Origin of the sequence: Arthrobacter sp. zg-Y750, from assembly GCF_020907365.1 — a bacterium.
Classification (GTDB): Bacteria; Actinomycetota; Actinomycetes; order Actinomycetales; family Micrococcaceae; genus Arthrobacter_B.
On record NZ_JAJJOC010000013.1, the window covers coordinates 396,172 to 451,752 of the forward strand.

The following is a 55,581-nucleotide window of genomic DNA, read 5'->3' on the forward strand; positions in this document are numbered from 1 at the left end:
AGGCGCGAGACGGGACAGGGCCGCCCATACATACTCCTCCCGGTCCAGGGCACGGTTCTCGATTTCGTACAGGTCCGGATGCAGGCCCTGGTTCCAAGCCCGGAAAAAGTCGGCAGGCATTCCGGCCCGGTCATGATTCAGCATTGGTTACTCTTCGGCATTGGCTCCCCCATTGGTGCTGCTTTTCCACCGAAGATACAGGCCCGATGCCGGGTGCCCGGCTATTGATCACCGTCCGGCAGGTCCCGCATTGCGCGCAGCGGTGACAGGACCAGCGGCAGGAACGCGAGGCACGCGAGGACCCCGGCAATCCAAAGGGCCGGCCGCGCTCCGTAGACCTGGCCCATAACCCCGCCCAGAACCGCTCCTACAGGCTGCGTTCCCCACACCAGGAACCGCATGGTGGCATTCATCCGGCCGAGCAGCCGGTCGGGAGTCAGCCGCTGGCGGAAACTGACCTGTGCAATGTTGTAGACAACGGTGCCGCAGCTTGCGACCCCTAGGCCCGCTGCTCCGAGCCAGACCGTCCAGCCTTGGCTGGCTGCGGGCCACAGCAGCGCGAAAGGCGCCGTTGCCGCTACCGACATCCAGATGGAGCGGCCTTCGCCGAGCCATGCGGTCACCCGCTTCGCGGCCAGCGCACCCAGCAGGCCGCCCACACCCAGCAGCGAGAACACGATTCCCATTTGCCCCGAGCCCAGCCCCAAATCGCGGGGCAGGAAAAAGATCAGCATCGCCATGTAGGCGGAGAAAGCCAAGTTGAACAGGCCGCTGGATCCGGCGACGGCGCGCAGCAGCGGGTTGCCCAGGACAAAACGAAGGCCCTCCGCGATGTCGGCACCGAGCCTTGAACCGGGATCCCGCACCGGCCGGGCCTGCGGCTTCCGGATCCGGAAAACGAAGAGCGCTGACAGCCCCATGGCCAGGGCATCCAAGGCCACGGCGAAGGGGGCGGTAAGCCATGCGATGAGCTGCCCGGCCGCAGCGGGGCCGCCCAGCTGGGCGACGGATCGCACGGTCTCCAAGCTGGCATTGCCTTCCACCAGCCTGCTGCGGCCAATCAGCTGCGGAAGGTAGCTCTGGTACGCCACGTCGAAGAACACGCTGAAGATTCCGGTCACCAGGGCCACGGCGTAGAGCTGCCAGATAGACAGCACGCCCAGCCACCAGGCCAGCGGAATGGTCAGCAGAACCACAGAACGGATGACGTCGGAGGAGACCAGTACGTGCCGGTAGCGCAGCCGGTCCACCCAAACCCCGGCGGGCAGTCCGACCAGCAGGAAAGCCACGGTGCTCACGGCAGCAAGCACGCCTGCCTCCAGTTCGCTGGCGTCCAATGACAGGACGGCTACCAGCGGAAGTGCCAGGCCGGAGATCTCCTGCCCGAATCTGCTCAGCGCCGTGGAGTAGAAGAGGTTGCGGAAGTCGTGCTCCCGCAGGATCCCCCGGCCGCCCTTGCCTGCGGGGCTACTCTCCGTGACCTCTGCTGCGCTCTTCTCCGTCACCGCACTCTTGTCCGTCCCTGCACTCTTGTCCGTCGTCGCACTATTCTCCGTCGCGGCACTCTTCTCCGTCGTCATGCGATTGACTTTGTGCAATCGATTGAGTTTTGTCAATAGCCCTCTGATATTCTGCCCGCATGACGAAAGAGAGCCGCCAGGCCCCGCGGCGGCCGGCCAGCGAGGAAGAAGCCAAGGCCCTCGCCTCCGCAATACGGTTCCGGATCCTCCGGCTGTGCCTCAAGGAGCAGCTGACCAACAAGGAAATCGCCACCCGGCTGGGGGCCAATCCCGCCACGGTGCTCTACCACGTCCGCAAGCTCGTCTCCGCGGGTTTCCTCGAGGCGCAAGAGGGCCGGTCCGGGCCCAGCGGAGCCTATGAAGTTCCCTATCTGGCCACGGAAAAGTCCTGGAAACTGGAGTTGGACGGGCATGATCTCGATGTTCGCGGCGCAGTAGTCGGTGCCTTCGTCGATGAAATGGGGCAGGTCCCGGCGTCGGCGGAGGTCATGATTTCCCGGCTGGGGGTCCGCCTCACCAAGGCGGGGCATGACCGGTTCGTGGACCGGGTAATGGGCATCCTGGAGGAGCTCAAGGCGGAGGAAGCCGAAGCCGAAGAGGAAGCGGACAGCACCAGGTATTCCATCTTCCTGGCCGTGCATCCCGAGAACAGGGCTCCCGCCGCAGAAGAGTAACCGTGGTGGCCGGCAGCGCCGTCGTCGCGCTTTCCTCCGCGCGAGGCCGCGCCGGACGCCGCCTGACGGACCGCACTGGCGCTAATGGTCTTTTCCATTGTTGAATACACGGATGCCTACCGCTGAGATACGCCGCGCCACCGAAACCGACATGCCGGCCCTCGGTGCAGTGCATGTCGCTGCATGGCAGTGGGCGTACCGCGGTTTGATGCCGGACACCGTGCTGGACGCGATGGATGCCGACCGCAGGGCCGAAGGCTGGACACGGCTGGTCCGGGAAGGAACCGTCCCGCAGCCGCACGTGGCCGTGATCGGCCTGGAAATGGTCGGGTTTTCCCACGCAGGCACCAGCCGCGACCGCGACGCCGGCCCGCAAACCGGAGAGGTCACCTCCCTGTATCTGCGCGCACACCACGTAGGCACCGGATTAGGGCGCCGTCTCTGGGAGGCAGCACTGGATCAGCTGCGCGGCAGCCAGCACGCGGAGGTCAGCGTGTGGGTGCTGGAGACAAACGTCCGCGGCCGGCGCTTCTATGAACGGATGGGGCTGGTCCCGGACGGCGCCGCCAGAACCGAAGTCCTCAACGGATCACCGCTAGCCGAGGTGCGCTACCGCGCACCGCTGGCGGGAACAACGCACTAACCCGGCTGCTCCGGGGCCCGGGCCGCCGGGGCTCGGAGTCCGGTCCCCGATCCCCCGCTACTCCCCCGGCTAGTCCCCCGTACGGTGCTCCGCGGGGTGCCGGGTGCGGCCCAGGGCGCTGTTCAGCCAGCCCAGCACCACACGCTCCCAGCGTTCGGGATCCACGTTGTATTCCTTGGTGTGTCCGGCCTGGGTGAAGGGCTCGAAAGTGATGACTTCCGGGTTCTTCTCCGCCAGTTCGGCTGACGGACCGTAGGGCACGAAGTCGTCATCCTTGCTGTGCAGGATCAGGGTCGGGATCCGGATTTCCTCTGCGCGGGTGACCCAGTCCATGCTCTTGAGGTCCAGCGGAGCGGCCAGTCCGGTCAGCGCCCGGCCGGCGGCGTTGGAGATCAGCCACTGTCCCAGCCGCCCGGCCTGCGCCGGAATCCGGTTCACCCTGGCGTGGTGCGCCAGCACATCCACCCAGTTGATCACCGGCCCGTCCAGCACCATTGCGCGGATGTAGCGGCTCAGCGGTGATCGGTCTGCAGCCTGCAGGCTGATCGCCCCGCCCATGGACCAGCCGAACAGGACGACATCCTTGGCACCGTTCTCCAGCGCGTACCGGATGGCGGCCTCGACGTCGTGCCATTCGGTGTGCCCCAGACCGTAGCGGCCATCCGCTGCGTAAGGGGCCTCGCCGTCGTTGCGGTAGGAGATCAGCAGGCTGCTCAGCCCGGCTTCACGCGCGGTGCGCACAGCTCGCAGGCACTCGGTGCGCCGCGCGCCCCGGCCGTGGACCATGACAGCCCAGGTCTCCGCCCCGGGGGTGCGCACCAACCAGGCCGGAGCGGTCCCGTTCTCCAGCGGGATCTGCACTTCTTCTTCGGGCATCCCGACGGCGGCCGGCGAGGGATAAATGGAACCGCTCCACCAGCCGCGCCGGGCCTTGGTGAGGTCACCGCTGTAGACCTCTTCGACGTCGCGCTGCACGGTGCCCTCACGCGGCACGTAGGAGCGGATGGCACCGATCCGGGCGTGCCCTTCGCCGTTGTCGAAGTACAGGCTGTATGTCCCGTCCACGGTGGTATCCGCGTTGGCCGGGAGGATGACCTGGCGTCCGTGCTCGCTCTCGGTCACGGCCAGGATCTCCAGGTTCGAGTCGCGGGTGCGTGCCGGGGTCACCACCTGGCGGGCGAAGTAAACGCCCAGGCCCGACGCCGCCGCCACCACCGCAGTTGATGCCACCGCACCTATTCCGGCCCCGAAAGCGGTCCAGCGGACCCAGGGAACCACGGAGCGTACCGCAGCAGAACCGGCAGGAACTTCAGTAGGAACGGAGATAGCCATAAGACTATTCTTACCGACGCTGACGCCCTGCCGCGCATCGAGGCCGCGCCGCGCCGAGCCGTGCCGGAGCGGCGGGCATATTAGGCTGGTGGCCATGACCTCGACAATTGTGGTGCTGACCGAAGAATCGCTGGTTCCCGGCGACATTGAAAACCTGCGTGCCCTGGCCGGTGATACCCCCACCCGCTTTGAGGTGCTGGTCCCGGCCGATCCGGGCCGGAACCTGCTGGTGGACGTGCTGGACAACCTGAGCCTGCTGGAATTCTCCGCCGCGTTCAAGAACCTCACCGGTGACCGGCCCTCCAAGGCCGACGAGGTGAAAGCCGCCGTCACCGAACTGGCCGAATCGCTGGAACTGATGCAGGCCTCCGGCCTGGAAGCCACCGGCACGGTCACCGGCGAGGAGCCGGTGACCGCCGTCGTCGAAACCGCCAAGCGTACGCAGGCGGATCAGGTGGTGGTTATCACCACCCCGCACGCCATCGAAGACACCTTCCGCACCGACTGGGCCAACGAGGCCCAGGACCGGCTGGGCGTGCCGGTACTGCACCTGTACAGCGGCTCGGGATTTATTGGCGACTCTTAAGCGTTGACGCGGATATGACTACCGAAGAGAACGCCGGAACCATCCCGGTGCAAAAGTCCGACGAGCAGTGGCGCGAGGAACTTTCCCCCGAGGAATTCGCCGTCCTGCGCAAGGCCGGCACCGAACGGCCCTACACCGGCGAATACTGGGACACCAAGACCGCCGGCGTGTACCAGTGCCGGGCCTGCGGCAGCGACCTGTTCACCAGCAACGAGAAGTTCGATTCGCACTGCGGGTGGCCGTCCTTCTTCGCCCCGCTGGCCGAGGGCAAGGTCCGTTACCTGCACGACCGCAGCATGGGCATGGACCGCATTGAGGTCCGCTGCGCCAACTGCGACTCTCACATGGGCCACCTGTTCGAGGGCGAAGGCTTTGATACGCCCACCGACCAGCGGTTCTGCATCAACTCCATTTCGGTGAAGCTGGTACCGGGCGACGGCGCCGGCAGCACCACCGAACCGTAAAGGACCGGCGTTGGAGTACGGAGTTTTCCCGGCCGACCCCGTAAAGGGGCCGGACATCCCGGACGAGGCAACGAACCGGTACCGGGAGCTGAGCGCGGACATTGCCTCCGGCGTCGGCGTGGTCTCCACCCGGCTGCGCGGGCGTGACTACGCCGCCACCGTCAGCGGTTTCCTCTCCGTCTCCTACGACCCGCCCACCCTGCTGGTGAGTCTCTACGCCGAGGCCCGCATCGCAGAGGCAGTGGTCGACGCCGGCAGCTGGGCCCTGAGCCTGCTGCCGGCACGGCTGCGCGGCACCGCCAACTGGCTCGCCAGCCCCGGCTCGCCCCTGGAGGGGCTGCTCAACCAGGTTGACTACGGCCGCGGACCGGAAACCGGCGCCGCCGTGATTGAGGGCTCCGTTGCCTGGTTCGAGGTACGCACCACGCAGGTGACGACGGCGGCCACCCACCTGCTCATCGTGGGCGAAGTGGTATCCATGGGCCGGCGCGCGTCCGCCGACGACGAGGCGGACCCGCTTGTCCACTTTGCAGGCGCCTACGCCCGGTTGGGCCGCTGAACCCGCCCGACCATTGTTTCCGGCCGGACCCAAACGTAACCTCGATGGACGGGGGAAACGTTCCGCTCACCGCTCAGAGGGTGCGGAACCACCGGTCCTGAGGAGATGCAAATGGGCACAGATCAGTACCATGAGCCGCCGTCTGAACTTCCGGCGGAAACCCGCACCTTTACCCGCATGTGCGCCAGCCTAAGTGAAGAAGCCGAAGCCATTGGCTGGTACGTGCAGCGGATGGCCGTTGAACCCGACGCCCAGTCCCGGGCCATCATGCTTGATTCCCTCGGCGAAGAGTTCAAGCACTTCAGCATGGAACTGGAGTTCCTGCTCCGCCGCACTCCCCTGTGGCGTGAGATAGCCCAAGGGATCCTCTTCACCGAGGGCGACATAGTCCGGCACGGAGAGGACTCCGAGGCCGAGGCCACCGGAGACTAGCCCGCCCGAGCAGTCCACCCATCCTCCGCTCAGGGAGGTGCCGCATGGCACGCAACAGCCTGCTGGACCGTTTCCGCCCCGTAGGTGCACCCGGTCCGGCCGGGCCCGCCGGAGTTCCGGCCGTCGATGACCAGGGACCGGCCGCTGAACTGATTCCCGTCTTCGAGGCCCTGGACTCCGCCATTGCGGCCGGGCAGCAGTTGACGGCCAAGGCCGAAGCCGACGCCGGATCCACCGTGGCTGCCGCCCGCCTCCAAGCCGCGACCCTGGTGGAGCAGGCGCATATGGACAGTGCAGCGGTGCGGGCCGACGCCGCCGCCCGGGTATCCGCCGACGCTGCCCGGGCAGACGAAGACATGCTCGGCCGGGCCCGCGAACAGGCAGCCGAGCTGCGCCGCCGGGGTGAATCCCGGATACCCGAACTGGCCGGCGCGATTGTGGCCGACCTCGTCTCGGATTTGCTCGGGCGCGGAACGGACAGCAGCTAATGCGCGCGGACTGGGTGGCGGCCTCCGTCCGGGCACGGTCCATGGCCCAGCGCCGGGTCGGTGCCGGTACCTGCCGGGAAGTTGCCGCGATGGCCAGTCTTCCCACCGCCGCCGAGGCCCTGGCCGACTCTGTGTACGGCCCCGACCTCACCGCAGCCCGCTCCCTGGGCGATGCCCAGCACGCCACCCGACGCACCGTCCTGTGGCAGCTGCGCGTCCTGGCCGGCTGGCTTCCCGCCGGCGGAACCCCGCTGATCCGGGCCGCCGCCGCCCGCTTCGAAGCGGACAACATCATCGCCCTGGCTGCTGCCCTGCACACCGGCACTTTGCCCGCGGGAACGGACATGGCGCCTGCTCCGCTCTACGATCTGGGCGGTCTGGCTACGGCCTGGCCCCGGCTGCGCACCGCTGAATCGCCCGAAACACTGCACGCCATGCTGGCCGCCAGCCCCTGGGGCGACCCCGGGACGGCAGCCCAGCTCCCGGACATCCTCACCGCCGTGTGGCTGCGCCGGCTGGCCGGCGCCGCCGCAGGTGCCCGGCCGTGGGCAGTGTCCGCCGCTGTCCTGCTGGCCGCCCGGCTGCTCCTGGTGGACCGGACCCGCCCCCCGGACCGGCTGGTCTCCCTGCTGCGGCCCTTGCTGGGCACCGGATGGACTGATGCCGCCTCGCTGCCCGAACTCGCGGTGTCCCTGAGCCCGGCCGCCGGACGGGCCCTAAGCGCCACACAGGACCCGCAGGGCCTCTGGCGGGCCGAAGTGCAGCTGGCCGCGCAGGTGGAAACCGACGGATTCGGCCTGCTCCGGGCCGGCCTGCCCGGACCCGACGTGGTGCTGGGCGCCATGGCCGTACTGGCAGCCGATGCCTGGCGGGTCCGGGCCGCCCTGGCCGCCGCAGCTGCCGGAACCGGCGGAAGCGAGGTGCTTGATGCCGTGGCGTGAAACCCTCAGCCCCCTGCGGATGGAGCGCATTGCCTTGGTCTGGCCGCTGGAGTCCCAGCGTGCCGCGCTCACCGAGGTGGCGGCCAGCGGCGCCGTCGAACTGGACCTCCCCTACGAACCCGGCGACGGTCCGGAGGAACTGGACCGGGCCGCGGAGGCCGCCGTTGTGCACGGACCGGTGGCCGCCCTGGTGGGCTGGTCCCCCACCCGGCAGCTGCCGGAACTGCGCACTGCATTGGAACCGCACGGCGCCGCCGCCATCCCGCTGCGCCACCCGCGCGGTGTGCAGCCGCCCACCCAGCTCACCGGCACCGGCACGCCGCGCAAAGTCCCGCCGTTGCAGCGCCTGCTGGTGGACACCTACACCACCGTCCCGTACGCCGATCTGGATCCGGCCCGCATCGCCGGGGTGGCGTACGTGGTGATGTTCGGGATGATGTTCGGCGACGCCGGGCAGGGCCTGCTGCTGGTGATTGCCGGGCTGCTGATCCGGTTCCTGAACGTGCCCTGGCTGGAGCGCTACCGGCGCACCTGGCTGTTCATCACCGGCGCCGGCGTGATGGCGGTGTTCTTCGGGGTCCTGTACGGGGAGTTCTTCGGCCCCACCGGCGTGCTTCCGGTGCTCTGGCTGGAACCCCTGGAGGAACCTATTCCGCTGATCGTCGCCGCACTGGTCCTGGGTGCGGTGCTGCTGGCCGGCTCCTACGCCTTGGGCACCATCAACCGGGTGCGGGAAGGCGGCTGGGGTTATGCCCTGTACGCCCGCTCAGGGTTGGCCGGCGCACTGCTGTTCGCCGCGATCGGGCTGGTGGCCTGGGGGCTGCTGGCCGGCAGCGGGGTGATCCTGGTGTTTGCCGGCGTCGCGGCCCTGGTCGCCCTGGTTTTTATCTTCATCGGACTGTTCGCCGAATCGGGCGGCGGGGCCACGGGCGGGCTGCAGGCCACGGTGGAGCTGGTGGATACCGTGGTCCAGCTGGCGTCGAACCTGGTCTCCTTCACCCGGCTGGCGGCCTTCGGCCTCACCCACGCCGCGCTGATGATGGTCGTGTGGCAGGCCACCACCGCTATCTGGGAACCGGGTTGGCGGATCATCCCGGCCATTCTGATGTTCGTACTCGGCAACGTGCTCACGTTCGCCCTGGAGGGCCTGGTGGCCGGAATCCAGGCACTGCGGCTGGAGTACTACGAACTGTTCTCGCGTGTTTTCTCCGAAGAAGGCCGCCGCTTCCGGCCCTGGAGCCCGTCCCTCGCCCCTGCTGAAAGGCACCTGCCGTGAATCCCTGGTTTGCCGGCCTTCCGCTGGTCCTTGTCCTGACCGTAGTGATTACCATTGGCGCCGTCGTACTCATGCGCCGCCGCCGCCGGGCCGGCGTCCGCGCCCTGCTCGGCTTCAACGCCGTGCTGATGGGCGGAGCCTTGGCACTGCTCGTCGCCGCCCTGAACGCCGTCCCGGCCACAGCGGGCGACGGCGGAGCTGCCGCCACCGCCGTCGCGGCGGCCACGGACGGCAGCGACAGCAGCGGCGCCGCCCTGCTGGGAGCGGCCATTGCGGTGGCCGGATCCTCCATCGGCGCGGCCATTGCGGTGGCCTACACCGGGTCCGCGGCGCTGGCGGCCATGAGTGAGCGGCCGGAAATTTTCGGCCGGGCCATGGTGGTGGTGGGCCTTGCCGAAGGCATCGCCATCTACGGGCTGATCATTTCGATCATCCTCATCGGGCAGGCATGAGCCGCCGCGAGGGCACGGTGGCCGCACTGGGTAGTGCCGCCCTGCTGCAGGGTTACCGCCTGGCCGGGGCGCTGCTCTATCCCGCCGCCGGTGCGGCAGACGTACGTGCGGCTTGGTTCCGGCTGCCTGACTCCGTGGCGGTGGTGCTGCTGACCCCCGACGCCGCCGGGCACCTCGTCGTCGAACGGGAGAATCCCCTGTCCCCGCTGACCATGGTGCTGCCCTCATGAGCCGGCTGCCGCAGGGGGCAGACGCCGCCCTGGCACCAGTGCGGCAGGCGCTGGCGCAGGACGCGGATACTGCCGCAGCCCGGACAATCGCGGCGGCGCGGCAGCAGGCAACGGACACCATGTCCCGGGCACAGGCGGAAGCTGACGGCATCCTGGCCGCGGCACGGCGGGACGGGGCCGAGGCCGCACGCGCCGAGGCGGCAGCGTCCTCCGCCCGGGCCCGGCGGCAGGCACGCCGGACCGTGCTGGCCGAGCAGGAACACCTGCGCTCCCTCCTGCAGGCACAGGTGCTGGAGCAGGCCCGTGAACTCCGCCGGGACCCGCGCTATCCGCAAATCCTCCGCAGGCTCACCGCCGAGGCGGACCGGCTGCTGGGACCCATGGCCTCTGTGACGGAGAGCTACAAGGGCGGCGTGACCGGCAGTGCCGGTTCCAGGCGGGTGGACCTGTCGCTGCCCACTCTGGCCCTGCAGGCCATGGATGACCACGCCGGGGAGGTGCGCAGGTTATGGGACGACGGGTAAGGAAGCCGGCTGCATCGGAAGCGTTAACAACGGAGGCGGCAACACCCGGGCCCGCAACACCCGGGCCGGCAACACCCGGGCCCGCAACACCCGGGCCGGCCGCTCCGGTGCCGGCCGCCGGCGCTTCCCGTCCGGCGGACAGCGGCCGGATCACCCGGGTCAGCGGACCGCTGGTGGAAATCAGCGGACTCCCCGGCCTGTCCATGCTCGAGGTGGTCAATATCGGCCCGGACGGCATTGCCGCGCAGGCCGTATCCATCAACGGTGACGAAGCCACCTTGCAAGCCTACGAATACACCGGCGGGCTGAAAGCCGGCGACCCCGCGGTGCGCACCGGCCACCAGCTCGCCGGGCTGCTGGGGCCGGGCCTGCTGGGCACGGTCTTTGACGGGCTGCTGCGCCCGCTTTCCTCGGCCCCGCTCTGGCTGACCCAGCAGCGGCAGGGCTCGGCCGAGGATCCGGCGGTGCTGGACACACAGTGGGAGTTCGCGCCGTCGGTGGCCGTGGGCGAGACCGTGACCGGCGGGCAGGTGCTGGGCACCGTGCCCGAGGCCGGAACGGTGGAATTCCGGGTGCTGGCACCCCCTGCCGTGTCCGGGGAAGTGACTTGGCTGGCCGAGGGGAAGGTCCGCCCGCTGGAAGCCGTGGCCCGGATCGGCACGGTGGAGGTGCCGCTGGCCCAGCGGTGGCCGGTGCACACCCCGCGTCCCTTCGGCGAGCGCATCACCGACGTGGTGCCGCTGCAGACCGGCCAACGGGTCCTTGACCTGCTCTTCCCCCTGCCCCGCGGATCAGCAGCCGCGGTGCCCGGCGGGTTCGGCACGGGCAAGACCCTGACCCTGCAGCAGATTGCCAAGTGGTCCGACGCAGATGTGATTGTCTATGTGGGCTGCGGCGAGCGCGGCAACGAGATGGCCGACGTGCTGGACGGGCTCTCCGGGCTCGATGACCCGCGGACCGGCGGCAAACTCATTGACCGGACCGTCATCATTGCCAACACCTCCAATATGCCCATGATGGCCCGGGAAGCTTCCATTGCCACCGGCGTGACCGTGGCCGAGTTCTTCCGCGACATGGGCTACGACGCGGTGGTGATTGCCGACTCCACCTCCCGCTGGGCCGAAGCCCTGCGCGAGTTCGCCAACCGCAACGGGGACCTGCCCGCCGAGGAAGGCTACCCCGCGTCCCTGGCCAGTGAGCTCGCCGCCTTCTACGAGCGGGCCGCCCGGGTACGCACCCTGGGCGGGGCGACGGCGTCGGTCACCGTGATCGGCGCGGTCTCCCCTCCCGGCGGGGACATGAGCGAACCGGTCACCACCGGCACCCAGCGTTTTGTCCGGTCCCTGTGGCTGCTGGACCGGGACCTGGCCTACTCCCGGCACTATCCCGCGGTCAGCTGGCGCGGCTCCTTCTCCCGCGACGCCGAGTCGCTGGGCCGCTGGTACTCCGCCCACGGGGACCCGCAGTGGGCGCAGCGGCGGGCGCAGGCTTCCCTGCTCCTGGCCGAAGCGGACCGGCTGACCGCGCTGGCAGAAATCATCGGGGCCGGTTCCCTGCCCGGACACGAGCAGATGGTGCTGCTGGGCGGGCGCCTGCTGCGCGACGGAGTGCTGCTGCAGAACGCACTGAGCCCCAATGACGGCTACAGCTCCGAAGCCAAGGGGGCCGCCTTGCTGCAAACAGTCCTGGACGTGGTGGACACCTGCCAGACGCTGGTGGGACGCGGAGTGCCGCCGGCCGACGTCGACCGTTATGACTTCACCCCGGTGCTGCGGCTGCGGGAGGACACCGGTCCCACGGACGCCGAAGGCGTGCAGCAGCGGGGCCGGGCGTTTGTCCGGCAGTTGGCGGCGGACCTGGAGCAGGCCCCGGCCTCCCCCGCGGACGCCGTGCCCGCCTCCGCACCGTCCCCGGCGCCGGAACCGGCCCCGGAACCCCAACCAACGGCGGGAGACGCCCATGGCTAACGAGAGCAGCCACGCGGCTCGGCTGGGCCACAGCGACGTGCGCGAGCTACGCGGCCCCTTGCTGGTCCTTGGGGACACCCAGGGCGTGGGCTGGGACGAGTTCGCCAACGTTTCAGTGGACGGCGGGGCCGAGCGCCATGCCCTGGTCCTGGAGATCGACGGCGACGAGACCACTCTGCAGGTCTTGGAGGGCACCGAGGGCATGTCCCTGGGCGGGGTGGAAGTCCGCTTCCAGGGCCGGCCCCTCGCGGTGCCGGTGGGCACGGACTGGCTGGGCCGGGTCTGCAACGGCCGCGGGGAACCGCTCGACGGCGGCCCTCCAGTGACCGCTGAGCATTCCTCTCCTGTCGGCGGCTGGCCGCTGAACCCCGTCTACCGGGAACCGCCGCAGGATCCGGTGATCACCGGGGTCTCCGTGGTGGATGCCCTCACCACCCTGGTCCGCGGGCAGAAGCTGCCTATCTTCTCCATCCCGGGGCTGCCGCACCTGACGCTGGCCACGCAGATCGCCGCGCAGGCCACCACCTCCTCCGGCCGTGCCTTCCGGGTGGTGTTCGCCGCGATGGGCATGACGCACGCAGACATCGCCTACATCCGGGACCGACTGGAGGAACGTTCGTCCGCCGGAGAACTGGTGCTGCTGCTCAACGCCGCCGACGATCCGGTGATTGAACGCATCCTCACGCCCCGGATTGCACTGACCCTTGCCGAGTCGCTGGCCTACGACGACGGCGCCGACGTGCTGGTGGTGATGTCGGACATGACCAGCTATGCGGAGGCGGTCCGCGAGGTCTCCGCTGCCCGGCGGGAAATCCCGGCCCGGCGCGGGTACCCGGGCTACCTCTACAGCGACCTGGCCACCCTGTACGAACGCTGCGGCCGGGTGCGGGGACGGGAAGGCTCGGTCACCATTGTTCCGGTGCTGACCATGCCCGCCGGAGACATCACCCACCCGGTGCCGGACCTTACCGGCTACATCACCGAGGGGCAGATAGTGCTCGACGGCGACATCGACGCCCGCGGGATCTACCCGCCCGTGGATGTGCTCTCCTCACTGTCCCGGCTCATGCGCAGCGGTGCGGGTAAAGGCCGGACCCGGGAGGACCACCTCGACGTGGCCGCGCAGGTCCTGTCCGCGATGGCCCGGGCCCGGTCCGCGTCCGAGCTCGCTGAACTGGTGGGAGCGGCCGCACTGAGTGAGACCGACAAGGCCTACATAGAGTTCCGCTCCGTGGTGGAAAAGGAACTGCTCCACCAGGGCCGCGACGAGTTGCGCACCTTGGAGCAGACCCTGGATCTGGCCTGGCAGGCACTGTCCCTGCTGCCCCGGCGGGAACTGACCATGCTTTCCGGCGAGTTCCTGGACCGGTACCTGCCCGGGGCCGTGGACGGGGCCCGGTTGTGAGCGGGGCGCAGCCGTGAGCGGGGCGCAGCCGTGAGCGGGTTCCGGTCCGGGGGAAGCCGGGCAGAGCGTGCCGAAGTTCAGCGCCGGCTGGCCACCGCCCGGCGCGGTGCGGAACTGCTGGACCGCAAGCAGCGCATCCTGCAGCGTTCCATCGACGGGCTGGCAGAAAGGGCCGACGCCGCGCGGCTGGCCTGGGAGGAACTGGCCCGGGAAGCTGCCGTGTGGCTGCGGCGGACCACGGCGCTGGACGGGGCTGACCGTCTGGCGGAGGCAGCGCCGTCGGACACCGCGCTGGCCACGGTCCGCTGGGGCGGGGCGATGGGTATTTCCTATCCCGAAGATGCGTCCTGCACGGTTCCTGCGGCGCCGCCGGCCGGGGGCAGCTCCGCATTGGCCTACGCTGCGGCGGCACACCGGACTGCGTTGGAAGCTGCCGTAGCCGCGGCCGCGAGCCAGCGGGCGCTGCTGCTGGTCTCGGAGGAACTGGCCGCCACGCGCACCCGGCAGCGCGCCGTGGAGAACCGGTGGATTCCGCGGCTGGAGGAACAGCTGACCGCCATTGAACGGCGGATCGCGGAGCAGGAACTGGAGGAAAGCCTGCGGCTGCGCTGGGCCGCCGGACTCATGTGAGCCGAAAAGGCACAAATAGCCGTTGCCTCGATCGAGAAAGCAAAAATTACCGTTTTTCGCCGGATAACCGGTAATTTTTGCCTTTTCGATGAGGGCGTGCTCCTGGACGGGCTCCTCTTTGGACGGAAATCTTTGGGTACTGTGACGGCATCGACACTTCATCCACCGGCCCCCGGGTATCCCGAACCTCCCGCGCCGTTCCCCCAGACCCGGGCACCCCGCACCCGAACATCCCGCCGCGGACTTCCCGCCGCCGCGCCGCCGTGGCCTGCGCCGCCGTCGTTGTCCTGGCGCTGGGCCTGTTTGCCCGCACCGGGTTGCCGGGACTGCTGGGCGACGCGTCCGGCGGCATCCTGTATGCAGCGCTGATGTACCTGCTGCTGGCCTTTCTCCTGCCCGGGGCGCGGCGTTGGCGGCTGGCGGGCGCCGCCGTCGTGGTTTGCATGCTGATCGAGCTGTTCCAGCTCACCCCGTACCCTGCCCAGTGGGGTGCGCAGTGGCCGCCGCTGCGCCTGGTGCTGGGCACTACGTTCAACGTCTGGGACCTGCCGGCGTATGTTGCCGGAGCAGCGGCAGTGTTCCTGCTGGATCTGCGGTTTGGACGGCGGACCGGCGGGCGGCGCCCGGCCGGCGGACCACCTGTGTAAGCATGGTGCCGTGCCAGCCAATGACCGCGACCCCATTCCCTTAGCCTTCCGCGCCACCGCGTATATGCGTCCTTCACGGTGGCGGCGCCGGCCGGTCCGGGCCTTCCGCTATGACGTGCTGTGGAAGGACGGACGCGTGGACCGGGACATCGACCTGGTGAAGGTGATGTATCGGCAGGCACCGGCGGACTACCAGGTCACTGAACGAGCCATGCTCGAGCAGTGCCCGGAGACAGGGACCGGACAGTGGGTCGCCTACGCCTCGGGGTACCCCGTGGACGGCCCCGCCTGAGCGGCGGGGCCGTCTAACCGGCGGCACCGGCCAACCGGGCCGCGCCTGCGCAGCCCGCCTACAGCCGGAAGCCCTCGTCCAGCCGCTCGATGATGGTGACGTTCGCCTGCCCGCCGCCTTCGCACATGGTCTGCAGCCCGTAGCGGCCGCCGGTGCGCTCCAGCTCGTGCAGCAGGGTGGTCATGATCCGGGCACCGGTGGCTCCGATCGGATGGCCCAGGGCAATGCCGCCGCCGTTGACGTTGACCTTGGCCATGTCCACCCCGAGCTCCCGCTGCCAGGCGAGCACCACGGAAGCGAACGCTTCGTTAATCTCGAACAGATCGATGTCCTCGATACTCATCCCGGTGCGCTTGAGCGCGTGCCGGGTGGCCTCGATGGGGGCGCTGAGCATCATGATGGGATCATCGCCGCGGGCGGAGATGGAGTGGATGCGGGCGCGGGGCTTGAGCCCGTAGCGGCGGACCGCATCCTCGGAGGCCAGCAGCAGGACGGCGGCGGCGTCAGAAATCTGGGACGAGGTAGCTGCGGTCAGGGAGCCGCCTTCGGCCAGCGGTGCCAGGGTGGCAATCTTGGCCCGGTTCGGGTCACGGGGACCTTCGTCCGCGGTAACGCCGTTCATCGGCAGGATCTCCCGGTCAAAGCGGCCCTCGGCCTGTGCCGCAATGGCACGCACATGGGATTCGACGGCGAAGTCCTCCATCTCCTCCCGGCTCAGCCCCCACTGCTTCACCATCATCTCTGCGCCGATGAACTGGGAGACCTGCTGGTTGCCGTAGCGCTTCTCCCAGCCCACGGATCCGGCAAACGGATTCGGAAAACCCAGTTCCTTCGCGGCGGTATTGGCGAAGGACAGCGGCACGGAGGACATGCTCTGCACGCCGCCGGCAATCACCAGGTCGCTGGTGCCGCTCATCACAGCCTGCGCCGCGTAGGACACCGCCTGCTGGCCGGAGCCGCACTGGCGCTCCACGGTGGTGCCCGGAACTCGCTCCGACAGCCCGGCCGCCAGCCAGGAAGTGCGGGCAATATCCATGGCCTGCGGACCGACCTGGTCGATGGCGCCCAGGATGACCTCGTCATATTCCTCGGAATCGATGCCGCTGCGGCGGACCGTCTCGGCAAGCACGTGGGCGGCAAGATCGGCCGGGTGGATCTTGCTCAGTCCCCCGTTGCGCTTGCCGACGGGCGTGCGGACGGCATCGATGATGAACGCTTCAGCCATGATTGGAGGGCCTTTCGTCGTTGTAAGGCGGGTGAGAGCACGTACGTGCCGTGCACCACATTAGAGGACTTCGACGCCGCGCGTCCCGTACCAGCGGTACGAATCCGCGGTCCCGCCGTCACCGCCGTCACCGCCAAGGGTACGGATCCGGATTCCTATCTAAAGAACCCTTGCTAAAGGTTTCTTTAGCATCTAGGCTCACCGCATGGACCAAGACCGCGAGCCCGTCACGGGCAAGGAAAGCAGCACAGCCCCGGCAACACCCGGCGCGCCGGGCGAACAGGTGGTCTCGGACCCGGTACACATCCGCGCACTGGCGCATCCGGTCCGGCTGGAGCTACTGGCCTACCTAGACGACGCCGGCAGCGCCACTGCCACACAGTGCGCCACAGTCATCGGAGAATCCGTGGCCAGCTGCTCCTATCACCTGCGCATGCTTGCCCGGCACGGTTACATCGAACAGGTCGAGCAGCCGGGCCGCGAAAAGCCGTGGCGGCCGGTTTCCCGGCACCGGTCCCACGTCATTGATCCGGCCCAGCCCGGGTCGGCACATGCCGTTTCCGCCATGGCTGCCCTGGAGGTGGAACGGCAGGCCGTACGGATCCAGGACTGGCTGCACCGCTCCCCCGGGCTGCCGCCGGAGGATCTGGACGTTTCAACGGTGTACGAGGCCCGGACCTACGCCACGCATGAGGAAATCCGGCAGCTGCGCGAAGAAGTGTGGAACCTGACCCGCCGCTTCGAAGGCCGCTGGGAGGATCCCGGGCAACGCCCCGAGGGTGCTGTCCCGGTGCGGCTGTTCTCCGTGCTGAACATCGATCCGGGGCAGGAATGAGCACCGGGGCAGGAAGGAACACTGCCCCAACGGCTGTCGGCACCAACCGGGACGTGCTGCGGGTCCCGGGCTTCCGCCGGCTGGCCCTGGCCTGGGTCTTCTCCAACTTCGGCGACTCAGTCCTGTTCCTGACGGCGGCTATCTGGGTCAAGCAACTCACCGGCAGCGACGCCGCCGCCGGCCTGGTGTTCGCCGCACTCGGACTCCCCGCGTTGTTGGCACCCTTCACCGGGCGACTGGCAGACCGAAACCGGCGCAGGCCGCTGCTCATCCTCACCAACCTTGCTGCCGGCGGCGTGGTTCTGACGCTTTTGGCGGTCCGCGGTGCGGGCAGCGTTTGGCTGGTCTATGGGGTGATTTTTCTCTACGCCATTTGCTCCTACATCACCGCTGCCGCCCAATCCGGGCTGCTCCGCGACCTGCTGGAGATCCGCCTCCTGGCCCCTGCAAACGGCGTGCTCAGCAGCATTGACCAAGGACTGCGCATTGTTTCCCCGCTGGTGGGGGCAGGGATGCTCGCATTGTGGGGAATGGATACCGTTGTCCTGCTGGCCAGCGGGTGCTTCATCGTGGCCGCACTGGTCCTGGCAACCCTAACGCTGGCCGAAACAGTCCATGTCAGGGCAGAGGATGAGACGTTTTGGAAAAGCACGACGGCGGGCATCTCCTTCCTGCGCGGGCACCCGCTGCTTCGCCGGGCACTGCTGTCCCTGGGAATTGCCCTGGGCGCAACCGGAATCCTCAACGTGACGGTTTTCGCCACCGTGGAACAGGGGTTGGGCCGGCCGCCGGAATTCCTGAGCGTGCTGCTGGGCGTGCAGGGGGGCACGGCTATTCTGGGCGGACTCGCGGCAAGCGGAGTGATCCGGCGTCTCGGATTGCGCCGGTGCATGGTTTCCGGTGTCCTCCTGCTCGCGGGCGGTGTGCTGGCCACCGCACTTACCGTCCTGCCGCTGATCCTTGCCGGGGCTGCTGCGGTGGGCGCAGGTGTCTCCTTGCTGGTCATCGCCTTCGTGACGCTGCGACAGGAAGCGACACCGCTGGACATGCAGGGGCGAACCGCCGCGGTCACCCAGGTCATGACCAACCTCCCCCAGGTTGCCGCGTCGCTGCTTGCTGCCGTCCTGATCGGTGTCCTGCCGTACCAGGTTCTGGTTGCTGCCATGGGCGCCGCCTGCCTGCTGGCCGCAGTTCCCCTGCTGCCGCGCCGGACCGGTACACCGGTCAGAGCGGCCGGACCGGGGCGGGTAGAATGAGAAAGCTGTGTTCTGAGCAGCTGACTGCCGGGCGCGGACACAAGTCCCCCAGCAGTTCCACCCAACAGAGTCTGAAAGCAGCGGAGTGTCACAACAGGTTTCCACCACCGTCAGCGCCACCGCCACCAAGGAGATCGTCAAGGAGTCCGCCCGCCGGCGCACCTTTGCGGTGATTTCCCACCCCGACGCCGGCAAGTCCACGCTCACCGAAGCGCTGGCCCTGCACGCCCGCGTTATTGGTACGGCCGGTGCCACCAACGGTAAGGAAAACCGCCGCGAGACGGTTTCCGACTGGATGCAGATGGAAAAGGACCGCGGCATCTCCATCAGCTCCACGGCCCTGCAGTTCGCCTACCGGGACACCGTGATCAACCTGCTGGACACCCCCGGCCACGCCGACTTCTCCGAGGACACTTACCGCGTGCTCGCCGCCGTGGACTGCGCCGTGATGCTCGTGGATGCGGCCAAGGGCCTGGAAACCCAGACCATGAAACTGTTCGAAGTCTGCCGTGCCCGGAACCTGCCCATCATCACCGTGATCAACAAGTGGGACCGCCCCGGCCTGGACCCGCTGGCACTGATGGACGAGATCACCGAACGCACCGGCCTGGCTCCCATGCCGCTGACCTGGGCCGTGGGCATTGCCGGCGATTTCCGCGGCGTCTGGGACCTGCAGAAGGACGAATACGTCCACTTTGAACGGCAGAACTCCGGCGCCTCCCTGGCCAAGGAAGAGCACTTCACCCCGGCACAGGCCCTGGAGCGCGAAGGCGATGTCTGGACCGACTCCCTGGACGAGGCCGAACTGGTCATCGACGGCCGCGAGTTCGACCGCGACGCGTTCCTGGACGCCAAGGCCACCCCCATCCTCTTCTCCTCCGCCGCGCTGAACTTCGGCGTCAAGCAGATCCTGGACACCCTGGTGGACCTGGCCCCCTCAGCCTCGGCCCGCGAAGACAAGGACGGCGGCCTGCGCCCCGTCGAAGCGCCCTTCTCCGGCTTCGTCTTCAAGGTCCAGGCCGGCATGAACCGCGCCCACCGCGACCACGTGGCCTTCATCCGCGTGTGCTCCGGCGTTTTTGAACGCGGCATGGTGGTGACGCACTCCAATACCGGCAAGACCTTCGCCACCAAGTACGCCCAGCACCTGTTCGGCCGCGAACGCGAAGTGATCGACCAGGCCTACCCGGGCGACGTCGTCGGGCTGGTCAACGCCTCCGCGCTACGGGTGGGCGACAGCCTCTACGTCGAAGAGCCGGTGGAGTACCCGCCCATCCCGTTCTTCTCCCCCGAGCACTTCCGCGTGGCCCGCTCCCAGGACCCGAGCCGGTACAAGCAGTTCCGCCGCGGCATCGACCAGCTCGAACACGAGGGCATCATCCAGGTGCTGCGTTCGGACCGCCGCGGTGACCAGGCTCCCGTACTGGCCGCCGTCGGCCCCATGCAGTTCGAGGTGGTCGAAGACCGCATGACGCAGGACTTCAACGCCCCCATGCGCTACGAACAGCTCTCCTACTCGCTGGCCCGGCTCACCACGGCCGATGCCGCGGAGATCCTCTCCAACGTCCACGGCGCCGAGGTCCTTGTGCGTACCGACGGCGCGTACGTCGCCGTGTTCAACGATGTGTGGGCGCTGCGCCGGGTGGAGAAGAACCACCCCGAAGTTTCGCTGACCGTCATCGGCACCGAATCGCCGAACAGCAGCCGCGGCTACTAGGAGCCACGCGCCTCCGCACCCGTGCCTCCTGTACAGCACAGGCTGGCCGGACAAGGCCCAGGCAGCATCAACTGTACGAAAGCTGCGACGCACGCGCCCCGGTCGCAGCCAACTAGGCTAGCCTGCCCACATGACACGAAAAGCGAGGGCAGCAGGCGCGGTTCTTCTGGCCGCCCCGCTTGTGCTGATGGGTTGCGGAGGCTCTTCCGACCCCGCGCCGGCACTATCGGAGGAAGCCGGCAATTCCGCACCGTCGGGCACCTCGGCGGTCCAACCTGCCCGGCAGGCCGGGTGCCCGAGCAGCACAGGCGCAGTGCCGGCCGAACCAGCCACGCCCGTAGGACCCGTACCCGCCGACGACACGGCCGAACCGGCCATCCCCGCCGGCCCCGACCCCTGCGGGCTCTCCTCAGCCCATGCGGCACAACCCGGCGAAGCGGCGCTGGAATACTGGACGCCCGAACGAATGGAAAACGCCATCTCCGCGATGCCTACTGAGGACAGATAGCGGCCAACTTCCCGGGAAGCTGAACAGAAGCAAAACTACGGGTGTGACCCCGGACACGTCCGGTCATGCATAAGTGTTGCTAATCAGTGCTCCTGGTTCAGGTAAGCGTTAGGAATTTGTGAGTATGCTGGCCGCTATCTAGTCCAGCTGCCACCCGGTCTCAACGGGACGGCTCCTTCCCGGAAGGTCCCAGCTATGTCATCCCCCGTTTTCTCTTCCCTGTCCCGCCCGGACATCGCCGCCGTACCGGCAGGCTCCAACCCGGCCGACACGGATGCCTGGCATGCACTGAAGCAGGCCGCCACGGACCTGCAGCCGCTGCAGAACAAGAACGGCTCCATCGAGCCGGAACACCACGCCGCCGCGGCAGAACTCATCGGCACCATCACCGCCGCCGTCGACGCGCTGGCCCCGGCCTTCGCGCACGACGCCGAGTACCTGCGCCTTGCGGTGGCCGACTTCGAGCGCTGGGTTGCCGCCGGCCTGGACACGGAACCCGACTTCCTCGATTCGCTGATGGCCTTCGCCCCGCAGCAGCACCGCACCGACGGCCTGTCCCACCTGGTCGTGTTCCCCATGTACACGCAGAACGGCAGCTCCAACCGCCTGGTGGAGGCCGTGCTGATCGAGGTCATCTGGCCTGAGTTCGTCGCCGAACTCGAGGCGGGTGAATACTCCAACGGCCTGTTCGTCCCGATCCGCTTCCTGGACTTCACCCCCGGCTATGACACCAACTCCGCGGTGCTTTTCCCGGAAACCGTGGCCGTGCGGGAAACCCCGGCCTTCACTTGGGGCGCCATCTTCGCGGACCGGGAGGCCGCCCGCTTCCGCAGGGTGCTCGCCGCCGCAGCAGACATCACCTCGCTGCAGCTGCCCGCCGAGGCCGCAGAACTCCTGCAGGACCAGAAGCTCACCGAGGAAACCTTCATCATGTGGGACCTCATCCACGACCGCACCCACATGCGCGGGGACCTGCCCTTTGATCCGTTCATGATCAAGCAGCGCATGCCCTACTTCCTCTATTCCCTGGAGGAATTGCGCTGCGACCTCACCGCCTTCCGCGAAGCAGTGAAAATCCAGCGCAACGAGGACGCCCCGGAGGAAACCCGCCGGCATGCCCGGCTGGTCCAGTACGCCGTCATCTTTGACCGCATCTTCCGCTTCGCCATCACCGGCAGCAGGGTGCGCAACTATGACGGATTGGGCGGCCAGCTGCTATTCGCCTGGATGCACCAGAACCACGTGCTGCACTGGACCGACGGCAAGCTGAGCATCGACTGGGAGGAAACCGCCGACGTCGTCGTCCGGCTCGGTGCCCAAATCGAGGAACTGTACTGGCGATCCATCGACCGGCCCAAGACGGCGCACTGGCTCGCGGCGTACGATCTGGTGGCAGGAACGCTGACGCCGAACCCGGCGTCGGTCTGGGCGCAGGGTCCGCAGGCGCTGCCGCTGGACGGCCCGCCGCGCGGGCTGACCGACCAGGTGCTCGACGACGAGTTCCCGCTGTCCATGTTCTATGAAGCCCTGTCCAAGAAGATGGCCCCGGTGATCGAATCCACCGCCGGGATCACCGGCACCTCAGGAGACCTCCCCGGATGAACACTGAACCCGGCACCGCGCCAGCAGAAGACTCCAACGCCCTGAAAGGCCGGACGGTCCTGGTGGCCGGTGCCGGGAGCGCGTCGGGCACCGCGGCATGCGAGGCCCTGGACGCCGCCGGGGCCAAGGTGGTGGCCGTGGGGCGAGACGCCGCCCGGCTGGAAAACACCCTCTTCCGCCTCTACGACGCCGATCTGCGCACCTGCAACCTCGACGACGCCGAGGAGGTCGCCGCCCTGGCCAGCGACATGCAGGAAACCTACGGCGGGATCGACGGACTGATCCACCTGGTGGGCGGCTGGCGCGCCGGCACCGGCATCGGCACGCAGGCAGAGCAGGACTGGGACTTCCTGGAAACCAACATCCTGCGCACCCTGCGCAACGTCAGCCGGAGCTTCTACGACCAGCTGGAAGCCTCCCCGGACGGCCGGCTGGCCATTGTGTCCTCCACCGCAGTGGACTCCCCCACCGCTGCCGGGGCCGGCTATGCCGCCGCCAAGGCCGCTGCCGAAGCCTGGGTGCGGGCCATTGCGCAGGGCTTCACGCAGGCCCAGGCCGGAAACAAGGAGCATCCGGCTCCCCAGCACTCGGCCGCCGTCGTATTCGTGGTCAAGGCACTGGTGGATGATGAGCAGCGCGCGGCGGCACCGGAACGGAAATTCCCCGGATACACCGATGTCCGGGACCTGGCCGCCGCCGCCGTCCGGCTCTTCGAGCAGGACGCCGCCGAAATCAACGGACAGCGGATCCTGCTGGCCAACGGTCCTTCCGGAAAGTGATCTGCACAACTGCAACGTAAGAGATACTAGGAACCGTGACTGACATTCTCCCCCTGCACGACACCACCATCCGGGCCTTCGCCTCCGACAACTACTCCGGTGTCCATCCGGAAATCCTGGCCGCACTGACCGCCGCCAACCAGGGCCACCAGGTGGCCTACGGTGAAGACGTTTACACCGCACGGCTACGTGAGGTCCTTACGGACCAGTTCGGCAGCCGCATCCGCGCCTTCCCCGTCTTCAACGGCACCGGCGCCAACGTCACCGCCCTGCAGTCCCTGCTGCCGCGCTGGGGCGCGGTGATCTGCCCGACGACGGCGCACATCAACGTGGACGAAAACGGTGCCCCCGAGCGGATCGGCGGCATGAAGCTGCTGGGTATCCCCACCGGGGACGGCAAGCTCACCCCCGACCTGATTGACCGTGAAGCGTGGGGCTGGGGCGATGAGCACCGCGCCCAGCCGCTGGCCGTGTCCATCACCCAGTCCACCGAGCTCGGCACCCTGTACACGGTGGAGGAAATCGCCGCCATCGCCGACCACATCCACGCCCGCGGCATGAAGCTGCACATGGACGGCGCCCGGCTGGGCAACGCCGCCGCCAGCCTGGGTGTCTCGTTCAAGGAAATGACCGCCGACGCCGGAGTGGACATCCTGTCCCTGGGCGGCACCAAAAACGGCATGATGTACGGCGAATGCATCATCACCTTCGACCCCGAGGCCTCCCCCGGGCTGGATTACCTGCGCAAAATGAACATGCAGCTGGCCTCCAAGATGCGGTTCATTTCCGCACAGTTCGTGACCCTGTACGGCACGGACCTGTGGCTCCGCTCCGCCTCGCACGCCAACGCGATGGCACAGCGGCTGCGCGCCGCCGTGGAGAAGATCGACGGCGTGGAAATCACCCAGCCCACGCAGTCCAACGCGGTGTTCGCAAAGCTGCCGGCCGGCGTCGCCGACCGCCTGCGCGGTGACTTCCGCTTCTACGACTGGGACCAGTCCACCGGCGAGGTGCGCTGGATGTGCACCTTCGACACATCCGAAGCCGATATCGATGCGTTTGCCGAAGCAATCGCCCGCGAAGTCGCCGCCGACCCGGCGCCGCTGGCCGCGCACTGACCCCCGGTTACCTGCCGTCCGGCCGCCCCGCGCGGCTGGACGGGAGGTAACGAAACGGCCACACCGGCGAGCCTGCCCCGGCCGCAGTGTTCCGCAGGCCATAGTCTGCGGAGGTGAGTGCAATAGGTGACCTGTCCCAGGTGCCCCCGGATTTCCTGACGGCCCTCGGCGCCATGCGCCGGGCCGCGTGCCGGGCGGAGCTGAAGCTCGAGGAGATCCCGGCACCCACCCGCCTGGCCCCGTACGCTGTTTCCCTCGGCGCCGAAGTGCTGGCCCCCGGCCCCGCCGGACCCACCAGCCTGCACGGCCCCGCCGCCCTCCAGATACCCGAGCAGCTGGAACTGGCCACGGGCCGGTTCATCCTGCTGCACGATCCGGCCGGTTCACCGGTCTGGAACGGCACTTTCCGTATCGTCACGTACATCCGGGCCGAGCTGGAACCGGACATGGGCAATGACCAGCTCCTGGGCTCAGTGGCCTGGACCTGGCTGGTCGAGGCGCTGGAGCAGCACGGCGCCCGCTATTCCATGGCCGGCGGAACAGCCACCCGCGTGCTGTCGGAGAGCTACGGGACGCTGGAAGGCCGCGACGACTCGATCGACATTGAACTCCGGGCCTCCTGGACCCCGGCCGACGCCGACGTGCAGTCGCACCTGGAGGCCTGGTCCGACATGGTGTGCACCTTCGCGGGACTGCCGCCGCTGCCCGACGGCGTCACTCCGCTCCCCGGCCGGCGCCGCAGCTAGCTGCTGGCCCGCCGCTGCTGTCCGCGGCCGCCGCCTTCCTCGGTAGAATGGAATCCTTATGACCGCGCACATACCCGGCAGCACCGAAAACCCGTCCAGCACCGCACCTGTCGAAACGGGTGAACCGCCGGAGCCGCAGCCGGTTCCGGTCCTGGAAACACCGAGGGACGGGGTGCCCCTGGTCATCGACTCCCAGCGCGGCCTGGAACGGGCTGCCGCGGCACTGGCCGCCGGTACCGGGCCTGCCGGCGTCGACGCCGAACGAGCATCTGGTTTCCGCTACGGCCAGCGGGCCATGCTGGTCCAGATCCGCCGTGAAGGTGCGGGCACCTGGCTGATTGATCCCGAAGCCTTCGGCGACCTGCGCATCATCAACGACGCCCTGCGCGGCGTCGAGTGGATCCTGCACGCCGCCACCCAGGACCTGCCCTGCCTCTCCGCCCTGGGCATGTGGCCGGATCGGCTTTTCGACACCGAACTCGCTGCGCGCCTGGCCGGCCTGCCGCGGGTGGGCCTTGCCGCCGTCATCGAAAACCTGCTTGGTTTCTCGCTGGCCAAGGAGCACTCTGCAGCGGACTGGTCCACGCGTCCGCTGCCCGAACCGTGGCTGCGCTACGCGGCGCTCGACGTCGAAGTCCTCGCCGAACTGCGCATCGAACTCATCCGGGTGCTGGAGGAAGCCGGGAAGCTCGAACTGGCTGAGGAAGAGTTCGAAGCCATCCGCACGGCACCGCCGGCACCGCCGCGTGTTGATCCGTGGCGCCGCACATCCGGCATGCACCAGCTGCGCGACCGACGCCAGCTGGCGGCTGTCCGCGAACTGTGGACCGAACGCGAGCACCTGGCCGAGCTGCGGGATACCGCACCGGGCCGCCTGATCCCGGATTCCGCCATTGTTGCCGCCGCCCGGGCCATGCCCACCACCGTGCCGCAGCTGCTCAAGACCCCCGGCTTCCACGGCCGGGCCGCGCAGAAGGAAGCGCCGCGCTGGCTGCGCTGCATTTCCGCTGCGCGTTCCACCGAGGATCTGCCCCCACTGCACATCCCCACGCATGCACCGCCGCCCCCGCGCGTCTGGGCCAAGAACGATCCCGCGGCGGCCGCCCGGCTGCAGACCGCCAAACCACGCCTGACCGCACTGGCGGAGAAGCTCAACCTGCCACTGGAGAACCTTCTGACTCCGGACCACCTGCGCCGGCTGGCCTGGCGGCCACCGGCCGAAATCAACCTGGAGACCGTCAGCGCCGCGCTGCGCGAACTGGGCGCCCGGGAATGGCAGATCAGCGAAACTGCCGCGGTGCTCACCGTGGCCTTCCTGGATCCGGACCCGCTTGAGGAGAAGGAACCTGCCTCGGCGGAGGAGCAGCAGGGATCGTCCCGGACCCGGCGCCGGTAGTACCGGCATTCACGCATTGACAGGGCCGCGTCCCTGCGCTGGACTCGGCGGGTGCCCAGTCGAAACGGAACGCTCGCCCTGGTCCTCGCCGCGGTTCTTTACGCTGCGTTCATATGGTCTCTTTCCGCCTTTGTACTCCGGGAAATGCCCTGGTGGCTTGCAGCACTGGTGTTTTTACCGACCTGGGTATCGTGGATTCTTGGCTCAAGGCGCCGCACGCGCCGTTTCCTAGAGCGCGGAGAGTTTAACTGCTGGCTCCGGGTAGTTGCGGACAGCCGTCCCGGATACTCGTCCCGGTGGAAACGCGCCGTCGTTATCCCGTATTCAGGCCGTATGAGTATTACCGGTCAGGCAGCGGCGGCCGGTCAGGGCACCGGTGAAGGTGGTTTACTGCAGCTGTCCAATGCCACGGCTGTCTCCCGCCGTCCCCCGACACTGATCGAATCGCTCCGTTTTGGCCCCTATGTGCTGGTGGGCGACTACGCCGCAGATGGCCTGGAAGTGGAGGTCGCGGCATCAGGTGCGCACCTGGACCACACCGACGCCGTCCTGCGCGGTACCGCCGCCGCTCCCGCGTCCCGTCCACAGGCGTAGCCAAGGGGATAGCGGTGCGGGGCCGGATGGTTTATCGTCGCCGCAGACACGGCTGCGGATCCGCGCCACGAAGCAAGGGGGCCCACCATGACCGATACCTCAGCCACGATTTACCGGACCCGCATCGCCTGCTCCCCCGCCCGCGTCTGGGATGAGCTGACGGCCACCGGTATCCCCCGGCACTGGATGCGGGGTTCGGTCCTGAACGGGTCCCTGGCTGAAGGCAGCACATACGTTATGAATCACGACGGCGAAGCCCTGTTTTCCGGGACCGTCCTGACGGCGGAACCGCCGGTGCGGCTGGCCCTGACCTTCAACCCGCAATGGAACGAACGAGTGGCGGCCGAGGCGCCGGGAGTACTCGAATACACGCTCGAGCAGGCTGGGGCCGGCTGTGAACTGACCGTCCGGATCACGGGGCTCTACGGTGCCTCCGCTGTGTCCGTGGACCATGACACACCGGGGATCTACGCCGGCCTAAAGGCAATGCTTGAATCATTTCCGGTAGCCTGAGCAGTCCGCACCCGTGAGGGGTTGGGTGCCGTCCCCGGCACGCGCAATAATGGCGGATGCCTCTTCTAGCGCCCACCCCGGATTCCCTGCAGGCGGGCAGGTTCATCCTTCGGATACTCACCCCTTCGGACTGGCGCCTGGAACAGGAGCTGTCCATGGACGACGATGTGATCCGCTGGACGCTGTTCCCGCCGAACCTCAGCGATGACCGAGCCAGAATGCGCATGACACGTGTTGCCGAAGCCCGTGGGGAAAGCCTGATTGCCCGTTATTCGGTGCACGATGGCAGTGATGTCCTGGGCACCGCAGGCATTTCCTGTTCCGCGGACGGCACCCCTGAACTGATGTACGCGCTGCTGCCTGCAGGCCGGGGGCGCGGCGCAGCAACGGCAGCCACCCGCGGATTGAGTGAGTGGGCACTTGCCAACGGGTCCTCCAAGGTAGCGCTGCGCACCATCGCCGGAAATACCGTCAGCGAAGCGGTGGCACAGCGCGCCGGGTTCCGGGCCGTCCGGCGGGAACGGCAGCGCCAGCGGGACACCATGGTGGACATGCGCTACTGGACGCGCACCCGCTAATCACCGGTGGAGCCGTCAAGCAGCTCGCGCAGGATGTCCAGGTGTCCACAGTGCCGTCCGGTCTCCTCGATCATGTGCACCAGCACCCAACGCACATTCTGCTTGCCGCCGCCGCCCCGGCAGCGATCCTCAAGCCCGTGCCGGCGCATGACCTCTCGCGACTGCTCGCAGGCAGCTTCGTAGTCGGCGATAATCCCCGCCAGGCTGTCCTGGGGACTGACCCGGAACTCGCCGTCGGGATCCTCCTCGGACCATCGGGTGGGGGAAGCCGGCCAGGGTTTCGAATTCTCCGGCAGTTTCGGGCGGTTCCACCCGCTGATCTGCTTGCATCGGTCCAATCTAGCCCGCGGTTTTCCCCGTCCCGGCAGGCGCGCCGCCGGAATCCGGCGGGGAGCCCGGTTGTCCGTGCCGCATTTACACAGGGGCGTCAAACGGGTTACGCTAGAAACCTTGGTTTAGACGCGGGCCAATGGTTCCTTTGAGTTAGGAAACTTTGTGACCCATAATCCCATCACCCATGTTGACCTTTTCCCGGAATTCTCCACGATGACTGACGCAGCCTTGGAATCCCTGGCGGATCAGGCATTCAGCCAGCTTGAAGACGGCCCCCTCGTAGAGGGACTGTTCGCCTTCTACCTCTCCCTGAGTGCGGAGATTGAGGACCGCAGTGCAGGTCGCACTGCCGCACCGGCGCCCGCTTCCCAGGAAGAAAAAATCCTGCAGACAGCCGTTTAATACTCCGCATACAGAAACCGTCCCGTCTTCCGCGCCGAATGGCGCAGGAGACGGGACGGTTTTTTGTGCGGTATTGCCGCAGCAGCCGGTGCTAGCGGCGGACCTGCCCTTGGCCCTTGCTGCGGCCGGCGATGCCCTCGGCGACGCCGATCAGCAGTACAGCCGCGATGACGGCAACGATGAAGCCCAGGATATTGAGCTCGAAAATGTCTCCGGTGCCAAGCAGATTGGCAATCACGCCGCCGATCACCGAACCTACGAGGCCAAGCAGCAGGGTGGCGATGATTCCGAGGTTCTGCCGGCCCGGCTTAATGAGTCGAGCCAAGGCACCGATAATGAGGCCTGCAATGATGAATCCGATCATGACCATGATCCTTCCTAGCAGTGCATTAGGCAGAACCTCCCCCCTGGTCTGCGGATATTCCGCACCTGTTCTGCCTCATCAATGCTAGACACAGACCCACCGGAATTACTAAGCCTGCTGTTTATCGAGCGTGCGCAGGGCCGCAGAAACCGCCTGCCGCGTGGACTCCAGCTGATCCGCCGGCAGCTCCGGTTTGTCGCGGAGACGCTCAGCCTGCCGGAACTCCCGCAGGGCCCACCCGGGGTGGCCCGCGTCCAGCAGCACCTTTCCCCGGTGCTGGTGCAGGAAAGCGGCTGCGGACAGGACCGCAGCGGACTCTGCTGACCGGGACAGTGCTTCCCCGACGCGGGCGAGCAGGCGGAGCGCCTGCACTAGGTCTCCCTGCCACTGCAGCACCTGTGCCAGCCGGATCCCGGGCAGGACGGCGGCCAGCGGCAGGTCCCGACGCGTGTCACCCGCAGCAGCTGCGGCAAATGACGCGCGGGCCTCCGCCTCGGCCTCCGGAAGCCTGCCCAGGATTCGCAGCCATGCGATCCGGGCAGCCGCCGGCCCGGACGCCGCTTCCGGGCCGGCCAGCCACGCCTCGGCCGCCGCCCGGTCCGCCGGGACCTCGCGGAGGGTCAGCGGGTCTATGCGGTACTGCGGCTCTGCGCTTCCGGCCCCCGCAACGGACCCTTTAGCCCTACTCAAATACAGGAACACCGTCCCGCACCAGCCGCCAGTTGTCCTGCGCAAAGACGTCAGGATCCACAGCACCCTGGGCCACCACATAGTCAATGAGCAGCTGGCGGATTTCCGTCTGCTGGTTCACAAGCACCGGAGCCGTGCTGATGGAGGGGAAGTTGCCTCCACCGGACTGGCGGTAGTTGTTGGTCGCCACGGCGAACCGCTTCGCAGGGTCCACCGGGGACCCGTTGAAGCTCAGGTTCACGATCCGCTCCCCCACCGGACGGGAGATATCGATGTCGTAATTGACCCCGGTCATGACGTCGTAGTTATAGTCCGGGGTCCCGTTGGCATTGGTCAGGGTGGCGGGGTCCACCGCCGCGCCGGCAGGTGTCTGCACAAAGTACTTGGCGGAGTACTCCAGGTAGTCCTTGACTTGGCTGCCGGTCATTTCGACGGCAAAGAGGGTGTTCGGGAAGACGTAGAGCCCGGCGATGTCACGGATGGTGACCGGCCCTGCGGGAATCTCTGCCGTGCGGCTGAAGGGTGCCGCCACGGACAGCACCGGCAGGTCCGCGTTCGGCCCGCCGTCGAGCGCCCGGTCCACGGCCTGCGCCTGGACCGAGTTCACGAAGTCCATCACCGCCGTGTCGCGGTACCGCGATTCGGCTGCAGGCATCGACTGCGTGGCGGTGCCGATGGGCGTGTTCACGTAGTCGATGACGCGCCGGTGCTGCTCCGCCACCAGTTTGGAGACCTCGGGATCCGCTTCCGCTGTATTGGCGTTCAGCAGGGACGACGACGCCGAAGTCACGTCCCACTTGCCCCGCACCTTGGTCAGTTCGAAGTCCATAACGGACAGGCGCATTCCCCAGTTCAGCGGTTCTGTGAGCAGCACCTGCTCGCCAGTGGCCTTGTTGGTGACGAAGCGTTCCGGGATTTCCTGGTGCGCGTGCCCTACCAGCACCGCATCAATGTCCGGCACCGTTTCCGCAAGCTCGGTTGAGGCGTTTTCCAGCGGCAGGTCGTCCCCGTAGGAGGAAAGACCGGACGTTCCGGAGTGCGAGCTGACCACTACCACGTCAGCACCGCGTGCCTTCATTTCCGGCACATATTTTTGGGCCTGTTCAACGATGCCGGGAAATTCGAGCTGTCCCTCAACATTGTTCTTGTCCCAAATTGCCACCCCTGGGTTTGTGAGCCCCAGGATGCCCACCTTCACGGGTTTGTTTCCTTTGGTCTTGACCGTTTTGATGATGTAGGGGGTGAACGCCGGGGCGCCGGTGGCCGGGTCTACCGCATTGGCGCCGAGCAGCGGAAACGCCAGCTGGCTTTCAAACCCGCGCAGCATGGAAAGACCGTAGTTGAATTCGTGGTTGCCCAGCGCCGCGGCGTCGTAATCCATGGCGTTCATGGCCGCAGCCATGGGGTGGATCTCGCCTGTCTCCGTGATCGGGGCCGTGTTGGCGAAGTAGTCCGCCAGCGAGGTGCCCTGGATCGTGTCGCCCGCATCAATCAGCAGGGTGGATTCCCGGCCCCGGTCAGCGCGTACGGAGTCCACCAGGGTGGAAATCTTGGCCAGTCCCACATCGTTGTGGGCGGCGTCGTCGTACTCGGCATCCTGGAAATAGTCCCAGTTTTCAATGTTGCCGTGCAGATCCGAGGTGCCCAGGACGGTCACTCTTGCCAACTGGTCCTTCCCCGCATGGTCCGGCGGCGCTGCTGCTGCCGGGGTCATTGAACCGAGTGTAACTGCCAGTGCTGCAGTGACTGCAGCGGCCGCATTCCGGCGACCGGCGGATGAAAGCATTTAGAACTCCTCATAGTGCGTGCAGGTTCCCCCTAAGCACCCTTACAGGAGTTCGGTCTATTTCGGAAGTGTCCGGAGATAAAAACGCACCATTTACGGGTCACTTCGCATAAGAGGGCGTTTTACGGGTTCCCCCGCCCTCAGGAGCCCGTAATTTGTTTTCACCTCATTTACGCACCATGCATTTTCTAAGGGGATCCTTTGACAATCGAAAAAAGTTTTGCGCAGAAGGCTGCGGTGCTGATTGCCAGCGGCGCCCTTCTGCTTGCGCCGGGAACAGCGGCCGCAGTTGCAGCTCCGTCCGTCCTGCCCGCAGCTCCGGAAAGCAGCGGCGCTTTCGGAGCTCCGGGCGCTGACGGCACCGCCGCCAGGGCAGATGACCGCTCGGATCCGGCGGCGGACGAGCGGCGTGCGCTCAACCAGCAGGCCATTGAAAAAGTGGTCCGCGGCGAAGCGCCCGTCCGGCAGCAGGGCGGATCACAGTCGGTCCAGGTGGCGCCGGGCCAGTGGGCGGAGTACGGGCTGGAGGACAGCGACCAGATCCTGTCTTTCCTCATTGACTTTGGCAGCCAGGTGGACCCCCGCTTCCCCGCCTCCGCGCCGGGCCCGCAGCACAACGGGATTCCGCAGCCGAACCGCAGTGTGGACAACTCGACTTATTGGCTGCCGGATTTCAGCCGTGAGCACTACCAGAACATGTTCTTCGATCCGGCGGGCGAGTCCTTAAAGACGCTGTACGAGGAGATGTCCAGCGGCCGTTACACCGTTGACGGCGACGTCAGCGACTGGGTTACGGTGCCGTACAACTCGGCCAGCTACGGCGAGACCGAGAGCCAGGAGGACATGACCCGGTTCGTGCAGGACGCTGCCGACGCCTGGTACGAATCCCAGATCGCCGCCGGAAAATCTCCTGCCGACGTTGATGCCTACCTGGCCGGTTTCGACCAGTGGGACCGGTACGACTACAACAACAACGGCAACTTTGATGAGCCGGACGGCTACATCGACCACTTCCAGGCCATCCACGCAGGCGAGGGCGAGGAGGCCGGAGCAGCGACGTCGGCCATCTGGTCACACCGCTGGTCCGTAGGCCAGGCAGGCTACGGCATTGACGGCCCGGCGACCAACCCCTTCGGCGGCATCCGGATCGGTGATTCCAAGGTCTGGATCCGCGACTACACCACCGAACCCGAAAACGGCGGACTCGGTGTGTTCGCACACGAGTACGGCCACGATCTGGGCCTGCCCGACCTCTACGACACTGCCGGCGGCGACAACGGCACCGGTTTCTGGACGCTGATGAGTTCCGGTTCCTGGCTGGGCCGCGGCACGGATTCCATCGGCACCACCCCCAACCACATGGGTGCCTGGGAAAAGCTGCAGCTGGGCTGGCTGGACTACGATGTTGCCACCGCGGGGCAAAAGTCCACGCACATGCTGGGCGCGTCGTACCACGCCACCAAGAAACAGCAGGCGCTGGTGGTCACCCTGCCTCGGGATGCCCAGGGTAACGGCCGCTACTACATTGCCGAAAACCGCCAGTACGCCGGATACGACTCCACCCTGCAGACCGGCCCGTACAACTTCGGCTGGGCACTGAGCTCACCGGATAAGGTGGAACACTTCCCGTACCAGAACGGGCTGCTGGTCACCTACTGGAACGCCGGACAGCGCAACAACAACACCAGCCAGCACCCCGGTGCCGGACTGGTCCTGCCGGTGGACGCCCGCGCCACGGCCCTGCGCTGGACAGACGGCACGGTGGCACGGAACCGCATTCAGAGCTTTGACGCCACGTTCGGCAAGGAAGCAACGGATCCGATCCTGCTGCACCGCGAGACGGCGGCCGGCATGACCACCCTGCAGGTTCCGTCCCGGCCCGGTGTTGCCGTCTTCGATGACAGCAATCCCAATGCCTACTACGACCCCGCCAATCCGCAGGGCAGCGTGGTGGTTGCCGGAACCGGAACCAAGATCACCGTGGTCCAAAGCAACCCCAAGGGCATGATGACCGTCAAGGTCAACTAGCACCGCCCACCACCGACGGCAGGTGCCGGAGACTGTTTCTCCGGCACCTGCCGTTTTTTATTGGGCGGCGGCGCTTTTCCCTGTGCGGTGCCCGGGCAGGTCCCAACGCTCCTCGCCGTCCTCGTCCAGCTCCCCGCTGGCGATCAATCCCAGTTTGCAGGCGACGGCGGCGGAGGCCTGGTTCTGCGGATGGATGAACGCGGCAACCGGGACGCCGGAGCACCGCTGCAGCCAATCCAGCACTGCCCGGGCGGCTTCAGTGGCGATGCCGCGGCCCTGGAACGGTTCGCCCACTACCCACGCCAGGTACGCCGTCGGGCACGGCCCGCCCACAGCCACGGTGGCCTGCACGAATCCGACGGCCGCGCCTTCCTCCCGGATGATCCAGTTCAGCCATGCCTCGCGCCCGTCCGGTGAGACACCGACGGATTGTGCGGCATACCGGCCGGTCAGTTCCCCACGGGTGGGCGCCTCCCCGCCGATGTACCGGTAGAGGTAGGTACCGGCCAGCACCGGGACCATCTCCGCCGCATGGATAACGCTCAGGGGCTCCAACTGCAGGCGGGGTGCGCTGATGGGGGCGGCACGGAGGATGGTGTTCACGGCACCAGTATCCACTGCCCCTGGATTACCAATAGCCACGCATCAGCTCTGTGGCCCAGGCTGGCTGGGCCACGGGCCCCCAGGGACAGGCCGCCCACCGACCGGATCTGCACAATGGTGGTGCCGATCCGGTTCGGCCGGCGTGGCTGAACTCCGCCAGTCCCCACAATGCCTCCTCGGTGAACAGTGCGGGATCCAGCGTAATCACGGCCCGCTCCTGGTCCCACTGGTCATCCCGCACCTCGCTGCGGCTGGACGACACCTGCCCGATGGCCTCCATCTGGAACTTCACTTGGCACTCACCGCTTTCCCTCCGGTTTCCCTCCGGTTTCCGGCAAGGATTATGTCAGCCGCCGCGGACTGCAGGGGAATCCGTGACGTGACCCTCGGGCACTCCTGCCCGGGCGGGCGATGTGAAAGGCTGGGTCCATGACGCGCACTGAACGGATACCGGCATGGCTGCGCCGTACGGGCATTGAGGTGGCGGGCTGGACGCTGGTTGTCCTGGGCCTGGCGGCCCTGGTGCTCCCCGGGCCCGGCTTGCTGATGATAGTTGCCGGTCTTGCGGTGTTGTCCCTGCGCTACGCCTGGGCCCACCGCTGGCTGAACCCCGTCCGGGTGCGTGCCTTTCGTGCTGCCGCTCAGGGGGTGCAGACCTGGCCGCGGATCGCCGGAACCGTCTGCGGCGCCTTGGCCGTGACGGCAGCCGGGGTGCTGTGGGGTATCTGGCGGCAGGCACCGAAGTGGTGGCCGCTGCAGGATACCTGGTGGCTGCCCGGCGGATGGGCCACCGGCGTCACCATGATTGTTTCCGGCTGCCTGGGACTGGCCCTGATCGGGTACAGCTATGTGCGGTTCCATGGGCCGGACAAGCCGGGGCCGAAGGACATACACTGACCGGCTGCGCGTTCACTGGATATGCCCGGCACGCAGGGACGGAAATGGCACCGGCCCACGTTCCGCGCTAGGGTGCAGAAACCGCTCAGCACAAAGCGTTATCCGGCAACGGATGGGGAACCACTCCCCCGGTGCCGGATAACGCTTGCCCGTCAAAGGAGACTGCAATGCCCAAATCCGCACCCGTCCGCACCGCAACGGCACAGGACACCACGGTGGACCTGCTGGTGATCGGCTCCGGCACCGGCATGGCCGCTGCACTGGCTGCCGCCGAACTGGGGTCCTCCGTCCTGATCGCAGAGAAGACCGCCTACGTGGGCGGCTCGACGGCACGGTCCGGCGGTGCGTTCTGGATTCCGGACAACCCGATCCTGCGCGAAGCCGGTGCCCCCGATTCCCCCGCCCGCGCGGCCGCCTATGTGGACGCCGTCGTCGGCGACACCTCCCCGCGGGAACGCTGGCAGTCTTTCCTCGACAACGGCACGGACACCGTGGACATGCTGCGCCGGACCACCCCCATGCGCTTTATGTGGGACAAGGAGTACTCCGACTACCAGCCCGAGCAGCCGGGCGGCTCCGCCATCGGCCGCAGCTGTGAATGTATTCCCTTCGACGCCAACCGGCTGGGGACCGAACGCGCCCGGCTCCGCGGCGGCACCATGGAGGCACCCCTGCCCATGCCCATCACGGGCAAGGACTACCGCTGGCTGAACCTGCTCGCCAAGGTCCCGGCCAAGGGCTTCCCGACGGCAGTGAGGCGAGCGGTGCAGGGAATCGGCGGACTGGCACTGAAACGGGACTATGTCGCCGGCGGGCAGGCCCTCGCTGCCGGGCTGTTTGCCGGAGTGCTGAAGGCGGGCATCCCGGTCTGGACGGAAACATCCCTGGTCCGGCTGATTTCCGACGGCGGCCGGGTCACCGGTGCCGTCCTGGAGCAGGACGGCACGGAGGTGACGGTGACGGCACGCCAGGGCGTGGTGCTCGCCGCTGGCGGCTTTGACCACGACATGGCCCTGCGGCACAAGCACCAGTCCCCAGCCCTTGAAGGGTGGAGCTTCGGCGCCGAAGGCAATACCGGTGACGCCATCAAGGCCGGTGTGGACGCCGGCGCCGGCACCGCACTCCTGGACCAGGCCTGGTGGTTCCCCGCCGTCGCGCCGCTGCCCGGGGCCGCACCGTCGGTGATGCTGGCCGAGCGTTCCCTGCCGGGCTCGTTTATTGTCGACGACGCCGGCAAGCGGTTCGTGAACGAGGCGGAGAACTACATGTCCTTCGGCCAGCATGTGCTGGAGCGGGAGAAGCAGGGCGACCCGGTGGGCACCATGTGGATGATCTTCGACCAGGAATACCGCAACAGCTATCTGCTGGCCGGCGCCCTGTACCCCCGCTCGCCGCTGCCCGCAGCATGGTACGAGGCGGGCATCGCCGCGAAGGCCGGCAGCCTGGCCGAGCTCGCCCGGAGCATCGGGGTGCCCGAAGACACGTTCACGGCCACGGCGGCCCGCTTCAATGAAGTCGCCGCAGCCGGCGTGGACGAGGACTTCCACCGCGGCTCCAGCGCCTACGACCGCTACTACGGCGACCCGACCATCCGGCCCAACCCGAACCTGCGCCCCCTGAGCGGCAAGACCTTTTACGCCGTCAAGATGGTGCTCTCGGATCTGGGTACCTGCGGCGGCCTGACCGCGGATGCCCGCGGGCGGGTCCTGCGCGAGGACGGCACCGTGTTGGAGGGGCTGTACGCCATCGGCAACACGGCAGCGAACGTCTTCGGCAAGAGCTACCCCGGGGCAGGCGCCACCATCGGCCAAGGCCTGGTGTACGGCTACATTGCGGCACGGGACGCCGCCGGCAAGGGCTCCCCGGCTGCCGCTGCCGGCTCGGCGGAGCGGCCCGCCGGACACTAACCAGTCATTTCCCGCGCCGCCGCCAGATAAGGCGCCGTCCGGCTTGCGTCCCAGCCGGACGGCGCCGACGGCGGTGCACGGCCGGCCCGCTTCCGGCGATTTCTCTTGTCGACAGCATGCCCCCGGTCTAATGTCACCAGCCTGAAAGCAAGCGGAAAAGCGGCAGGTCTCCGCTTTGGGCCGAACGGGCGGAGCGATCAATGAGCAAGGGCACGCTCGACGAGCTTGGCGGGCAGGTACCGCAGAACGGGCAGGCACCCCGGAACGGACCCGCACCCCAGGACGAGCATGCGCCGGCCGGCAACGGCGTGCCGCTTCGGGTCCTGCAGCGGGTTGTCCTGCCTCTGGACAACGAGCTCGAGACCCTGCCTTTGTACATCGACCGGGATACGGGCCCCGGCGCGCCGGCCGTTGCAGCAGGAAACTCCGAGCAGGCGGGCGGCGGGTTCCGTCCAGACGACATCCTCAGCCGCTCCTCGGCCCGCGTCCGGCCCGGGTTGCGGGTCTCCTTCGGCTCCTACTTCAACGGCTTCCCGGGCGGTTACTGGAGGCGGTGGACAGCGGTTGAAACCGTGCTCCTGCGGGTCCGGACCACTGGGTCCGGCTCCGTGATGGTCTACCGGTCCACTGCCCTGGGCTCTGCCCAACGGGTGGCAGTCCGTAAGGTCTCAGGCAACGGTGAAGCCATTTTCAGGCTTCCGCTTGCCGCCTTTGGTGACGGTGGGTGGTATTGGTTCGACCTGCTGTCCGGGTCCGGCGGCATGACCCTGGCATCGGCGGACTGGTGCACCGAGAACGCAGCCCCTGCACGGAAGGCGACACTCGGCATCACGACCTTCAACCGCCCTGACTACTGCTTGGCAACCATGTCCGCCATCGCCGGTGATCCGGGCATCAGGCCGATCCTCCATGAGCTGGTGGTGGTGGACCAAGGCAGCCGCAAGGTCCAGGACGAGGCAGGCTATGAAGCAGTGGCTGCTTCGCTCGGTCAGCAGCTTCGTGTTGTGAACCAAGACAATCTGGGCGGCTCCGGCGGTTTCGCCAGGATTATGAGCGAGACCGTACGCTCACCCGAGTCGGCCTACGCGCTGCTCCTGGACGACGACATCGTGCTTGAACCGGAAGGAGTGCTTCGTGCCGTGGCCTTCGCGGATCTATGCCGCAGCCCGGCCATTATCGGCGGGCATATGTTTGATATGTACAACAAGTCCGTCCTTAACGCCTTCGCGGAAATGGTGAATCCGTACCGGTTCTTCTGGGGCCCGGAAAAGGGCCTGGCGGCGCACGACTTCGCGGTCTCCGGTTTGCGTTCCTCCAGTGCGCTGCACCGCCGGTGGGACGCCGACTACAACGGCTGGTGGATGTGCCTGATCCCATCGGAAGTCATCCGTGCCGCCGGGTTGCCCCTGCCTGTTTTCATCAAGTGGGACGACGCCGAGTATTCGCTGCGGGCCCGCGACCTCGGCTTCCCCACCGTGTCTTTGCCGGGCGCTGCGGTATGGCACGTCCCCTGGGCGGACAAGGACGACGCCGTCGACTGGCAGGCATACTTCCACGAACGCAACCGGCTCATTGCGGCGCTCCTGCACTCGCCCTACCCACGGGGCGGGCGGATCCTGCGCGAAAGCCTTGATACCGACTTCCGCCACCTCTTCTCCATGCAGTATTACCCGGCAGCCTTGCGCCTCATGGCCCTGCGGGACGTTCTGAACGGTCCGGCCGGGCTGCACGAGTCCCTGCCGACAATGCTTCCCAAGCTGCTGGCGCTGCGGCACGGCTATCCCGATGCCCTCATCAACGCAAAGCCCGGCACCCTTCCCTTCAAGCGGACAGGACTGAAGCTGCCCAAACCGGTACGGAAGATGCGCGGCAGCTATCCTCCCCGGTGGGGACCGTGGACCCTGAAGGCGGTGGCCAAGCAGACCGTGCAGCCGTCCCGGACCCAACCTGCCCGGGAAGCAGCAGTCAGCCACGACGACAGCAAGTGGTGGGTCCTGTCCCAGCTGGACGGAGCCGTCGTCACCAACGCCGAGGGCACGGGGGCCGCCCGCTACCGGCGTGATCCACGCCAGGTCCGCAGGATGCTCGCCGAAACGACGGCCCTCAAGCTCCAGCTGTACCGCGAATGGGCACGGTTGCGTTCGGCCTACCGTGCAGCGTTGCCGGACGTCACTTCGTTGGAGTCATGGGAGCGGACCTTCACGGCCAGCACCCGCGGGGACTGAGGCGTACCGCGGCCCGCTAGCCCAGCGTTTGGAGCGCCGCCGCCAGATAAGGCGCCGTCCGGCTTGCCTCACAACCGGCGACGTCGGCGGCGGTGCCGGCGCACATGATCCGGCCGCCCTCTTCGCCGCCCGAAGGACCCATGTCGATCACCCAGTCAGCGGAAGCCACCACGTTCATCGAGTGTTCCACCACCACCACGGTGTTGCCCGCGTCGACGAGGCGGTTCAGCTGGCGCAGCAGCAGTTGGACGTCCTGCGGGTGCAGGCCGGTGGTGGGCTCATCCAGCAAGTAGAGCGTGTGCCCGCGGCGGGCACGCTGGAGTTCGGTGGCGAGCTTGATCCGCTGCGCTTCGCCACCCGAGAGCTCGGTGGCGGGCTGGCCCAGGCGCAGGTAACCGAGCCCGACATCGAGCAGGGTCTGCAGGCTGCGGGAGGCAGCCGGCACGTCGGAGAGGAACTCCGCAGCGGACTCCACCCGCATATCCAGCACGTCCGCAATGGACATGCCCCGGTACGTAACCTCAAGGGTTTCCTCGTTGTAACGGGCGCCGTGGCAGACGGGGCACGGTCCGTAGGTGCCGGGCAGGAACAGCAGTTCGACGGCGAGGAAGCCTTCACCCTGGCAGGTCTCGCATCGGCCTCCGGCCACGTTGAAGGAGAACCGGCCGGCGGTGTAGCCGCGCGAGCGGGCTTCGTCGGTTGAGGCGTAGAGCTTCCGCACGGCGTCGAACAGGCCTGTATAGGTGGCCAGGTTGGAGCGCGGAGTACGGCCGATGGGCCGCTGGTCCACCCGGACCAGCCGGTCCAGGTGTTCCAACCCTGCGATGGACCGCACCTGCACGCCGGGATCGTCGTCCTCGGTGTCTTCCGTGTCGTCGGCCTCCGGAGCCGCTCCGTTGACCTGGCGGCCCACTGTTTCGGCCAGCACCTGGCTGACCAGGGTGGACTTGCCGGAACCGGAAACGCCGGTGACTGCGGTGAGTACGCCCAGCGGGATGTCCGCGTCCAGGCCATGCAGGTTGTGCCGGGTGATGCCTTTCAGCGTCAGCCACTCATCGGGCGTGCGGCGGGACGGCGGTGCGGTCTGCGCTTCGCCGAACAGGAACGGACGCGTGGCGCTTTCCTCTACCTCCGCCAGTCCGTCAACCGGGCCGCTGTAGAGCACGGTGCCGCCGCCGTCGCCGGCCTGCGGGCCGACGTCGACAATCCACTCCGCACTGCGGACCACGTCCATGTTGTGCTCAACAACGAACACCGAGTTGCCGGCATCCTTCAGCTCCTGCAGCACGGTCAGCAGCGGCTCGGCGTCGGCCGGGTGCAGGCCGGCCGAAGGCTCGTCCAGCACGTAGATCACCCCGAACAGGCCGGAGCGCAGCTGGGTGGCGATGCGCAGGCGCTGCATCTCCCCCGGCGAGAGGGTGGGGGTGGCGCGCGAGAGGCTGAGGTAGCCCAGGCCAAGGCCGATCAGCACCTCCAGCCGGCCAAGCAGGTCGCGGGTGATGGTCACCGCCACTTCGGTGTCTTCATTGGAGGCCGCTGCGCGGGAGGCAGTGCCGGCGGACTTCAGTTCCGCCGTCGGCCGGATGATCTCGGCAAGCTCGGCCAGAGTGGCACCGTTCAGCTGGGCAATGTTGCGGCCGGCGAAGGTGACGGCCAGGGCCTCCGGGCGCAGGCCGGCGCCGCCGCAGACCGGGCAGGGGCCCGAAACCATGTAGGCGAGAACACGTTCACGCATCTGTGCGCTGCCCGAATCAGCCAGCGTGTGCATAACGTAGCTCTTCGCGCTCCAGAAGCGGCCCTTGTACGGTTTGGCCACCCGGTCACGCTGCGGGGTGATCATCACGACGGGCTGTTCCTCTGTGAACAGGATCCAGTCGCGGTCCTTCTTGGACATTTTCTGCCAGGGCACGTCGACGTCGTAGCCCAGCTGAATGAGGATGTCCCGCAGGTTCTTGCCCTGCCAGGCCCCCGGCCAGGCAGCAATGGCGCCTTCCCGGATGGTCAGCGACGGGTCCGGCACCAGCGAACCCTCGGTGACGGTATGGGCGATGCCCAGCCCGGAGCACTCCCGGCAGGCGCCCGCGGCCGTGTTGGGCGAGAAGGCATCAGAGTCCAGGCTGCCCGGCTCGGCGTTTGCCGGATAGGTTCCGCCTCGGGAGAAGAGCATGCGCATGGAGTTCGACAGCGTGGTCAGGGTGCCCACGGTGGAGCGGGAACTGGGGGCGCCGCGGCGCTGCTGGAGGGCGACGGCGGGCGGGAGCCCGGTGATTTCCTCCACCTTGGGGGTGTGCCCCTGGGACAGCAGCCGGCGGGCATACGGAGCCACTGATTCGAAGTAGCGCTTCTGCGCCTCGGCGTAGATCGTGCCGAATGCCAGGGAGGATTTGCCCGAACCGGAGACGCCGGTGAAGGCGACAATCGCGTCGCGGGGAATGTCGACGTCGACGTTGCGCAGGTTGTTTTCCTGCGCGCCGCGCACACGGACCATACCGGCGGTGCTGGATGTGGGGGCATTCTTCGGGGAAGTTTTAGCGGTACTCATCAATATCAGGTTAGCGAGGCACCGGTTGCTGAACGAAATACTAAGCATGCTTTCCGCCAAGAGCGTTAGTGCCGGGCGCCCTCGCAGCTGTCGGGCGGGGTCAGAGCTGCAGGATCGGTGGTGTCCCACCAGCTTGCTGCCCGAAACGGCACTGGCCGTGCCACCCCGAGGGGCGGCACGGCCAGTGTCAGCTAGTTTGCGTCTCTTCCTGCCGCTACTGCAGTTCCTTGGCCCGCCGGGCGCGCATGGCGTCCTCGTCGCGACCCACGGAGTACATGAACGCGATGGCAAGCAGCACACACACCAGGATCAGCATGAAGGTGACGTCCCAGCCGAAGTGGTCCACGGAGAGGCCGATGCCGGTGGAGGCCAGCGTGGCACCCAGGACATAGCCGAAGAGGCCGGTGAATCCGGCTGCCGTGCCCGCTACCCGGCGGGGGCTGAGGTCCAGGGCCTGCAGGCCGATCAGCATGACCGGTCCGTAGATCAGGCCGCCGATGACGACCAGTGCGCCGTAGGAAATCCACAGCGGCCATTCCACCGGCGAAAGCCAGTAGACCATTACGGCCAGGAACACGCCGATCAGGAAGGTGATGCCCGCCGGCGAACGGCGGCCGCGGAACACCTTGTCACTGATGTAACCGCACAGCAGGGTGCCCGGAATACCGGCGAGTTCGAACAGGGAGAATCCGGCAATGCCTTCGCCCAGGCTCGCCCCGCGCACGTCCGCCAGGTACACCGGTGCCCACACGAGGACGCCATAGCGCAGGGTGTACACAAACACATTGGCCAGGGCCAGCTTGACCATGGTGGCGTTCGTCAGGACATAGCGGCGGACGGTTTCCCAGGTGCTGGCGGTTTCATCCGCTGCATCCTCTTCAACCGGAGCGGGATCATTGCGGTATTCCTCAATGGGAGGAAGCCCTTCGGATTCCGGTGTATCCCGGAGCAGGAAGAAAGCAATAATGGCAATAACCATGCCGACAATGCCCGGGAACCAGAATGCCGACTGCCAGCCGCCGAACCAGGCCAGGGCTGCCCCGGCCAGGGCGCCGGATCCGGCACCGCCTACGTTATGGGCGATATTCCAGAACGCGGTCTTGGAGCCGCGCTCCGAAGTGGAGAACCAGTGCACGAGGGTCCGCCCACTGGGAGGCCACCCCATTCCCTGGAAGAATCCGTTGAAGATCATTACGACGGCCAAGAAGGCAACGGAAGTGCCCACTGCCGGCACAAAGCCGATAAACAGGTTGGCCAGGGCGGAAAGCGCCAGACCAATGGGGAGGAACAGCCGTGCACTGCTGCGGTCGCTCACAATGGCGCTGAAGAACTTGCTGAGGCCGTAGGCCACGAGCACACCGTTGGTGACTACGCCGAGGCCGAAGGCGCTGAAGCCATGCTCGTCACGCAGAATGGTGGCTACCAGCGGCACATTGTTCCGGACGAGGTAATAACCGGCATAGCCGATGAAGATGCCCATAAACACCTGCAGGCGGAGCCGCGGGTATTTTGCCTTTACTGCCTCATCATCGAGGCGCGGGGCGGGCGGCGGAGCAGCAAGAAAACGGAAGGGTCCTCTCTTTGTCCGCATGGGGGGATTTAGTTGTTGTGTCAATGTCTTCCTTAGCCTAACTAACCACTTAAAGGTGCGGCCAGAACGATACTCCTTTCGCCGTCGATTCCCTATTTACCAGCCGGCTTATTACCCTCGCCCGGAATCCCGCGCGATGCCATACGCCGGGTTTATTGGGGGAAACATGAGCACCAACGAGCAGCAGCCGGACCCGCTGTATCCCGGCCAGCAGTATCCGGGCTACCAGCCCTTCTCCGCTCCCGCCCCCGTGCGGGAAACCGGCAAGCGCGTCGCCAGCATGATCCTCCTGGTCATCGGCTACGTGCTGGGCAGCATTTTGCTGCTTGCCGCGATGGTGACGCTGCCGGAACAAGTGAGCGACGCCGACGTCGAATCCGCCGGGGAAGGCTTTGGATACGTGATCGGCACTTTCGTCGGATTCGGCATAGTGGTTGGACCACCCATCGTTCTCGTGATCCTTGTGCATCTGTGGCGCCGGCGGATTGTGCGCCAGGAGAACGCACAGGTAAAAACCCTCCCCTAGGACCGCTCGCCCATCCTTCCGCCGGGAACTTCAGCCGCTGACCGCAACCAGTGCCGCACCGTACCGCAGCAGCAGGGCATCACCTGCGGTACGGGCTGCCGGCGACACTGCATCCAGCGTCAGGAAGCCGTGCAGATGCCCGGAGTGCGGAACATAGTCAACGGCGGTTCCGCCCCGGGCCAGTTCGCGTGCCAGCAACTGTCCCTCATCCCGCAGTGGATCGTGTTCTGCGGTGGCCAGCAGCGTCCGCACCGGCAGGTGCTGCCCCCTGGCCAGATCCGCACGGAGAAGATGCACTGGGCTGAACTCCGCCAGCCGTTCCGCTGCCGGCACCCACTGCTTGATGTAGAACGCCAGGTCCCGCACCGAAAGACCCCACCCTTCACCCTTTGTCCGGCCTCCGGGTAGGCTCAGGGTCAGGTCTGCATTCGGGTAGGCCAGCAGCAGCAGGCGGGGTTCGGCCGCGGTACCGGCCAGGCTGCGGGCTGCGAGGAACGCAATAAGCCCGCCGGCGCTGTCACCGGCCAGTCCGGCACCGGGCAGCAGCGGCCCCAGCGCCGGCGGACGGTCCGCCGCCCAGCGCAGGGCCCGGACGACGTCGTCCACCCCCGCGGGAGCGGGATGCTCCGGCGCCAGCCGGTAATCCACTGCCAGGACGGCGGTGCCGGCCAGTAGCGAAAGCCGCCGGCACAGCCGGTCATGGGACTCCAGCCCTCCGAAGACGAATCCTCCGCCGTGCACAAAAACCGTCAGCGGCAGTGCTGAACCGTGAGGACGGTACAACCGGGCGGCCAGCGGTACGGTTCCGGGGATCATCAGATCCCGCACTTCCTGCACCGCCGGACCTGCCGGGCGGCGGCGCGGCACCCGCAGTTGCCTGATCTGTTCCGGCGAGGGCTCCGAACTGCCGCCTGAGCGGACTACCGCCAGCCATGCTGCCAGTTCGGCGTCGGCCACGGATTCCATCCGGACAAAGTATCAGCACCGTCCGTACAACGGTTCCTTGGACGGCGGTATGTCGATAGGGTCTGTTGCCGGGGCAGGTGCGCCCCGCACCACCGACAATGCGGGGGTCCCTTGCGGCCTATGTTACTCATGAGTAACATCGAGTCGGACGTTGTTCCGTTTTATATCTCAAAGAGGAGTAAGTACGTGAGCCCACAAAGCCGATCACGGCAGATCAGGGACGTAGTTTTCGTTGACGGAGTGCGGACCCCGTTCGGCAAAGCCGGCGAAAAGGGTATCTACGCCGGCATGCGGGCCGATGACCTGGTGGTCAAGTGCATCCGCGAGCTGATGCGCCGCAACCCTTCCCTCCCTCCGGAACGCGTTGACGAAGTAGCCATCGCTGCCACCACCCAGTCCGGTGACCAGGGCATGACCATCGGCCGCACCGCCGCCCTGCTGGCCGGCCTGCCCCGCACGGTCCCCGGATTCGCCATCGACCGCATGTGCGCCGGCGCCATGACGGCCGTGACCACCACCGCCTCGGGCATCGGCTTCGGCGCCTACGACGTCGTCATCGCCGGCGGCGTGGAGCACATGGGCAACCACCCGATGGGCAAGGACGCCGATCCCAACCCCCGCTTCATGACCGAACGCCTGGTGGACCCGGCAGCCCTGAACATGGGCAACACCGCCGAGAACCTGCACGATAGGTTCCCGCACATCACCAAGGAGCGCACCGACGCGTACGCCGCCGCCAGCCAGGAGAAGCTCGCCAAGGCCTACGCCAACAACGAGATCCAGCCTGACCTGGTGCCCGTTGCCACCAAGAAGCCCGGCACCGGATGGACCCTGAACACCGTGGACGAGCCGCCGCGCCCCGGCACCACGGTTGAGGACCTCGCCCAGCTGCGCACCCCGTTCCGCGCCCACGGCCGGGTCACTGCGGGCAACGCCGCCGGCCTGAACGACGGCGCCACCACCGCGCTGCTCGCCTCCGCCGAAGCCGCCGAGGAACTCGGCCTGGGAGTGAAGATGCGCCTGGTCGGCTACGCCTTCGCCGGCGTCGAACCGGAGGTCATGGGCTACGGCCCGGTGCCTTCCACCGAAAAGGTGCTGAAGCAGACCGGCCTGTCCATTGAGGACATCGGCCTGTTCGAAATCAACGAAGCCTTCGCCATCCAGGTCCTGTCCTTCCTGGACCACTTCGGCATTGCCGACGACGATCCCCGCGTCAACCGCTACGGCGGTGCCATCGCCGTCGGGCACCCGCTGGCCTCGTCAGGCGTGCGCCTGATGAACCAGCTGGCCCGCCAGTTCGAGGAAGACCCCAGCGTCCGCTACGGCATGACCACCATGTGCATCGGCCTGGGCATGGGCGCCACGGTGATTTGGGAAAACCCGAACCACCCCGACTACAACACCGATTCCACGGAGGCCACGAAGTAATGTCTGCTCCCGATTACCAGCGCCTCGCGGGCCTCTTCCCCACCGAGGTTGTTACCCACTCCTACGTCTCGGACATCGCGCTCCCCGGCAATGCCGGCACCTTCGCGCTGATCACCCTGGACAACGACGTCGACCACTCCCGTCCCACCACGCTGGGCCCGAACACCCTGCTGGAGCTCGGCGAAAAGCTGGACGAACTCAAGGTCCGCGCCGACGCCGGCGAAATTGTGGGTGTGGGCGTCACCGGCAAGCCCTTCTACCTGGTGGCCGGCGCCGACCTGTCCGCTGTGAAGTCCATTTCCGACATCGAAGCCGGCTACGCCATGGCCCGCCTGGGCCACGACGTCTACGGCAAGCTGGGCACCCTGGGCGTTCCCAGCTTCGCGTTCATCAACGGTGTGGCCCTGGGCGGCGGCCTGGAAATTGCCCTGCAGTCCGACTACCGCACGGTGTCCACCGGCGCCGGTGCACTGGCCCTGCCCGAAGCCTTCATCGGCTTGGTCCCGGGCTGGGGCGGCGTCTACCTGCTGCCGCGCCTCATCGGCCCCGAGAACGCTGTCAAGGTGATGATCGAGAACCCGCTGAGCAACAACCGCACCCTCGCCGGTCCGGCCGCCTACAAGCTCGGCATCGCCGACGCACTGTTCGAGCCGGCGGACTTCCTCGAGCAGTCCCTGGCCTGGGCCTCCCGCGTAATCAGCGGCGAAGAAAAGGTGGAGCGGCCCAACGCCGTCGAGCCTGCCGACGCCGCCGAAGCGTGGGACGCCGCCGTCGCCAAGGGCCGTGCCTTCGTGGAGGCCAAGACCTCCAACGCCGCACCGGCCCCGGCAAAGGTGCTGGACCTGCTCGAAAAGGGCAAGACCTGGACCCGTGAGGAATCCCGCGAAGCCGAGTGCGACGCCCTGGCCGAACTGATGCAGTCCCCCCAGTTCAGCTCCACCGTGTACGCCTTCCTGGACCTGGTGCAGAAGCGCGGCAAGCGCCCCGCCGGCGCCCCGGACAAGAAGCTCGCCCGCCCGGTCACCAAGGTGGGCGTGGTAGGCGCCGGCCTGATGGCCAGCCAGCTGGCATTGCTCTTCGCCCGCCAACTCAAGGTCCCCGTGGTCATGACGGACATCGACCAGGCACGGGTGGACAAGGGCGTGGGCTACGTGCACGCCGAGGTGGACAAGCTCCTGGCCAAGAAGCGCATCTCCCCCGACGCCGCCAACCGCACCAAGGCCCTGGTTACCGGCTCGGTCTCCAAGGAAGCCTTCTCCGACGCCGACTTCGTCATCGAAGCCGTCTTCGAAGAGCTCTCGGTCAAGAAGCAGGTCTTCGCCGAGGTGGAGGCCGTGGTCTCCCCCGAGTGCATCCTGGCCACCAACACCTCCTCGCTCTCCGTCACCGAAATGGCCGCGGACCTCAAGCACCCGGAGCGCGTGGTGGGCTTCCACTTCTTCAACCCGGTGGCCGTGATGCCGCTGCTGGAAATTGTCCGCGCACCCAAGACCGACGACGCCGTCCTGGCCACCGCCTTTGTGCTGGCCAAGCAGCTCAAGAAGACCGCAGTGCTGGTCAAGGACGCGGCCGCGTTTGTGGTCAACCGCATCCTGGGCCGCATGTTCGGCGAGATCACCAAGGTCTACGACGAGGGCACCGACGCCGCCACGGCAGACAACGCCCTGCGCTCCATGGGCCTGCCGATGTCTCCGTTCACCCTGCTCGCCCTGGTGGGCCTGCCGGTGGGCCAGCACGTGCAGGAATCCCTGCACGCTGCCTTCGGCGAGCGTTTCTGGGTCTCCAAGAACCAGCAGAAAATCATCGACGCCGGCATCAAGTCCATTTGGCAGAAGGACGAGAACGGCAACCAGTACATCCCGGAGGAAACCCTGGCGATGCTGGACTTCGGCAACACCCCCTCCACCTCCGAGGAAGTCCTGCGCCGCACGCAGGACGCCCTGGCCGAGGAAATCGGGCTCATGCTCGAAGACGGCGTTGTGGCAGGACCCGAGGACATCGACCTCTGCGTCATCCTCGGTGCCGGCTGGCCGATGCACCTGGGCGGAATTACTCCGTACCTGGACCGCGTCGGTGCGTCCGAGCGGGTTAATGGCAAGAAGTTCCACGAGACGGCTGTGGCTGCTTAGCCCCTAACGGGCGCCCGCGCCTACCGTCCGCGCCTACCGTCCGCGCCTACCGTCCGCGCCTACCGTCCGCGCCGGGCGGACCGGAACGGCGGCAACGATAATCCCTGCTCGCAGAGCTCGCAGGGATTATTAAAGCCGCCTAACCCGGTCCGTCCGGCGCTCTCGTTAACAGTCCTGTTGCGGTCGCAGTCAGGTCAGGTTGGCCGGCGCCAGAGGGAAGGTTACCCCGGTGAGTTCCTCCGAGATGGTCCAGAGGCGCTGCTGGACCGCTCGGTCGTGGGAGGCAGGGCTGGAGGCGACAGGTTTCGGATAGCCGCGGGTCTGTGAGCGGTTGCCGGGACCGTAGTACTGGCCGCCGGTGACCTCCGGATCGGTAGCCGCACGCAGGGTGGGCAGGGCACCCATCTCGGGAGTCTGCGTGAAGTACGGGGCGAGCCAGGTGACGGGCACCCGAAGCGCTGCCGGTGTGTTGCGGGTGAGCTCCGTATTGGAGACGCCCGGATGGGCGGCCACCGCGACGGTGGTACCAAGGGGTTCGAGACGGCGCTGGAGTTCGTACGTGAACATCAGGTTTGCCAGCTTGGCCTGGCCGTAGGCGCCGACGCGGCTGTACGAACGCTCCCACTGGAGATCATCGAAGTGGATATCGGCCCGGATGCGGTGCCCGGTGCTGCTGACCGTCACAACGCGCGAGCCGGGAACAGGCAGCAGCCGGTCCAGCAGCAGGCCGGTCAGGGCGAAATGCCCGAGGTGGTTGGTGCCGAACTGCAGTTCAAAGCCATCCGCGGTGGTCCGCTTCGGCGTGTACATCACGCCGGCATTGTTGATCAGCAGGTCTATCCGCGGGTGGTCCGCACGCAGGGCCGCCGCAGCGGACCGGACCGACTCCAGTGAGCCCAGGTCCAAGGCCTGAACCCTCGCGTCCCCGTTGATGCGGGCAGCCGCCTGCTTGCCCTTCTCGACGTCGCGTACGGCCAGGACCACCGCCGCCCCCTGTTCCGCGAGCATCCTGGCGGTCTGAAAACCCAGCCCGGTGTTGGCACCGGTCACTATCGCCACGCGTCCGGTTTGATCAGGGATGTGGTTCTCGTTCCAGCTGAGGTTCATGGGGGCTCCTAAAGTACCGTTGGTCTGTTACGTAGGACGAGCGTAAGCGCCCTGCATTCCCACGTCAATAGACCGCCGGTCCGTAATGTATGCTGGCCGCGTGACATTCCAACGGGCGCGCAGCGAAGAGCAGAAGGAGAGCCGGCGTCGGGCCATCCTGGACACCGCAGCGGCAATGCTGGACGAGATGCCGGTAGCCGGGGTCAGTCTCAACGAGCTCAGCCGGCGGGTGGGGCTGGCGAAGTCCAACGTCCTGCGCTATTTCGAGTCCCGCGAAGCAGTGCTGCTCGAACTGCTGGATGACTTCCTGGGCACCTGGCTCACCGAGTTGGCACAGGAGCTCCCAATGGGCATCGAGCCCGAAGCGGCACCGGCGGTGCGGGCCGATCAGCTGGCCGAAATCCTCAGCCGGTCCCTGGGGGCACGCCCGGTACTGTGCGACCTGTTCGGGGCGCAGGGCGGCGTCCTGGAGCACAACATTTCGGTTGAGGTGGCCAAGCGGCACAAGCGGGCCTCCCTGGCCAGGCTCGATGCCATGACCGGCATCGTGTGCCGGCACCTGCCAGAGTTGGGGGACGGAGCCCAGCAGTTCTGCCTGATCGCACTGGTTACTGCCGGTGCACTGTCCTCCTACGTCCCGCCTCCCCCCAGCCTCCTTGCCGCCTATGCGGAGGAACCCGCCCTGGGTGTCCTCCACGTAGACCTCACTGACGCCCTAAGGATGGCCCTGTCGTCGGCGCTCCTGGGTGTGCTGCCGCGGGCCTGACATCCTGCAGCGCACCTGGCCGCTTAGCGCCGGCTCTCTGGGCAGGGACGGTCTTCTTCGCTAGCCTTCCGGACGTGAAGGGAACGTCGGAGGAAAACCGCAGGCAAAGCCGGCGCGTGGTAGCGCTGATACTTGCCACGGCAGTTCTTGGCTGGCTGACGGTACTTCTCCCCTGGTCCGCGCCATGGCGCTGGACTCTCGCCGGGATCCTGCTGGCACTCACGGCGGTGATCCTGGTAATACTGGTCCGACTGCAGCGCGCCCGCTAGTTTCGGCGCAAACACGAACAGAGGTAAAAGAGAATGTCCTTTCAGGCTTACCTTGATGCGGTTGAGGACAAGACAGGATTAACGCCCCGCCAACTGGTGGATGCAGCGGCGGCCAAAGGTTTCGGCGAAAGCACCAAGGCCGGGGAAATCCTGGAATGGCTCCAAGCGGACTACGGAATCGGACGCGGCCACGGGATGGCAATTGTCCACGTTATTAAGAACGGTGCCGAAATCGGCACGAAACACGTCGGCACAACGGGAACCCACCGCGACGAATCGGAAACGCTTTGGCTGGACGGCAAGGCCACCAAGCCGGCCTGAGCTTTCCGCCCTGGGAACCCTGCGAACAGCGAGCGGCCAGAGCTGTGCTTGACTATTGCGCATGAGCAGACGCATCGACGCCGGGACATTCCTGACGGTGGGGTTCTTCGCCATGGTGGTGGCCCTTTTTACTACATTCCTGGCGTTTGGGTATGAGTCTGAACTGCGTCCCCGACACAGCGCCTGCTTCTACGGTCAGCAGGTTCCACGCCGCCAGTGGGTCCTGGCTCTTTCCTTGGTACCGCCTGTTACGGCGGCTGCAGCAGCCATACTCTCGCTGGGCTACCGCCCTTGGAATCGAGAAAGGCTGGCCCCGTCCCTGCTGCTCCTTGCGGCGGCAGCCTTGGCGGTCTGGATCAATTGGGCCATTGGCATAGACGCCATCGAACACTCACAGCGCCTCGCCGAAGGCGATCCCGTCTTTCGGATCTGCCCAGAGGACCTGGGCGCTCCCGGCTAGACGACGCCGTCCACGTAGGCCCGCAGGGTTCGGGCTAGGCGACGCCGTCCACGTAGGCCCGGAGGGTCCGGGTTAGGCGGCTTTAATAATCCCGGCGAGCTCTGCGAGCAAGGGATTTTCGTTGCCGCCGTTCCGGACCCTCCGGACCCTCCGGGCAACCAAGGTAACGCAACAGGCGGACCCTAGAACAAGGCAACCTTGGGCGTCTTCGGGAAGATCCGGTCCAGCTCCTCAAGGTCCTTCTCCGACGGCACCCACGAAACAGCTTCGGCGTTCTGCTGCACCTGCTCCACCTTCGTTGCTCCCGCAATCACGGACGCCACCGACGGCTGCGCAGCGAGCCAGGAGAAGGCCACCTGCACCTCGGTCAGACCGCGCTCGGCGGCGAAACGGCCAAACTCGGCCAGCTGCTCAAAGTCCGCATTCTCCAAGAGGTTGGTCCGGGAGTGGGTGAGCCGGCTGCCTTCCGGAGCCTTGCCGCTGCTGTACTTGCCGGTGAGCAGGCCGTTGGCCAGCGGGAAGTAGGGAAGCACGCCCAGCCCGTAGGCTTCGGCGGCGGGGGTCACTTCCAGCTCGGCCCGGCGGTCCAGCAGGTTGTAGTGGTTCTGCGAGGAAATGAACGGTGTGAAGCCACCCATCCGGGCCACAAACTCGGCTTCGGCAATCTGCCAGCCTGCCCGGTTGGAGTGCCCGATGTACCGGACCTTGCCGCTGGTGACGAGGTCATCCAAGGCTGACAGGGTTTCTTCGATGGGCGTGAGCGGGTCCGGGGTGTGGAACTGGTAGAGGTCAATCCAGTCCGTGTTCAGGCGGCGCAGGGAAGCCTCTGCGGCCTTGACGATATAGCGCCGGGATCCGCGTGCCCCGAAGTCGGCACCGTTGACGCCCTTCATGTCCATACCGAATTTGGTGGCTACCACCACGTCCCCGCGGCGGTTGCCCAGCGCTTTCCCGAGCATTTCCTCGCTGAGTCCCGGGGTGCGACCATAGGCGTCGGCAACGTCAAAAAGCGTAATACCGGCGTCGACCGCCGCGTTGACGACGGCGTCGGTACCCTCCTGCGATTCGGTGGGGGTTCCCGGGCGGCCAAGGTTGTTGCAACCGAGCCCGACCGTGGAAACGGTCAGGCCGGAATTACCAAGTCTGTTGTAGGAAGTCATAAAAGCTACGCTATACCCGTCGGCAGGGGGGATATTTCCTCCCCTTCGGGAAAATCCTTACGGTTTGGGAAATCCCTGCCGCTGCGCAGCGGAGGGTTTTCCCAAACCGGCAGCAAGATCCCAATCCGGCAGCAGATTCAGCAGTGTCCTAGGCCGGGAAAATGTCCAGCGGGCTGTTGGGGCTGGGCGCCTTGTCGGTTTCAAGGATGTACTGGATGGGAATGGCTCCCGTGGGCAGCAGGCCGGTATAGACCTGCTCGCTGTGCCGGCGCTCGGCTTCCACGCCTTCCTCCCGGACGGCTGCAGAGAATGCCTGCACCGCCAGCGGGGCCAGGCCCTGCTGTTCGCTCCAGATGATGTACATGCCGTACAGATCGGCTACGGGCGTTGCGTCGTCGTCGTCCAGGTCACCCACCGTGCATTCGGCGAGGAAACGGCGTACATCCGGCGTAGATGCTTCGTTCATACCCTCCACCCTATCCGGTGGGCAGGCCCCGGTGCAGCCCTGCAGACGCACCTATCGGCGGGTTTGGAGCAGGTAGTTCTCGAAGCCGAGCGGGGGTGTGCCGGTGAGGTCCAGGACGTCCGTGCTGACGGGAGCCAGTTCCCCGGCAGCCACGGCAGCGTAAGTGGAGCTCCAGGCCTCCGCCTGCCACTGCGCTGCGCCGCTTTTGACCCGCGTTGCTACGGCGTCCGAACAGGACTCGTTCTCGAACCGGACGCTGCTGCCCGTGACGGTGCTCAGCACCTGCGCCACGTCCGACATGGTCAGTTCCGCAGGTCCCGTGAGGGTATAGGTGCGGTTCCGGTGCTCCCCCGGCGCCAGGAGGACCTTCGCCGCGGTCCGGGCGACGTCCGTACGTGCCACCGGAGCGAAACGCCCGTCCCCCGCAGGACCGCGGATGACGCCGTCGGGCTGGACAAAGGTGGGCAGGATGTCCTGGTACAGGCAGTCCCGCAGGAAGGTGTAGGCCACGCCGCGGGATTTGATGTGCTCCTCGGTGGCGTAATGGTCGCGGGCAAGGGTGAACACCGCGTCCGGGGCGGCGCCCATAAAGGACGTGTACACAATGTGCTCCACGCCTGCCTCGACGGCGGCGTCCACAAACGTCTGCTGGTCCTCGACCCGGTGCGGACTTTCGGCCGCGGACACCATAAAAAGCGTATCCACGCCCCGCAGCGCACTGACCGCCTGCGCGCGGTCGAGGTAGGACACTGCGAATACCGGTGTATCCGGCAGTTCGGGGAGCCGGGCGGTGCGCCGGGCAAGCAGCCGCTGCCTGGCACCGGTTTCGGCGAGGAGCCGGGCAACGGCACCCCCCAGGGCACCGGTGGCTCCCGTGACGGCGAGGGGTGGAACGTTTTCCGCCATGGCGTCTCTCCCTTATCCCGGCTCCCGGCTTCGGAACCCCTGCTCAGTTACTGGATCTTCGGCACCTGTCCCGTGGGCAGCTCCTGCCCGGGCAGCGGCCGTGCGAACGGCACCTTGGTCCCCAGGACCTGCGCGACGACGTCGTTGGCGATCTGCCGGGCGGTGAGCCCCACCCGCTCCAGCACTTCGCTGCGGCTGCCGTGGTCCAGGAACTCCACCGGCAGGCCTACTTCGTTGAGCGCCGTGTCCACGCCGGCCGCCCGCATTTCCTGCCGGATCCGGGAGCCCACGCCCCCGGCGCGGACACCGTCTTCAATCACGATGACGATGCGGTGTTCAGCGGCAATGCTGATGATGGAGCGCGGCACGGGCAATACCCAGCGCGGATCCACCACGGTGGAGCTGATGCCCTGGTCCCCCAGCCGGCCGGCAACGTCCAGGGCGATGTCCGCCATGGCGCCCACGCTGACAATCAGCACGTCATTGGAGCTGTCACCCGCGGGGCGGCGCGCGAGAATGTCCACTCCGTCAGCTGTCCGCTCCACGGCCTCAACGTCGGCACCGACCGTGCCCTTGGAGAACCGCACCACGGACGGAGCATCGGAGATGGCCACGGCTTCGCGCAGCTCCTCCTTCAGCCGGGTGGCGTCGCGCGGAGCAGCTAGGTGCAGGCCCGGCACAATCTGCAGCATGGACATGTCCCACATGCCGTGGTGGCTGGCGCCGTCAGGGCCGGTAACACCGGCGCGGTCCAGCACAATGGTGACGCCTGCCTTGTGCAGGGCAACGTCCATCAACAGCTGGTCGAAGGCCCGGTTCAGGAAGGTCGCGTACAGGGCCACCACCGGGTGCAGACCGCCGAAAGCCATGCCGGCGGCGGAGGTGAGGGCGTGCTGTTCGGCAATACCGACGTCGAATACGCGGTCCGGATGCTTCTCGGCAAAGCGGTGCAGGCCCACCGGGATCAGCATGGCGCCGGTAATGCCCACAACGTCGGTGCGCTCATCGGCAATCCGGGCAATCTCCGTGGCGAAGACCGACGTCCAGGATTCCTTGCCGCCCGGCTCCACCGGATCACCGGTTTCAGGATCAATGATCCCCACGGCGTGGAACTGGTCGGCCTCATGTGCGCGGGCCGGGGCATATCCGCGGCCCTTCTCCGTCATGGCGTGCACAATGACCGGGCCGGCGTAGTTCTTGGCCTTGTTCAGGGCGCGTTCGACGGCGTCGATGTCGTGTCCGTCGATGGGGCCGACGTATTTCATGCCCAGGTCCTCGAAGAGGCCCTGGGGCGTCCACCAGTCCTTGATGCCCTTTTTTGCCGCGTGCAGGCTGCGGTAGGTGAAACGGCCCACCGGACCGCCCTGCTGCAGCCGCTCCCGCCACCAGCCGAGGGTGTTTTCGTAGGCGTGGTGGGTGCGGACGGCGTCGATGGTGGGACGCAGGGAGGCGAGGTAGTCGGCCAGGCCGCCGATGGTGGGCGCGTAGGACCGGCCGTTGTCATTGACCACAATCACCACGCGGCGGCGCTGGTCCGCAGCTATGTTGTTCAGGGCCTCCCACGCCATACCGCCGGTCAGGGCGCCGTCGCCCACCATGACCACGGTGTACCGGTCGCCTTCGCCGTTGAGCTGCCGGGCACGGGAAATACCGTCAGCCCAGGACAGCGAGGAGGAAGCGTGGGAGCTTTCCACAATGTCGTGGACCGATTCGGCGCGCGACGGGTATCCGGACAGGCCGTCCTGCTGGCGCAGTGTGGCGAAGTCCTGGCGGCCCGTGA

The 55,581-nt window shown here is 67.2% G+C and carries 58 protein-coding genes (2 of these 58 cut by a window edge); 41 read left to right on the forward strand and 17 right to left on the reverse strand.

Annotation, left to right across the window (positions count from 1 at the left end; translation table 11 throughout):
- Together LOC57_RS09745 and LOC57_RS09750 are read right to left on the reverse strand one after the other, a co-directional pair.
- Positions 1 to 144: the beginning of a class I SAM-dependent methyltransferase gene (locus LOC57_RS09745; RefSeq protein ID WP_229959413.1), read on the reverse strand. The gene continues 585 nt to the left of window position 1, outside the view; the window shows 144 of its 729 coding nt (coding positions 1-144); the start codon lies at positions 142 to 144; its stop codon lies beyond the left edge, outside the window.
- Positions 145 to 221: 77 nt separating this feature from the next.
- Positions 222 to 1,580, reverse strand: a complete 1,359-nt coding sequence (locus LOC57_RS09750) for an MFS transporter (protein ID WP_229959415.1) — start codon at positions 1,578 to 1,580, stop codon at positions 222 to 224.
- Positions 1,581 to 1,639: 59 nt separating this feature from the next.
- On the opposite strand from LOC57_RS09750, the gene LOC57_RS09755 reads away from it, so the two are divergent.
- The gene (locus LOC57_RS09755; RefSeq protein WP_227926486.1) at positions 1,640 to 2,194 is read left to right on the forward strand and encodes an ArsR/SmtB family transcription factor; all 555 of its coding nucleotides are present in this window, start codon (positions 1,640 to 1,642) and stop codon (positions 2,192 to 2,194) included.
- Between the two features lie 112 nt (positions 2,195 to 2,306).
- Positions 2,307 to 2,837, forward strand: a complete 531-nt coding sequence (locus LOC57_RS09760) for a GNAT family N-acetyltransferase (protein WP_229959418.1) — start codon at positions 2,307 to 2,309, stop codon at positions 2,835 to 2,837.
- A gap of 69 nt (positions 2,838 to 2,906) precedes the next feature.
- Here the strand turns inward: LOC57_RS09760 and LOC57_RS09765 are convergent, their stop codons facing one another.
- Entirely contained in the window at positions 2,907 to 4,169 is a 1,263-nt protein-coding gene (locus LOC57_RS09765; RefSeq protein ID WP_229959420.1) for an alpha/beta hydrolase family protein, read from the reverse strand.
- A gap of 94 nt (positions 4,170 to 4,263) precedes the next feature.
- On the opposite strand from LOC57_RS09765, the gene LOC57_RS09770 reads away from it, so the two are divergent.
- From LOC57_RS09770 to LOC57_RS09840, 15 genes are all read left to right on the forward strand, one after another.
- Positions 4,264 to 4,755, forward strand: a complete 492-nt coding sequence (locus LOC57_RS09770) for a hypothetical protein (protein WP_227911019.1) — start codon at positions 4,264 to 4,266, stop codon at positions 4,753 to 4,755.
- A gap of 14 nt (positions 4,756 to 4,769) precedes the next feature.
- Positions 4,770 to 5,219 carry a peptide-methionine (R)-S-oxide reductase MsrB gene (gene msrB / locus LOC57_RS09775; RefSeq protein ID WP_227911018.1) on the forward strand — a complete coding sequence of 150 codons (450 nt, stop codon included), beginning with the start codon at positions 4,770 to 4,772 and terminating at the stop codon, positions 5,217 to 5,219.
- A gap of 10 nt (positions 5,220 to 5,229) precedes the next feature.
- Positions 5,230 to 5,778 carry a flavin reductase family protein gene (locus tag LOC57_RS09780; RefSeq protein ID WP_227911016.1) on the forward strand — a complete coding sequence of 183 codons (549 nt, stop codon included), beginning with the start codon at positions 5,230 to 5,232 and terminating at the stop codon, positions 5,776 to 5,778.
- 111 nt (positions 5,779 to 5,889) lie between these two features.
- Positions 5,890 to 6,210: a ferritin family protein gene (locus LOC57_RS09785; RefSeq protein ID WP_227911014.1), complete on the forward strand. Its 321-nt coding sequence runs from the start codon at positions 5,890 to 5,892 to the stop codon at positions 6,208 to 6,210.
- 44 nt (positions 6,211 to 6,254) lie between these two features.
- Positions 6,255 to 6,698 carry a hypothetical protein gene (locus LOC57_RS09790; RefSeq protein WP_227926489.1) on the forward strand — a complete coding sequence of 148 codons (444 nt, stop codon included), beginning with the start codon at positions 6,255 to 6,257 and terminating at the stop codon, positions 6,696 to 6,698.
- A complete protein-coding gene (locus LOC57_RS09795; protein ID WP_229959422.1) occupies positions 6,698 to 7,639 on the forward strand; it encodes a V-type ATPase subunit in 942 nt (313 codons plus the stop codon). Before LOC57_RS09790 ends, LOC57_RS09795 begins: the two co-directional genes overlap by 1 nt.
- Entirely contained in the window at positions 7,626 to 8,915 is a 1,290-nt protein-coding gene (locus LOC57_RS09800; RefSeq protein ID WP_229959424.1) for a V-type ATPase 116kDa subunit family protein, read from the forward strand. Before LOC57_RS09795 ends, LOC57_RS09800 begins: the two co-directional genes overlap by 14 nt.
- A complete protein-coding gene (locus LOC57_RS09805; protein ID WP_229959426.1) occupies positions 8,912 to 9,367 on the forward strand; it encodes an ATP synthase subunit C in 456 nt (151 codons plus the stop codon). Before LOC57_RS09800 ends, LOC57_RS09805 begins: the two co-directional genes overlap by 4 nt.
- Positions 9,364 to 9,597, forward strand: a complete 234-nt coding sequence (locus LOC57_RS09810) for a hypothetical protein (RefSeq protein WP_227911002.1) — start codon at positions 9,364 to 9,366, stop codon at positions 9,595 to 9,597. The genes LOC57_RS09805 and LOC57_RS09810 overlap by 4 nt, the downstream gene beginning before the upstream one ends.
- Positions 9,594 to 10,121 carry a hypothetical protein gene (locus LOC57_RS09815; protein WP_229959428.1) on the forward strand — a complete coding sequence of 176 codons (528 nt, stop codon included), beginning with the start codon at positions 9,594 to 9,596 and terminating at the stop codon, positions 10,119 to 10,121. The genes LOC57_RS09810 and LOC57_RS09815 overlap by 4 nt, the downstream gene beginning before the upstream one ends.
- 107 nt (positions 10,122 to 10,228) lie before the next feature.
- Positions 10,229 to 12,088 carry a V-type ATP synthase subunit A gene (locus tag LOC57_RS09820; protein ID WP_227910995.1) on the forward strand — a complete coding sequence of 620 codons (1,860 nt, stop codon included), beginning with the start codon at positions 10,229 to 10,231 and terminating at the stop codon, positions 12,086 to 12,088.
- Positions 12,081 to 13,493, forward strand: coding sequence for a V-type ATP synthase subunit B (locus LOC57_RS09825; RefSeq protein ID WP_227926495.1), 1,413 nt, complete (start codon positions 12,081 to 12,083; stop codon positions 13,491 to 13,493). The genes LOC57_RS09820 and LOC57_RS09825 overlap by 8 nt, the downstream gene beginning before the upstream one ends.
- Before the next feature lie 30 nt (positions 13,494 to 13,523).
- Entirely contained in the window at positions 13,524 to 14,123 is a 600-nt protein-coding gene (locus LOC57_RS09830; RefSeq protein WP_227910992.1) for a V-type ATP synthase subunit D, read from the forward strand.
- A 263-nt stretch (positions 14,124 to 14,386) separates the two neighbouring features.
- Positions 14,387 to 14,770 carry a ribosomal maturation YjgA family protein gene (locus tag LOC57_RS09835; protein WP_227910991.1) on the forward strand — a complete coding sequence of 128 codons (384 nt, stop codon included), beginning with the start codon at positions 14,387 to 14,389 and terminating at the stop codon, positions 14,768 to 14,770.
- A gap of 10 nt (positions 14,771 to 14,780) precedes the next feature.
- Positions 14,781 to 15,062, forward strand: a complete 282-nt coding sequence (locus LOC57_RS09840) for a hypothetical protein (RefSeq protein WP_227910989.1) — start codon at positions 14,781 to 14,783, stop codon at positions 15,060 to 15,062.
- Positions 15,063 to 15,120: 58 nt separating this feature from the next.
- On the opposite strand, the gene LOC57_RS09845 is transcribed toward LOC57_RS09840, so the two are convergent.
- The gene (locus tag LOC57_RS09845; RefSeq protein WP_227910988.1) at positions 15,121 to 16,287 is read right to left on the reverse strand and encodes an acetyl-CoA C-acetyltransferase; all 1,167 of its coding nucleotides are present in this window, start codon (positions 16,285 to 16,287) and stop codon (positions 15,121 to 15,123) included.
- A gap of 205 nt (positions 16,288 to 16,492) precedes the next feature.
- Here LOC57_RS09845 and LOC57_RS09850 point away from each other — a divergent pair, with 205 nt between their 5' ends.
- The 12 genes from LOC57_RS09850 to LOC57_RS09905 all read left to right on the forward strand — a co-directional run bounded on the left by LOC57_RS09850 (position 16,493) and on the right by LOC57_RS09905 (position 27,929).
- Positions 16,493 to 17,122 carry a winged helix-turn-helix domain-containing protein gene (locus LOC57_RS09850; RefSeq protein WP_229959431.1) on the forward strand — a complete coding sequence of 210 codons (630 nt, stop codon included), beginning with the start codon at positions 16,493 to 16,495 and terminating at the stop codon, positions 17,120 to 17,122.
- Complete coding sequence (locus LOC57_RS09855; RefSeq protein WP_229959433.1) at positions 17,119 to 18,378, forward strand: MFS transporter; 1,260 nt, start codon at positions 17,119 to 17,121, stop codon at positions 18,376 to 18,378. The genes LOC57_RS09850 and LOC57_RS09855 overlap by 4 nt, the downstream gene beginning before the upstream one ends.
- An 85-nt stretch (positions 18,379 to 18,463) precedes the next feature.
- Entirely contained in the window at positions 18,464 to 20,095 is a 1,632-nt protein-coding gene (locus LOC57_RS09860; protein WP_227926502.1) for a peptide chain release factor 3, read from the forward strand.
- A 130-nt stretch (positions 20,096 to 20,225) separates the two neighbouring features.
- Positions 20,226 to 20,603, forward strand: a complete 378-nt coding sequence (locus tag LOC57_RS09865) for a hypothetical protein (protein WP_229959435.1) — start codon at positions 20,226 to 20,228, stop codon at positions 20,601 to 20,603.
- A gap of 195 nt (positions 20,604 to 20,798) precedes the next feature.
- Positions 20,799 to 22,205, forward strand: coding sequence for a DUF6421 family protein (locus LOC57_RS09870; RefSeq protein WP_227910985.1), 1,407 nt, complete (start codon positions 20,799 to 20,801; stop codon positions 22,203 to 22,205).
- Positions 22,202 to 22,984, forward strand: a complete 783-nt coding sequence (locus tag LOC57_RS09875; RefSeq protein WP_229959437.1) for an SDR family NAD(P)-dependent oxidoreductase — start codon at positions 22,202 to 22,204, stop codon at positions 22,982 to 22,984. Before LOC57_RS09870 ends, LOC57_RS09875 begins: the two co-directional genes overlap by 4 nt.
- 35 nt (positions 22,985 to 23,019) lie before the next feature.
- Positions 23,020 to 24,102: a threonine aldolase family protein gene (locus LOC57_RS09880; protein ID WP_227910983.1), complete on the forward strand. Its 1,083-nt coding sequence runs from the start codon at positions 23,020 to 23,022 to the stop codon at positions 24,100 to 24,102.
- A 122-nt stretch (positions 24,103 to 24,224) separates the two neighbouring features.
- Positions 24,225 to 24,848, forward strand: a complete 624-nt coding sequence (locus LOC57_RS09885; RefSeq protein WP_227911125.1) for a DUF3000 domain-containing protein — start codon at positions 24,225 to 24,227, stop codon at positions 24,846 to 24,848.
- 58 nt (positions 24,849 to 24,906) lie between these two features.
- A complete protein-coding gene (locus LOC57_RS09890; protein WP_227910981.1) occupies positions 24,907 to 26,244 on the forward strand; it encodes an HRDC domain-containing protein in 1,338 nt (445 codons plus the stop codon).
- A gap of 333 nt (positions 26,245 to 26,577) precedes the next feature.
- On the forward strand, positions 26,578 to 26,838 hold the full coding sequence (locus LOC57_RS09895) for a hypothetical protein (RefSeq protein ID WP_227910979.1): 261 nt from the start codon (positions 26,578 to 26,580) through the stop codon (positions 26,836 to 26,838).
- Between the two features lie 87 nt (positions 26,839 to 26,925).
- Positions 26,926 to 27,351: an SRPBCC domain-containing protein gene (locus LOC57_RS09900; protein ID WP_227910978.1), complete on the forward strand. Its 426-nt coding sequence runs from the start codon at positions 26,926 to 26,928 to the stop codon at positions 27,349 to 27,351.
- Between the two features lie 56 nt (positions 27,352 to 27,407).
- Positions 27,408 to 27,929 (forward strand): GNAT family N-acetyltransferase, encoded by a 522-nt coding sequence (locus tag LOC57_RS09905; RefSeq protein WP_227910976.1) that lies wholly within the window; start codon positions 27,408 to 27,410, stop codon positions 27,927 to 27,929.
- Here LOC57_RS09905 and LOC57_RS09910 read toward each other — a convergent pair.
- Positions 27,926 to 28,267, reverse strand: coding sequence for a mycothiol transferase (locus LOC57_RS09910; protein ID WP_229959439.1), 342 nt, complete (start codon positions 28,265 to 28,267; stop codon positions 27,926 to 27,928). The two genes, LOC57_RS09905 and LOC57_RS09910, sit on opposite strands and share 4 nt — an antisense overlap.
- Positions 28,268 to 28,424: 157 nt before the next feature.
- Here LOC57_RS09910 and LOC57_RS09915 point away from each other — a divergent pair, with 157 nt between their 5' ends.
- Complete coding sequence (locus LOC57_RS09915; protein ID WP_229959441.1) at positions 28,425 to 28,664, forward strand: hypothetical protein; 240 nt, start codon at positions 28,425 to 28,427, stop codon at positions 28,662 to 28,664.
- A gap of 91 nt (positions 28,665 to 28,755) precedes the next feature.
- On the opposite strand, the gene LOC57_RS09920 is transcribed toward LOC57_RS09915, so the two are convergent.
- The 3 genes from LOC57_RS09920 to LOC57_RS09930 all read right to left on the reverse strand — a co-directional run bounded on the left by LOC57_RS09920 (position 28,756) and on the right by LOC57_RS09930 (position 31,432).
- The gene (locus tag LOC57_RS09920; protein ID WP_442860125.1) at positions 28,756 to 29,034 is read right to left on the reverse strand and encodes a GlsB/YeaQ/YmgE family stress response membrane protein; all 279 of its coding nucleotides are present in this window, start codon (positions 29,032 to 29,034) and stop codon (positions 28,756 to 28,758) included.
- A gap of 102 nt (positions 29,035 to 29,136) precedes the next feature.
- Complete coding sequence (locus LOC57_RS09925) at positions 29,137 to 29,718, reverse strand: hypothetical protein (RefSeq protein ID WP_227910970.1); 582 nt, start codon at positions 29,716 to 29,718, stop codon at positions 29,137 to 29,139.
- Positions 29,711 to 31,432, reverse strand: coding sequence for a bifunctional metallophosphatase/5'-nucleotidase (locus LOC57_RS09930; RefSeq protein WP_229959443.1), 1,722 nt, complete (start codon positions 31,430 to 31,432; stop codon positions 29,711 to 29,713). Before LOC57_RS09930 ends, LOC57_RS09925 begins: the two co-directional genes overlap by 8 nt.
- 273 nt (positions 31,433 to 31,705) lie before the next feature.
- Here LOC57_RS09930 and LOC57_RS09935 point away from each other — a divergent pair, with 273 nt between their 5' ends.
- The gene (locus LOC57_RS09935) at positions 31,706 to 33,532 is read left to right on the forward strand and encodes an immune inhibitor A domain-containing protein (RefSeq protein WP_229959445.1); all 1,827 of its coding nucleotides are present in this window, start codon (positions 31,706 to 31,708) and stop codon (positions 33,530 to 33,532) included.
- 57 nt (positions 33,533 to 33,589) lie between these two features.
- On the opposite strand, the gene LOC57_RS09940 is transcribed toward LOC57_RS09935, so the two are convergent.
- Positions 33,590 to 34,135, reverse strand: a complete 546-nt coding sequence (locus LOC57_RS09940) for a GNAT family N-acetyltransferase (protein ID WP_229959447.1) — start codon at positions 34,133 to 34,135, stop codon at positions 33,590 to 33,592.
- A 429-nt stretch (positions 34,136 to 34,564) separates the two neighbouring features.
- Here LOC57_RS09940 and LOC57_RS09945 point away from each other — a divergent pair, with 429 nt between their 5' ends.
- The 3 genes from LOC57_RS09945 to LOC57_RS09955 all read left to right on the forward strand — a co-directional run bounded on the left by LOC57_RS09945 (position 34,565) and on the right by LOC57_RS09955 (position 39,164).
- Positions 34,565 to 35,032 (forward strand): PGPGW domain-containing protein, encoded by a 468-nt coding sequence (locus tag LOC57_RS09945; protein ID WP_227910963.1) that lies wholly within the window; start codon positions 34,565 to 34,567, stop codon positions 35,030 to 35,032.
- A gap of 167 nt (positions 35,033 to 35,199) precedes the next feature.
- Entirely contained in the window at positions 35,200 to 36,939 is a 1,740-nt protein-coding gene (locus tag LOC57_RS09950) for a 3-ketosteroid-delta-1-dehydrogenase (protein WP_229959455.1), read from the forward strand.
- A gap of 200 nt (positions 36,940 to 37,139) precedes the next feature.
- Positions 37,140 to 39,164, forward strand: a complete 2,025-nt coding sequence (locus tag LOC57_RS09955) for a glycosyltransferase (RefSeq protein WP_229959457.1) — start codon at positions 37,140 to 37,142, stop codon at positions 39,162 to 39,164.
- Positions 39,165 to 39,180: 16 nt separating this feature from the next.
- Here the strand turns inward: LOC57_RS09955 and uvrA are convergent, their stop codons facing one another.
- Positions 39,181 to 41,706 carry an excinuclease ABC subunit UvrA gene (gene uvrA / locus LOC57_RS09960; protein ID WP_229959459.1) on the reverse strand — a complete coding sequence of 842 codons (2,526 nt, stop codon included), beginning with the start codon at positions 41,704 to 41,706 and terminating at the stop codon, positions 39,181 to 39,183.
- A gap of 214 nt (positions 41,707 to 41,920) precedes the next feature.
- Positions 41,921 to 43,297: an MFS transporter gene (locus tag LOC57_RS09965; protein ID WP_229959461.1), complete on the reverse strand. Its 1,377-nt coding sequence runs from the start codon at positions 43,295 to 43,297 to the stop codon at positions 41,921 to 41,923.
- A 166-nt stretch (positions 43,298 to 43,463) separates the two neighbouring features.
- On the opposite strand from LOC57_RS09965, the gene LOC57_RS09970 reads away from it, so the two are divergent.
- Positions 43,464 to 43,823 (forward strand): hypothetical protein, encoded by a 360-nt coding sequence (locus LOC57_RS09970; protein ID WP_229959463.1) that lies wholly within the window; start codon positions 43,464 to 43,466, stop codon positions 43,821 to 43,823.
- A gap of 30 nt (positions 43,824 to 43,853) precedes the next feature.
- Here the strand turns inward: LOC57_RS09970 and LOC57_RS09975 are convergent, their stop codons facing one another.
- A complete protein-coding gene (locus tag LOC57_RS09975) occupies positions 43,854 to 44,789 on the reverse strand; it encodes an alpha/beta hydrolase fold domain-containing protein (RefSeq protein ID WP_227910954.1) in 936 nt (311 codons plus the stop codon).
- Between the two features lie 186 nt (positions 44,790 to 44,975).
- Between LOC57_RS09975 and LOC57_RS09980 the strand changes: the two genes are divergently transcribed.
- Together LOC57_RS09980 and LOC57_RS09985 are read left to right on the forward strand one after the other, a co-directional pair.
- Positions 44,976 to 46,217, forward strand: coding sequence for a thiolase family protein (locus tag LOC57_RS09980; protein ID WP_227910953.1), 1,242 nt, complete (start codon positions 44,976 to 44,978; stop codon positions 46,215 to 46,217).
- Positions 46,217 to 48,346: a 3-hydroxyacyl-CoA dehydrogenase NAD-binding domain-containing protein gene (locus tag LOC57_RS09985; RefSeq protein ID WP_229959465.1), complete on the forward strand. Its 2,130-nt coding sequence runs from the start codon at positions 46,217 to 46,219 to the stop codon at positions 48,344 to 48,346. Before LOC57_RS09980 ends, LOC57_RS09985 begins: the two co-directional genes overlap by 1 nt.
- A 189-nt stretch (positions 48,347 to 48,535) precedes the next feature.
- Here the strand turns inward: LOC57_RS09985 and LOC57_RS09990 are convergent, their stop codons facing one another.
- On the reverse strand, positions 48,536 to 49,453 hold the full coding sequence (locus LOC57_RS09990) for an SDR family NAD(P)-dependent oxidoreductase (protein WP_229959467.1): 918 nt from the start codon (positions 49,451 to 49,453) through the stop codon (positions 48,536 to 48,538).
- A gap of 100 nt (positions 49,454 to 49,553) precedes the next feature.
- Here LOC57_RS09990 and LOC57_RS09995 point away from each other — a divergent pair, with 100 nt between their 5' ends.
- The 4 genes from LOC57_RS09995 to LOC57_RS10010 all read left to right on the forward strand — a co-directional run bounded on the left by LOC57_RS09995 (position 49,554) and on the right by LOC57_RS10010 (position 51,269).
- Positions 49,554 to 50,219, forward strand: a complete 666-nt coding sequence (locus LOC57_RS09995) for a TetR/AcrR family transcriptional regulator (protein ID WP_229959469.1) — start codon at positions 49,554 to 49,556, stop codon at positions 50,217 to 50,219.
- Between the two features lie 74 nt (positions 50,220 to 50,293).
- Entirely contained in the window at positions 50,294 to 50,488 is a 195-nt protein-coding gene (locus LOC57_RS10000; RefSeq protein ID WP_227910949.1) for a hypothetical protein, read from the forward strand.
- 33 nt (positions 50,489 to 50,521) lie between these two features.
- Positions 50,522 to 50,809 carry a DUF4287 domain-containing protein gene (locus LOC57_RS10005; protein ID WP_227910948.1) on the forward strand — a complete coding sequence of 96 codons (288 nt, stop codon included), beginning with the start codon at positions 50,522 to 50,524 and terminating at the stop codon, positions 50,807 to 50,809.
- A 61-nt stretch (positions 50,810 to 50,870) separates the two neighbouring features.
- Positions 50,871 to 51,269, forward strand: coding sequence for a hypothetical protein (locus tag LOC57_RS10010; RefSeq protein ID WP_227910947.1), 399 nt, complete (start codon positions 50,871 to 50,873; stop codon positions 51,267 to 51,269).
- A 182-nt stretch (positions 51,270 to 51,451) separates the two neighbouring features.
- Here LOC57_RS10010 and LOC57_RS10015 read toward each other — a convergent pair whose 3' ends face one another.
- The 4 genes from LOC57_RS10015 to dxs form a co-directional block, all read right to left on the reverse strand.
- A complete protein-coding gene (locus LOC57_RS10015) occupies positions 51,452 to 52,429 on the reverse strand; it encodes an aldo/keto reductase (protein WP_229959471.1) in 978 nt (325 codons plus the stop codon).
- A gap of 148 nt (positions 52,430 to 52,577) precedes the next feature.
- Positions 52,578 to 52,895 (reverse strand): hypothetical protein, encoded by a 318-nt coding sequence (locus LOC57_RS10020; RefSeq protein ID WP_227910945.1) that lies wholly within the window; start codon positions 52,893 to 52,895, stop codon positions 52,578 to 52,580.
- Between the two features lie 51 nt (positions 52,896 to 52,946).
- Complete coding sequence (locus tag LOC57_RS10025) at positions 52,947 to 53,801, reverse strand: SDR family oxidoreductase (protein ID WP_229959473.1); 855 nt, start codon at positions 53,799 to 53,801, stop codon at positions 52,947 to 52,949.
- Between the two features lie 47 nt (positions 53,802 to 53,848).
- A protein-coding gene (gene dxs / locus LOC57_RS10030) for a 1-deoxy-D-xylulose-5-phosphate synthase (RefSeq protein WP_229959475.1) crosses the window boundary here: on the reverse strand, positions 53,849 to 55,581 show its 3' portion. Its footprint extends 241 nt past the window's final position; 1,733 of the gene's 1,974 nt are visible here — the last part of the coding sequence; its start codon lies off the right edge, out of view — the gene reads right to left on this strand; the stop codon is at positions 53,849 to 53,851.

Bases quoted from the DNA above. Each gene is read 5' to 3' on its own strand.
- LOC57_RS09750 (WP_229959415.1), bottom strand. From the start codon at position 1,580: ATGACGACGGAGAAGAGTGCCGCGACGGAGAATAGTGCGACGACGGAC.
- LOC57_RS09755 (WP_227926486.1), top strand. From the start codon at position 1,640: ATGACGAAAGAGAGCCGCCAGGCCCCGCGGCGGCCGGCCAGCGAGGAA.
- LOC57_RS09760 (WP_229959418.1), top strand. From the start codon at position 2,307: ATGCCTACCGCTGAGATACGCCGCGCCACCGAAACCGACATGCCGGCC.
- LOC57_RS09765 (WP_229959420.1), bottom strand. From the start codon at position 4,169: ATGGCTATCTCCGTTCCTACTGAAGTTCCTGCCGGTTCTGCTGCGGTA.
- LOC57_RS09770 (WP_227911019.1), top strand. From the start codon at position 4,264: ATGACCTCGACAATTGTGGTGCTGACCGAAGAATCGCTGGTTCCCGGC.
- msrB (WP_227911018.1), top strand. From the start codon at position 4,770: ATGACTACCGAAGAGAACGCCGGAACCATCCCGGTGCAAAAGTCCGAC.
- LOC57_RS09785 (WP_227911014.1), top strand. From the start codon at position 5,890: ATGGGCACAGATCAGTACCATGAGCCGCCGTCTGAACTTCCGGCGGAA.
- LOC57_RS09790 (WP_227926489.1), top strand. From the start codon at position 6,255: ATGGCACGCAACAGCCTGCTGGACCGTTTCCGCCCCGTAGGTGCACCC.
- LOC57_RS09795 (WP_229959422.1), top strand. From the start codon at position 6,698: ATGCGCGCGGACTGGGTGGCGGCCTCCGTCCGGGCACGGTCCATGGCC.
- LOC57_RS09800 (WP_229959424.1), top strand. From the start codon at position 7,626: ATGCCGTGGCGTGAAACCCTCAGCCCCCTGCGGATGGAGCGCATTGCC.
- LOC57_RS09810 (WP_227911002.1), top strand. From the start codon at position 9,364: ATGAGCCGCCGCGAGGGCACGGTGGCCGCACTGGGTAGTGCCGCCCTG.
- LOC57_RS09815 (WP_229959428.1), top strand. From the start codon at position 9,594: ATGAGCCGGCTGCCGCAGGGGGCAGACGCCGCCCTGGCACCAGTGCGG.
- LOC57_RS09825 (WP_227926495.1), top strand. From the start codon at position 12,081: ATGGCTAACGAGAGCAGCCACGCGGCTCGGCTGGGCCACAGCGACGTG.
- LOC57_RS09845 (WP_227910988.1), bottom strand. From the start codon at position 16,287: ATGGCTGAAGCGTTCATCATCGATGCCGTCCGCACGCCCGTCGGCAAG.
- LOC57_RS09850 (WP_229959431.1), top strand. From the start codon at position 16,493: ATGGACCAAGACCGCGAGCCCGTCACGGGCAAGGAAAGCAGCACAGCC.
- LOC57_RS09855 (WP_229959433.1), top strand. From the start codon at position 17,119: ATGAGCACCGGGGCAGGAAGGAACACTGCCCCAACGGCTGTCGGCACC.
- LOC57_RS09865 (WP_229959435.1), top strand. From the start codon at position 20,226: ATGACACGAAAAGCGAGGGCAGCAGGCGCGGTTCTTCTGGCCGCCCCG.
- LOC57_RS09870 (WP_227910985.1), top strand. From the start codon at position 20,799: ATGTCATCCCCCGTTTTCTCTTCCCTGTCCCGCCCGGACATCGCCGCC.
- LOC57_RS09875 (WP_229959437.1), top strand. From the start codon at position 22,202: ATGAACACTGAACCCGGCACCGCGCCAGCAGAAGACTCCAACGCCCTG.
- LOC57_RS09890 (WP_227910981.1), top strand. From the start codon at position 24,907: ATGACCGCGCACATACCCGGCAGCACCGAAAACCCGTCCAGCACCGCA.
- LOC57_RS09895 (WP_227910979.1), top strand. From the start codon at position 26,578: ATGAGTATTACCGGTCAGGCAGCGGCGGCCGGTCAGGGCACCGGTGAA.
- LOC57_RS09900 (WP_227910978.1), top strand. From the start codon at position 26,926: ATGACCGATACCTCAGCCACGATTTACCGGACCCGCATCGCCTGCTCC.
- LOC57_RS09905 (WP_227910976.1), top strand. From the start codon at position 27,408: ATGCCTCTTCTAGCGCCCACCCCGGATTCCCTGCAGGCGGGCAGGTTC.
- LOC57_RS09920 (WP_442860125.1), bottom strand. From the start codon at position 29,034: ATGGTCATGATCGGATTCATCATTGCAGGCCTCATTATCGGTGCCTTG.
- LOC57_RS09930 (WP_229959443.1), bottom strand. From the start codon at position 31,432: ATGACCCCGGCAGCAGCAGCGCCGCCGGACCATGCGGGGAAGGACCAG.
- LOC57_RS09945 (WP_227910963.1), top strand. From the start codon at position 34,565: ATGACGCGCACTGAACGGATACCGGCATGGCTGCGCCGTACGGGCATT.
- LOC57_RS09950 (WP_229959455.1), top strand. From the start codon at position 35,200: ATGCCCAAATCCGCACCCGTCCGCACCGCAACGGCACAGGACACCACG.
- LOC57_RS09955 (WP_229959457.1), top strand. From the start codon at position 37,140: ATGAGCAAGGGCACGCTCGACGAGCTTGGCGGGCAGGTACCGCAGAAC.
- uvrA (WP_229959459.1), bottom strand. From the start codon at position 41,706: ATGAGTACCGCTAAAACTTCCCCGAAGAATGCCCCCACATCCAGCACC.
- LOC57_RS09965 (WP_229959461.1), bottom strand. From the start codon at position 43,297: ATGCGGACAAAGAGAGGACCCTTCCGTTTTCTTGCTGCTCCGCCGCCC.
- LOC57_RS09970 (WP_229959463.1), top strand. From the start codon at position 43,464: ATGAGCACCAACGAGCAGCAGCCGGACCCGCTGTATCCCGGCCAGCAG.
- LOC57_RS09975 (WP_227910954.1), bottom strand. From the start codon at position 44,789: ATGGAATCCGTGGCCGACGCCGAACTGGCAGCATGGCTGGCGGTAGTC.
- LOC57_RS09985 (WP_229959465.1), top strand. From the start codon at position 46,217: ATGTCTGCTCCCGATTACCAGCGCCTCGCGGGCCTCTTCCCCACCGAG.
- LOC57_RS09990 (WP_229959467.1), bottom strand. From the start codon at position 49,453: ATGAACCTCAGCTGGAACGAGAACCACATCCCTGATCAAACCGGACGC.
- LOC57_RS10005 (WP_227910948.1), top strand. From the start codon at position 50,522: ATGTCCTTTCAGGCTTACCTTGATGCGGTTGAGGACAAGACAGGATTA.
- LOC57_RS10010 (WP_227910947.1), top strand. From the start codon at position 50,871: ATGAGCAGACGCATCGACGCCGGGACATTCCTGACGGTGGGGTTCTTC.
- LOC57_RS10015 (WP_229959471.1), bottom strand. From the start codon at position 52,429: ATGACTTCCTACAACAGACTTGGTAATTCCGGCCTGACCGTTTCCACG.
- LOC57_RS10020 (WP_227910945.1), bottom strand. From the start codon at position 52,895: ATGAACGAAGCATCTACGCCGGATGTACGCCGTTTCCTCGCCGAATGC.
- LOC57_RS10025 (WP_229959473.1), bottom strand. From the start codon at position 53,801: ATGGCGGAAAACGTTCCACCCCTCGCCGTCACGGGAGCCACCGGTGCC.